This is a genomic window from Streptomyces morookaense (genome assembly GCF_013030945.1).
GTDB lineage: Bacteria > Actinomycetota > Actinomycetes > Streptomycetales > Streptomycetaceae > Streptomyces > Streptomyces morookaensis.
The window spans coordinates 56,380-113,313 of sequence record NZ_JABBXF010000021.1; the positions used below are offsets into that span (position 1 = coordinate 56,380).

Consider the following 56,934-nt stretch of genomic DNA (forward strand, 5'->3'; position numbering starts at 1 on the left):
ATGCGGTACTTCACGCCCGGACCGGTCCATCACCGGCTCGGCCTGGTCTGCCTCGGTGTCGGGCTGCAGCACGGGGCGCTGCCCGCCGTCGGGCCCCGCACGCTGGGGCATCATGTGGCCGTCGTCATCGGGGCCGGGGCCGGGTGGTGCCGTACGTCCGACGGGCGCACGCACCCCGTCACCGCTCCCGCCCTCCTGTGGCTCGTCCCCGGCGTGCCGCACCACTACGGTGCGGGGCCCGGCAGGGGATGGGACGAGGCCTTCGTCGGCTTCACCGGGCCCGCCGTCGCCGCCTACACCGAGCTCGGCTGCATCGAGCCGGACCGTCCCGTCGTACCGCTCACCGACGCCACCGGGCCGCGCGCCGCCGTCGCCCGCATCGCCCGGGCCGCCCGCCGCGGCAATCCGCTGCTGGAGATCGAGACCTCCGCAGGCGTCCACGAGCTCCTGGTCGCCCTGCGCCGCGCCCGCGCCGACGCGGACGACGATCCCGTGCTGCAGGCCCTGGCCCGCGACGCCTTCCTGCCGCTGTCCGTCGCCCAGCACGCCGCCCGGCACGGCATGACCCCGGCCGAACTGCGGTCCGCCGTGCGGCGCGGGGCCGGGTGCGGCCCCAAGGACTACCTCCTGGGCATCCGCCTGGGCCGCGCCAAGGAACTGCTCGCCGCCACCGAACTGCCCGTCGCCGCCGTCGCCCGGCGCGTCGGCTACGACGACCCCGCCTACTTCAGCCGCCTCTTCACCCGCCGTGTCGGCACCGCTCCTGTCCGCTTCCGCGCCCGGCAGAGTGCGGCCGGACCATCGCGTTCCGCCTAGGCTGGGGTCGTATGAACGACAGTGCTGCCAACGCCCCCGCCCTGGACGCGTCCGTCCGCGCCGAGCTGAACCGTCTGCGCGACAGCATCGACAACATCGACGCCGCAGTGATCCACATGCTTGCCGAGCGCTTCAAGTGCACTCAGCAGGTCGGTCACCTCAAGGCCGCCCACAGAATGCCGCCCGCCGACCCGGCCCGCGAGGCCCGGCAGATCGCGCGGCTGCGCGAGCTCGCCGAGAACGCCAAGCTGGATCCCGCGTTCGCGGAGAAGTTTCTCAACTTCATCGTCGCCGAGGTGATCCGGCACCACGAGACGATCGCGCGGGCCTAGCCGCTCCCGCCGGGGACGGGTTCTTCGGCTGCGGGCCGTCTGTGGCTGATCGCGTAGTTCCCCGCGCCCCTTACGGGACGCGGGGAACCAACCGTGCGGCAAGCTGGGCCACATGCCCGTACTGACGCGCGACGAAGCGCAGACCCGAGCCGCCCTCCTCGACGTCCACCACTACCGCATCGCTCTGGATCTCACCGGAGGCGAGACCTTCGGCTCCACCACCGCCATCCGCTTCACCGCCCGCACCGCCGGCACCACTTTCGTCGAACTCAAGCCCGCCGCCCTGCACCACGTGACCCTCGACGGGCAGGTCCTCGACCCCGCCGCCCTCGACGGCAACCGCCTCCCGCTCGTCCTCGGTGCGGGCGAGCACGAACTCCACGTCGAAGCCGATATGCGCTACTCCCGCACCGGCGAGGGCATGCACCGTTTCACCGACCCGGCCGACGGCGAAACCTACGTCTACACCCAGCTGTTCATGGACGACGTGCAGCGCATCTTCGCCGCCTTCGACCAGCCCGACCTCAAGGCCGTCTTCGAACTCGCCGTGACGGCCCCGCCTCACTGGACCGTCCTCGGCAACGGCATCGCCCGCCCGGCCGGCGACGGCCGTTGGGAGCTCGCCCCCACCCCGCCCATCAGCACCTACCTCGTCGCCGTCGCCGCAGGCCCCTGGCACTCCGTCCGTACCGAGCACGCCGGACTGCCCTTCGGCATCCACTGCCGCCGCTCGCTCGCCGCCCACCTGGACGCCGATGCCGAGGAGATCCTCGGCATCACCCGCCGCTGCTACGACCGTTACCACGAGAAGTTCACCGAGCCGTACCCCTTCGACTCCTACGACCAGGCCTTCGTCCCGGAGTTCAACGCCGGTGCCATGGAGAACCCCGGACTGGTCACCTTCCGCGACGAGTTCGTGTTCCGTTCCGCCGTCACCGACACCGAGCGCCAGACCCGGGCGATGGTCATCGCCCACGAGATGGCCCACATGTGGTTCGGCGACCTCGTCACCCTGAAGTGGTGGGACGACATCTGGCTCAACGAGTCCTTCGCCGAGTACATGGGTTACCAGACCCTCGTCGAGACCGGCGACTTCCCGGGCACCTGGACCGAGTTCGGGGTCTCCCGCAAGGGCTGGGGCTACGACGCCGACCAGCGTCCCTCCACCCACCCCGTCGCCCCCGCCCCCGACGCCGTCCCCGACACCGCCTCCGCGCTCACCAACTTCGACGGCATCTCCTACGCCAAGGGCGCGAGCGCCCTGCGCCAACTCACCGCCTGGCTCGGCGAGAAGGAGTTCCTCGCCGGCATCAACGACCACTTCACCCGGCACCGCTTCGGCAACGCCACCCTCGCCGACTTCCTCGACTCCCTCGCCCGCGCCACCGACCGCGACGTCCACGGCTGGGCCCGCAGCTGGCTGCGCACCACCGGCGTCGACACCCTCGCCCCCGACGTCACCGAGGAGGACGGCCACTGGCGCCTCGCCGTCCGGCACGACGGCAGCCGTCCGCACCGCATCACCGTCGGCCTCTACGACCTCGACCCCGCCGACCCGGAGCGGCTCGTCCCCCGCCCGCCCGTCGAGGCCGACCTGCCCGGCACCCCCGTCCTCGTCCTCCCCGGCCGCCGCCCCGACCTGCTCCTGCTCAACGACGGCGACCTCACCTACGCCAAGGTCCGGCTCGACCCCCGCTCCTGGGACACCGCCCTGGGCGCTCTGTCCGGGCTGCCCGGCGCCCTCAGCCGTGCCGTCGTCTGGAACGCCGCCCGCGACATGGTCCGCGACGGCGAACTCGCCCCCGCCGCCTACCTCCGCGCCGCCTGCGCCCACCTGCCGCGCGAGCACGACAACGCGATCGTCCAGGGCGTCCTCGCCTTCGCCCGCACCCAGATCGCCGACCTCCACCTCCCCGCGGACGAACGCCCCGACGCCCTCGCCGGGTTGCGCGCCCTCGGCCGCGACCTGCTGGAGCGCGCCACCGCTCCCGGCGTGCGGCTGACCGCCGTCCGCACCCTCATCGCCAGTGCACTGCGGCCCGACGCGCTGCGCGCGTGGCTCGCCGCGGACACGGTGCCGGGCGGGCCCGTCCTCGACCCCGAACTGCGCTGGCGGATCCTCACCCGTCTCGCGGTCCTCGGTGCCCTCGGCCCGGCCGAGATCGACGCCGAACTCGCGCGCGATCCCAGTGCCACCGGCCACGAGGGTGCTGCGCGTTGCCGGGCGGCGCTGCCGGACCAGGCGGCCAAGGAGGCGGCCTGGGAGGCCATGTTCGCCACGGACGACCTCTCCAACTACCTGTTCACGGCCACGGCCCAGGGCTTCTGGCAGCCCGAACAGCTCGACCTCGTGCGGCCGTTCAGGGCGCGCTACTACCCGGCAGCGGTGGCCCTGGCCGCCCGCCGCGGCGCGGCCCTCGCGGAGGCCGCGGGACGCCACGCGTTTCCGCTGACGCTGGTCGAGGAGGAGACGGTGCGGCTGGGGGAGGAGTGCCTGCGGGTGGCGGATCCTGCACCGGCGCTGCGGCGCAAGCTGGTCGACCAACTGGACGACCTGCGGAGGGCGCTGCGCATCCGTGGCTAGGCGGGTGGTGCGGGCCGCCGGCGCCCCGTAAGGGGCGCGGGGAACTGCGCGAGCAACCACAGCCGGTCCGCAGACAAACGGGAGGCCCCGCACCCCCAACCCGGGGTGCGGGGCCTCCCGCAATGAAGCCTTGCCCGATGAGTGCGCGACGTCAGTCGCGCGCCTCCGCATCGGCCGCCTTCGCCGTCCGCAGCTCCGCCATGAACCGGTCCACGATCCCGCTCTCGCGCGCGAAGTCCTCGACCGGCTCGCCGACGACCTTGCCCGCCAGCTGCGTCGCCAGCACGCCGACCTGCTCGCGCAGCTCCGCCTCCGCGACCGCGCGCTCCGCGTCGATCACCGCGTGGCCCGCAGCGATGATCTCCTCGCGCTGGCGCTGGCCTTCGGCCCGCAGCTCCGCGATGATCGCGTTGCCCTGCTCGAGCGACTCCTGGCGCAGCCGGGCGGCCTCGTGCCGCGCCTCGGCCAGCAGCGCCTGGTACTCCTCGTGCACCCGTGCCGCCTCGGCGCGGGTCTCCTCGGCCTCCTCGAAGCGGCCGTCGGTGGCCTGCTCGCGCTCGGCGAGGACCTTGTTGATCCGGGGCAGGATCACCTTCGCCATCAGGGCGAAGACGAGGAAGAAAAGCACCAGCCCGAGAACGAGCGGTGCGGGCTCGGGCTTGAGGGGTCCGATGTCGAGAGCAAAGTTCATGGCCATGGGAGCAGATTAGTCGACGTCGTGCCCACACCCCACCAAGGGGGAAGTACCACCATCGGGCGAACCACCTCCCACCAGGGGGTTACCGGCCGTGCGCGCTCGGTAGCCTCAGGCAGTTCGTGCAGGCCCGGGCCGGTGTCCGGGCCTGCCCTGCGCCGTATGCCAACCCAAAAAGGGGCAAGTCCACCCATGCCTGCGCCCGCCGCCGACCATTCCCCCGCAGCGCTCGCGGGCGGCGCCCAAGGAACTCGCGCCCTGCGCCCTCTCGTCGACACCGCCCTGCACGCCCTCGCCCGCGGGGCCACCGCGCGCGGCGGCCCGCTCCCGGCCGGCGGCCCCCCGGCGGTCGACGCCCGGATCACCGCCGCCGCGACCCCCGTCCTCCCCGAGCGCGGCACCGGGCCGCACGAAGCCCTGCGCACCCTCGTCCAGGCGCTCGCCGAGGGCGCCGCCGACCCGGCCGACCCGCACTGCGCCGCCCACCTGCACGGTCCCGTCCTCGCGGTCGCCGCCGCGGCCGATCTCGCCGCCTGCGCGCTCAACCCCTCGCTCGACTCATGGGACCAGGCCCCGTCCGCCACCGCACTGGAAGCCCTCACCACCCGCGCGCTCGCCGCCCTCGCCTACCCCCGGCGTCCCGCCCCCGACGCGCTCGTCACCACCGGCGGTACCGAGTCCAACCAGCTCGCCCTGCTCCTCGCCCGGGAGAACGCCCGCACCGGTGCCCACCGGCCGCTGCACGTCGTGTGCGGGGCCAACGCCCACCACAGCATCCCGCGCGCCGCCTGGCTCCTCGGCCTCCCCGCCCCCCACATCCTCCCCACCCCCGCCGGCACCCTCGACCCCACCGATCTCGACAAGGCCCTCGGCGAGCACCACACCGACGCCCCCCGGCTCGTCGTCGCCACCGCGGGCACCACCGACGCCGGCCGCATCGACCCGCTGCCCCGCATCGCCGACGTCTGCGCCGCCCGCGGCGTGCCCCTGCACATCGACGCCTCCTACGGCGGGCCGCTCCTCTTCAGCGACACCCTCCGCCCCGCCCTCGCCGGCCTCGACCGCGCCGACAGCATCACGTTCGACCTGCACAAGCTCGGCTGGCAGCCGATCGCCGCGGGCCTGCTCGCCGTCCCCGGCAGCGAGGTCCTGGCCCCCCTCGGCCACCGGGCCGACTATCTCAACGCCCCCGACGACATCGCCGCGGGCCACCCCGACCTCCTCCACCGCTCCCTGCGCACCACCCGCCGTCCCGATGTCCTCAAGATCGCCGTCACCCTCCGCGCCCTCGGCCGCACCGGGCTCGGCGAACTCATCGAGCGGGTCTGTGCCCTGGCCCACCGCCTCGCCGACCTCGTCGACGCCCACCCCTCCTTCGTCCTCCACTCCCGTCCCACCCTCAGCACCGTCCTCTTCCGCCCCGTGAACTCCGACGACCGTTCCACCGGCAGCCTCCGCCGCCGCCTGCTCCACCACGGCCATGCCGTCCTCGGCCGCGCCACCACCCCCGAAGGCCTCTGGCTCAAGGCCACCCTGCTCAACCCCCACACCCGCACCGACGACCTCCGCAACCTCCTGGAACTCGTGGAAGGCCACACCACCGGATGACCACCCCCCAGCCCGCCCCGTCGGCCGCCGACCAGCCCCTGGACCTCGCCGGCATCGGCATCGGCCCGTTCAACCTCTCGCTCGCGGCCCTCGCCCACCCCCTGCCTGATCTCCGCGCGGCCTTCTACGACCAGAACACCGCCTTCCAGTGGCACCCCGGCCTGCTCATCGAGGGCACGACGGTGCAGGTCCCCTTTCTCGCCGACCTCGTCACGCTCGCCGACCCCACCAGCCCCTGGAGCTTCCTCAACTATCTGAGGACCCGCGAGCGCCTCTACCCCTTCTACTTCGCCGAGCGGCAGCACATCCAGCGCGCCGAGTACGACGCCTACTGCCGCTGGGTCAGCGAGAACCTCGAATCGCTCCACTTCGACCACCAGATCGACGCCGTCCGCTGGAACCCCGAGCGCGTGCTCTTCGAGATCGACTACACCCAGCTCGACCGCGAGGGCGAGGCCGAGGCCCTCGGCCGCGCCTACACCCGCAACCTCGTCCTCGGCGTCGGCACCGCCCCCTACGTCCCCGAGCCGCTGCGCCCCCTGGCCGAGGCCCCCGCCGTCCCCGTGATCCACTCCGCCGACTACCTCGCCCACCGCGAACGGCTGCTCGCCGCCGAGCACATCACCGTCATCGGCTCGGGCCAGTCCGGCGCCGAGATCTTCCTCGACCTGCTGCGGCAGCGCCCCGTCGGGCGCGAGAAGCTCCACTGGCTCGCCCGCACCCCGGCCTTCGCGCCCATGGAGTACAGCAAGCTCGGGCTCGAACACTTCACGCCCGACTACACCCATTACTTCCGCGCGCTCCCCGAGGGCGTACGGGACCAGCTCCTGCCCCAGCAGTGGCAGCTGCACAAGGGCATCGCCCCCGACACGATCACCGCCATCCACGACGAGCTCTACCGCCGCAGCCTGCACGGCGGCTGGCCCGACGCCACCCTCACCCCGGGCGTCTTCGTCCGCACCGCCGGACGCGTCGGCACCACCCGGGTCGAGCTCCACCTCGAGCACACCCAGCAGAACGCCCGCTCACGCCTCACCACCGACGCCGTCGTCCTCGCCACCGGCTACCGCGAGCGCCGCGTCGAGACCCTGCTCGCCGCGCTGGACCCGTACATCCGCCGCGACTCCAGCGGCCGCCCCCGCATCGACGAGCACCACCGCCTCGTCCTCGACCCCCTCGTCAAGGGCGCCGTCCATGTGCAGAACGCCGAGCTCCACACCCATGGCGTCGGCGCCCCCGACCTCGGCCTCGCCGCCTGGCGCAGCGCCACCATCCTCAACACCGTCACCGGGAAGACCGTCTACCCGCTCCCGGACCGTACGGCCTTCACCACCTTCGGCCTGGAGCCGCGGCCCGTGCCGCGGCCCCAGCACCCGGCATCAGAAAACCGGAACCCCATCCCGCGTCAGCTTCCAGTCCACTGAGGCGAACCGGCTCACGTCGACCGCCCCCTGTGCCTTAAGCCAGTTGATGATCGTGTTACGGATCTCCTCCGAATTCGCCCACAGCTGCTTGGCCTTGGCGACGTGCGGGAAGTTCCCGCCGCCGCTGGCCCGGTAGTTGTTCACCGCGAACACGAACTGCGCCGCATCGTCCAGCGGCTTCCCGTCGAACGACAGCTTGCCGATCCGCTCGCCCGGGGCCTTCGCAATGTCGATCTCGTACGAGAGGCCGCCGACGACGTCGTAATTGAAGTCCGGAATCGACTCGGCGTTCGTCAGCTTCGCCGGGTCGACGGGCGCACCGGCCGCGGTCCGTGCGTAGTAGTGCGCCGAGAACTCCAGGTACGCGCGCAGCTGGGCACCCGTCATCAGGCGGGCCTCCAGCGTGTTCTCGAACGGGTACAGCCCGGCCGCCGACCGGATCGTCACCTTCCCCGCCGGCATCGAGGCCGTCCGGGAGAAGCAGGACGCCTGCGACAGCACCGGCAGCGAGGCGTACTGCGTCCCGGCCAGCGCCGCCTTCACCGTCTCGGCCTGCACATGGTTGATGAGCTTGATGATGGGCGTGTCCTTGTACGGGGCCTCCGCCGCGCTCATGGCCGCCGATGACGTGCTGATCACCTGGTTCACGTAGGCCACCACCTTGCGGTGCTGCCCGGTGAGGAGACCGGTGATCTTCTTGTCCTCGGGAACCGTGTTGGAGTTCAGCACCTTCGCCGACGCCGACTCCACGTGCCACCCGCCCCGCTCCCACACGAGGGCGAAGTCGAACACGGTCAGCCGCTGGCCCCACTTCAGCGGCTCGGACAGCACCACCTGCTTGCCCGTCGCCTTGTTCGTCACCCGGAGCTCGGGGATCTCCACGTGCGCGTGGCCCACCAGCACCGCATCGATCCCCGGCACCTTCTCGGCCACCAGCGCCGCCGAGTTCTCGATGTACGGCAGCTGGTCGCCGTACGACGAGGTGCCGCTCGCCCCCGCGTGCGCGGCCACGATCACCACGTCCGCACCCATCGACCGCAGCTTCGGCACCCACTTCGCCGCCTGCTCCTCCAAGCCCGGGAACAGCATTTTGCCCTGGACATTCGCCTTGTCCCAGATGGCGATTCCCGGGTTCGTCAGCCCCAGAATCGCGACGCGCACATCACGGCCGTGCGGTGTGCGCACCCGCTTGATCACATACGGCCGGAAGGCGGGCTTCATCGTCTTCGCGTCCAGCGCATTCGCCGCCAGCAGCGGGAAACGGCACTGCTCCTCGAACTTCCGCAGCACCGGAATACCGTAATTGAACTCGTGATTGCCGACGGCCGCCGCGTCGTAGCCGATCGCATTCATCGCGGCCGCCATCGGGTGCACCGGGCCGTGCGCCTTGGTGATCGGCTCCACCCGGGCGTAGTAGTACGACAGCTGGGTGCCCTGAATCGTGTCACCCGCGTCGATGAGCAGGGTGTTGTGACGCCCCTTCTCCTTGCGGACCTGGTCCACCAGCGTCGAAATCTTCGCCAGGCCCACGTCGTTGTGCGCCTTGTCCTCGAACCGGGCGTCGGTGAAGTAGTCCCAGTCGAAGACATTGCCGTGCAGGTCCGTGGTGCCCATCACGGTCAGCGCGAAGCGCTTCTTCCGGCCCCCGGACCGGTCCGGGCCCGCCTCCGCGGCCACGGCGGGAGCGCCCAGCCCTCCCGCGAGCGCCACCCCCGCCCCGGTTGCGGCGGTACGTCCCAGAAAGTCCCTGCGGTCGATCGGCATACGTTCTCCCCATCCGTATCAGCTCACCATGCCTACAACGCGCGTAGATTGTGACCGAGCAATCCGTCCTGCAACACCCTTGCCAGGTTGCAATCGGATGACTACCGGCACACGCTGGCCCGCATGACCGAACACGCGATCCCCGCAGGCCAGGCCCATCTCCCGTACGGCACCCCGGACGTCCCCCGGATCGCCGTCCGCGGCGAGGCCCGTCTGGAGGTCGACCCCGAGACGGCCCGCATCGGCATCTGCATCAACGCCCGCGGCACCGACCGCCGCGCCGCCCTCGACGATCTGACCCGCCGCAACCAGTACGTCGTCGACCTGATCCGCGGCTACGGCAGCGAGGTCGAGAAGCTGGAGACCGGCTCCTTCACCCTCACCCCCCAGCTCACCGAGCGCGGCCGGCACGAGCGCGTCCGCGCCTACCTCGGCACCGTCCATCTCACGGCGACGCTCAACGACTTCACCGCTCTGGGTGAACTCGTCACGCGCCTCGCCGACCTCGACCTCACCCGTGTCGACGGGCCCTGGTGGGGCCTCCGCCCCCACTCGCCCGCATATCGCGAGGCCCGGCAGCAGGCGGTCCGCGAAGCCGTCCAGCGCGCCCGCGAATACGCCGCGGCCCTCGGGGCGGAACTCACCGCCGTCGTCGAAATCGCCGACGCGGGCGCCGAGAACACCGTCCAGTCCGCGATGCCTCCCGCCCCCGGCGGAGTGATGCGCGCCGGTTACGGCGGGGCCGCTCCCGCGCCCGCCCCCGCACTCGACCTCGAACCGCAGCGCCAGACCGTTTACGCCCACGTCAACGCGCGCTTTACGATGACCCGCCCGGTTCTCTGAGGGCACGCGCCGAACTGCTCATCGGAGCGGGCCCCTGCACGTTTCACAAGTTGTCAACAAGCTTTTACGCAACCGACGTTGGGGTGTTGCGGCGCACCAATTCTCTACCCACTGGTAGGCCCTAAGGTCGTGCCATGCGCCGAGCGAAAATCGTCTGCACCCTGGGGCCCGCCACCGACTCGTACGAGCAGATCAAGGCACTCGTCGAAGCCGGCATGGATGTCGCCCGCTTCAACCTCAGCCACGGCACCTACGCCGAGCACGAGGCGCGGTACCAGCGAGTGCGCAAGGCGGCCGAGGAAACCGGCCGCAACGTCGGCATCCTCGCCGACCTTCAAGGCCCGAAGATCCGCCTCGGCCGCTTCCGCGAAGGCCCGGTACTCCTTGAACGCGGTGATGAATTCACCATCACCGTCGAGGAGATCGAGGGCGACCGGCATCAATGCGGCACCACCTACGAGGGGCTGGCGGGGGACGTCGCCAAGGGCGAGCGCATCCTCGTCGACGACGGCCGCGTCACCCTGGAGGTCACCGAGGTCGACGGCCCCCGTGTGAAGACCATGGTCCTCGAGGGCGGCATGGTCTCCGATCACAAGGGCCTCAACCTCCCCGGCGTCGCCGTCTCCGTCCCCGCCCTCTCGGAGAAGGACGTCGAGGACCTCCGCTGGGCCCTGCGCAACGGCATCGACATCATCGCCCTGTCCTTCGTGCGCACCGCCCACGACATCGACCATGTGCACCGCGTCATGGACGAGGAGGGCCGCCGTGCCTTCGTCATCGCCAAGATCGAGAAGCCGCAGGCGGTCCACAATCTGGAGAGCATCGTCGCCGCCTTCGACGGCCTGATGGTCGCGCGTGGTGACCTGGGTGTCGAAATGCCGCTGGAATCGGTCCCGATCGTGCAGAAGCGGGCCATCAAGCTGGCGAAGCGGAACGCCAAGCCGGTGATCGTCGCGACGCAGATGCTCGACTCGATGATCGACTCCTCGCGTCCCACCCGGGCGGAGGCCTCGGACGTCGCCAACGCGGTGATCGACGGCACGGACGCCGTCATGCTCTCGGGTGAAACGAGCGTGGGGAAGCACCCCGTCGAAACGGTGAAGACGATGTGCCGCATCGTGCGCGCGGCAGAGGAGGACGTCCTGGCGAAGGGGCTTCCCCCGCTGACCGAGCGCAGCAAACCCCGTACCCAGGGCGGCGCGGTGGCCCGTGCGGCCGCCGAGATGGGCGACTTCCTGGGCGCCAAGTTCCTGGTCGCCTTCACTCAATCCGGTGATACGGTCCGCCGGCTCTCGCGGTACCGCTCCCCGATCCCGCTGCTGGCGTTCACGCCGGAGCCGGCGACGCGGTCGCAGCTGAATCTGACGTGGGGCGTCGAGACGTTCCTGGGCCCGATGGTCCAGACGACGGACGAGATGGTCGAGCAGGTGGACGAGTACCTGCTGCGGATCGGCCGTTGCCGCAAGGGCGACATGGTCATCATCACGGCGGGCTCCCCGCCGGGCATGGCCGGGACCACGAACCTGGTGCGGGTCCACCACATCGGGGAGGACGATGCGCCTGCGACGCCGGAGACCGGTGTGGTCTGACGGCATCGCGTCAAGTTTTGTTCGCCGGCCCCTTCAGGTTTCGGCCAGGTCCTGCCGGTCCCATGAGTCCCACGCGCACCGGATGTCCGGAGCGGCGGGGCGCGTCGGCGCTGTGCAAGGGCGCACGACGGTGCATGCACCGGCGCTCGCTCCCCGCACCGTGTGCCCGGCGAACGCCCCGCACGATGGCCGGAGTTCACGCTTTTTCTCCCTCCGGACAGGTGCACACTGGATATACGCGTTCGAGGCACCGCCTCCGACGGCATCCCCTGGCCCGGCTCGTGGGATCCGCGCGTGCTGATCGGTTCAGGAGGGGTCTCTTGGTCACGGTCCTGTTGTGCGCGCACAATCTGCTGATCCGCACGGGCCTGCGGAAGGTCCTGGAGGACGACGCGTACATCCACGTGGCAGCAGAGGCGGGGAGCGCCGACGAGGCCGTCGAGCTCGCACAGCGGCACCAACCGGACGTCGTGTTCGTCGAGTTGGACATGCCCCACGGCGAAGGCCTGAGGATCGGCCGCATGCTGACCGGCACCGGCGACCGCCCGGCCGGGGTGGTGTTCATCGCGCAGTCCTTCGACTCGGCCACCGCGCTCCGCGGACTGCTCGCCGGGGCCCGCGCGTTCCTGGCGAAGAGCGACACGCCCCGCCAGCTGGTGGCCGCGGTCCACGCGGTGGCCGGCGGGTACACCGTGCTGCCGTCCGCCGTCACCGCTGCGCTGGAGCCCTGGGCGATGCTCTCGACGGCCTTCACGGCGCCCGCGTCGTCGGACGTCTTCGGCCTGCTGACCGACCGGGAGCTGGAAGTGCTCCGGCTGCTGGCCACCGGGATGTCCAACGGCGAGATCGCCGGATTCCTGTCGCTCGGCGAGGCCACCGTGAAGTCCCATGTGTCGCGGCTGCTCTCCAAACTGGGCCTGCGCAACCGGTCCCAGGCGGTGGCCCGGGCCTACGGCACGGGCCTGATGGGCGTCCCCGCCCGCGCCGCCCAGTAGCGGTCCCGCCGGTCAGGCGGTCGTCACCACGTCCAGGACGGCGAGGCTGCCCGGCGCGATCTCCCGCAGGGACATGCGGAACAGCGCGATGCGGTCGGCGGTGTCGACGAAGAGCAGCATCAGCGGCCGGTCCTGCGCGAGCCCGAGCCCCCGCCGGCGCCGCACGGTCCGCGACTCGCCGAAGCCCGCGACGCAGGGCAGCACGGTCGCACCGCGCAGACCGTGCTGCCGTGCGTGCCGGACGATCTCGACGTACAGCGGGGAGTGCCCGGCGGTGTCGGTGGTCCTGACGAACACCGTCAGACGATGCATGGTGGCCCCCCGCGGAGTGCCCTCGGACCGCCCGGCCGTACGTTTCCGCCGTCCCGGCCGGAGCACTGCCTCAGTAGCGGTAGTGGTCGGGTTTGAACGGACCGTCGGGTGACACGCCGATGTAGTCGGCCTGTTGCTTTGTCAGCCGGGTCAAGTGCACGTTGAGTGCCTCCAGATGCAGCCGGGCGACCTTCTCGTCGAGATGCTTGGGCAGCCGGTGCACCCCCACGGGGTACTCCTCGGAGCGGGCGAAGAGTTCGAGCTGGGCGATGACCTGGTTGGCGAAGCTCGTCGACATGACGAAGCTCGGATGCCCGGTGGCGTTGCCGAGATTGAGCAGCCGCCCCTCGCTCAGCACGATCACGGCGTGGCCGTCGGGGAACTCCCACAGGTCCACCTGGGGTTTGACGGTCACCCGCCGGATCCCCGGGAAGGCCTCCAGGCCCGCCATGTCGATCTCGTTGTCGAAGTGCCCGATGTTGCCCACGACGGTCTGGTGCTTCATACGGGCCATGTGTTCGGCCTTGACGATGTCCCGGTTGCCCGTGGCGGTCACGACGATGTCCGCCGTGGGCAACATCTCCTCCAGGGTGGCGACCGCGTAGCCGTCCATGGCCGCCTGGAGCGCACAGATCGGATCGACCTCGGTCACCGTCACCTTCGCCCCCTGGCCGCGCAGTGCTTCCGCACACCCCTTGCCCACGTCGCCGTAGCCGCACACCACGACGGTCTTCCCGCCGATCAGCACATCCGTGCCCCGCTTGATGCCGTCGATGAGCGAGTGCCGGCAGCCGTAGCGGTTGTCGAACTTCGACTTGGTCACGGAGTCGTTGACGTTGATCGCGGGGAAGAGCAGATGGCCCGAGCGGTGCATGTCGTACAGCCGCAGCACGCCCGTCGTGGTCTCCTCGGAGACGCCCCGGATGCCCTGGGCGACGGTGGTCCAGCGCCGGGGGTCCTCCGCCAGGCTGCGCCGCAGGAGTTCGAGGATCACGGCCTCGTCGCGCGAGGCGGCGGAGGACGCCGACGGGACCGTGCCCGCCTTCTCGTACTCCACGCCCTTGTGGACCAGCAGCGTGGCGTCGCCGCCGTCGTCGACGATCAGGTCGGGGCCGCCTTCCGCCCAGGTCAGGGCCCGCTCGGTGCACCACCAGTAGTCCTCCAGGGACTCGCCCTTCCAGGCGAACACCGGTACCCCGCGCGGCTCCTGAGGGGTTCCGTGCGGTCCGACGACCACCGCGGCGGCCGCGTGGTCCTGCGTGGAGAAGATGTTGCAGCTCGCCCACCGCACCTGTGCGCCGAGCGCCACCAGCGTCTCGATCAGCACCGCGGTCTGCACGGTCATGTGCAGGGACCCGGTGATCCGGGCGCCCCGCAGCGGCCGGGCGGCGGCGTACTCCTCCCGCAGGGCCATCAGGCCCGGCATCTCGTGCTCCGCCATGCCGATCTCGCGGCGGCCGAAGTCCGCCGCCGACAGGTCGGCCACCTTGAACTCGGACACCACCGGCATCGGTTCCGGGGAAACAGCGCCCACCGGGGACTCCCATCATCGGGCTGGGTCGAGGGATTCGGAGGAAGTGTCGCCGCATTCGGCGGCAGGATCATCCCCCTGACTGCCGAATTCCCGGCTCCCCCGGGAGGTGGAGTTCCCCGCCCTTTCCGTCTTCCGAATGAGCCCGCAAGGTTGAGGGGCGGAGAGCGGTGGTTGAACTCCGTTGGCTGCATGGACGGTTGCCCGTCGGCAGGGGTATCAAGGAATTCGGTGTCCGGCGGGCCGTCGCGGGGGTGGGTGTACGAATGTCGCTGAATGTCGGCCAAGTTGCACAGGTGCTGATTGCGCTGATCCTGCTGGTGATCGTCGCGCACAGCACCGCGTACGCATTCAAGGCGCTGAAACAGCCGCCGGTCATCGGCGAGATTGTCGGCGGGCTGCTGCTGGGACCCACGGTGCTCGGGTACTTCTCTCCGGGGCTCCAGGAACACCTCGTCCCGTCCAAGGGCCCGGCTGCCTCGGCCCTGGGGGTGGTCTACGAACTGGGGCTGCTGCTCCTCGTCTATCTGACCGGTACGGAGCTGCACGGCCGGGCCACCCGAGAGGAGCGCCGGACGATCACGTTCGTGGCCCTTTCCGGCCTGCTGGTGCCGTTCACCGTCGGGCTCGCGGTCGCCCAGGGCTTCGGCGTCGGGAAACTGTCCGGACCGCATGGGTCCCGCACCACGCTGGTGCTGGTGTTCGGGCTCGCCATCGCCCTCACCAGCATCCCGGTGATCTCCCGGATCATGCTGGATCTGGGCATGCTGCGAACGCGGTTCGCGCGCATCATCCTGACCGTGGCCGTGATGGAGGACGTCGTCCTGTACGTCGTGCTCGCCCTCGTGATGGGAATAGCAGGTGCTTCGTCCGGTGACACCTACGGAATCGGCACCCTGCTGAAAGGAGAATCGCTCGGCTGGCAGGCGTGCTACTTCAGCGTGGCGCCGGTCGTGTTTCTCGTGGTCCTCGTCCGCTACGGCCGGCGGCTCTTCGCGGCCCTCGCCGGACTGCGCTGGAACCTGCTGGCGCAGCGCAGTCCCACGGCTTTCCTGATGATTTTCGTGTTCGCGCTCTGCCTGGCCTGCAGCGGTCTCGGGATCGATCCGATATTCGGTGCCCTCACGGCCGGGATGTGCGAGGCGGGTGCGGCCCGCGGCGACCAGGCGCGGGAGACACTCCGCACCATCTCGCTCGCCTTCTTCGTCCCCGTGTATTTCGCGATCGTCGGGCTGAAGCTGGACCTGGTCCACCATTTCGACGTCATGTTTTTCGTGTGGTTCCTCGCCCTCGCCTGCGTGGTCAAGTTCACCAGCGTCTGGATCGGCGCCCGGCTGGCCGGACAGGACCGCACCGCGTCGACCGACATCGCCGCGGCGATGAACGCCCGCGGCGGGCCCGGCATCGTGCTCGCCACCACCACCTTCGGTGCCGGCATCATCAGCGAGGGCTTCTTCAGCTCGCTCGTGGTCCTGTCCATCGTCACCTCCCAGATGGCCGGGGTCTGGCTCGCCCGGGCGATGGACCGCGGAGGACCCCTGCTGGACCGGTATCCCGACGGGCCCGCGCGTCCGGCCGGGGCGGGCGCCAGAAGCGACGAATGTCAGGAGGCAGCGAGCGCATGACACGGCGCCAGGAGTGCGGAACCGCGGCAGCATTCGTGAAGACGGCGGACGTCGGCATCGCCATCGTGGACGAGAACGTCATCTTCCGTGCGGGGCTCGTGCACTTCCTGTCCGCGGAGGACGCGTTCAGCGTGGTGATGCAGGCGGCGACGGTGCAGGAGGCCGTCGCCGCCGTCGGGGCGCTGCAGCCGGAGGTGGTGCTCGTGGGCACCGACCGTGTGACGGCCGACGTCCCCGGGGACCTGGCGGCACTGCGCGCGGCGGCGCCACTGGCGCGTGTCGTCGTCCTCCTGGCCCAGGAGGACCCCCTCGCCGTCAAACGCCTGCTCGCGGCCGGCGTCCAGGCGGCCATCCCGCGGCAGGCGTCCCCGCAGGAACTTGCAGGAACGATTCGCGGCATCGTCCACGGCGCCGACCGCATCGTGCTGTCGGTGGCCCGGAGCACCCTGGCCTGCCTGCGGGGGCAGGGCGAGCCCCAACTGACGGCGCGGGAACGGGAGATCGTCGCCCTCGTCGCCCGGGGGATGCGCAATTCCCAGATCGCCCGCCACCTGGTCATCACCGAGGGCACGGTCAAGCGCCATCTCTCCAACGCCTACGCGAAGCTGGACGCCTCCTGCCGCACCGAGGCCGTTCGCAAGGCGGTCGAACGCGGCATGATCCCGCCGGTGATGTCCGTCATGGCCCCGCCCGAGGGCTACGAGGCCGCCGGATAGGTCATGACGAGCACGGCGTCCACGCCGGGGCGCAGGGCCTCGTAGAAGTGCTCGACATCGGCCGAGAACGTCACGAAGTCCCCCTCGGCCAGCTCCACCGGGGCCTCCACCGGCCCGACCCGGAGCGCTCCGCGCAGCACGACGATGCGCTCGACAGTCCCCTTGGCGTGGGCCGGGCTGTCGATGCGCCGGCCGGCCTCGGCGATGCGGACCCGCCAGATCTCGCTGAGCCCGCCCGCGCCGATCCGCTCCAGCAGTTCCTGCTTGCTCTTCTCGGGGGCGGCGGTGCCCCGTTGGAGCACCGGCGTCTGCGGCACCACGTCGACCAGGAGGTCGCCGAGGGGCAGGCGCAGGGCGACGGCGATGGCCGAGATCGTCTCGATCGTCGGGTTGCCCCGCCCGGATTCGATGCCGGACAGGGTTGCCCGGCTGACGCCGGACAGGCGCGACAGTTCCGCGAGTGACAGGTCGCGAAAGGCCCGCAGTCGGCGCACTTGTGCGCCGACTGTTGCTCCTACGCCTCGTGCCGTGTCCGTCGTCGTCGTGTGCTGACCGCCCATGCCGCAGAGCGTACGGGTTGCAGCGCCCCGTCAGGGGCGCGGGGAACTGCGCGAGCAACCACGACGCGCCTGCGGTCGAGGTTCCCCCAGCTACCGCTGGGGGTGCCCCCAGGGCTGCGCCCCGGACCCGTGGGGTGGCGCGTCCACCTGCGGGCCGGTGGGGGCTGGTCGCGCAGTTCCCCGCGCCCCTGACGGGGCGCGAACCGGGGCGCGCCCCGTCACCGGCGGCGTACCGCCCGGCGGGACAGCCGCTCCACCAGGTCCCGGCACTCCTCGTACCCGGCGGCCCAGAAGACGAGGCCGTGCCGGCGGACGTACATCACCTGGCTCGTGGCGGCCCCCTCCGTGACGGCCTCGGCCAGTGCGACGCTTCCGTATTCCTGCGGGGGCAGGACCAGGATGTTCCCTTCCTCCTCCAGTTCCCGGTCGATGATGCAGTGGTTGTGCACGATGTACGCGGCGCCGGTCTTCTCGCGCAGCAGATGGTGCATATAGGCCTCGGCGGACGGCGGGCCGTCCCCCCTGCACCGGAGCGTCCAGCCGTCCCGGCCGGTGATCTCCGTGAAGTCCTCCGGCGCGAGGTCCTTGATGTAGACGCCGCTGGCCGTGACGAAGTGCCGGTTCTCCGCGTCCGCGCAGCTGATGTTGCCCGCCGAGTCGATCTGGTGCGGGAAGCCGCCGGCCAGGACGCCGAGGGCACGGGCCTGTTCGAAGAGGGTGCGGGGCGGGCGGGCCGCGGTCGGGGCGAGCTGCACACCGATCCAGCGCGGCCGGCCGGCGGGTGCCGCCGCGGGGGCGGGGGACAGCGTGACGGACTCCCGGCCGGGGGCGGCGGCGTCCGTGCCGGTGTAGAGGATCTCCCGGTACCGCCCCACGAGTTCGACGACCTTCGGGCGGATGCGCTCCGGCTCCTCCGTGCCCAGGATCAGGGGCGCCAGCAGATCGGCGACCTCGGTGAGGGCGGCCCGGTCCAGCCCCCTCCGGGTCACCTCCTGCACGCCGAACCGCAGGGTGTCCCGGTGGTTGAAGGCGACGACCCGGTTGGCCGAGATGTTCGCCCGCACCAGCCGGTCGAGCACCGCCGGTCCGCTGCCCACCGAGCGCGTGTCGACGAAGAACATGTGGTTGGCCGTGAAGCCGCGCTCCGCCGCCAGGACCGGCACGCCGCGCGCGTACAACTCCTCGGCCAGGAAACGGGCGTTGGCGACGACCCGTGCCGCGTAGGCGCGCCCGTCGTACCACATCTCGTGCAGGGCGACGAAGAGCGCGATGGTGGGGGCGGTGTGCTGGCTGCTCACCATGCCGGACGAGAGCGTGTAGCCGACGTTCTCCATCAGGGTGCGGTCGGTGCCGAGGATGATGCCCTTCTGCGGGCCGAACAGTGTCTTGTGGGTGTTGGCCTGGAGGATGTCGGCGCCCTCGCCCAGCGGGTCCTGGAACTGGCCGCCCGCGATCAGCCCGAGGGTGTGGGACGCGTCGAACACCAGGGGGGCGTCGCCCGCGATCTCCTTGAGGTCCGCCAGGGGGAAGGGGAAGAGGTAGTTCATCGCGTCGACGTAGAGCAGGGAGGGGCGCTCCCGCTCGACGGCCTCGCGCGTCCGGTCGAGGTCGATCGACATGTTCTCGTCGTAGACGTAGGTGCAGCTGCGCCGGCCGAACGACCGGCAGATCAGTTCCGTCAGGAAATGGCCGCCGTCCTTGGTGGCCACACGCATGACCGTGTCCCCCGGCTCCGAGAGCGCGGCGAAGGTCGTCTGCATGGCGTGCAGCCCGGAGAGGCAGCGGAATTCGGCGTACGCGCTGCCGAAGAGCCGGCGGCACACCTCGGTGGCCGACTGCTCGATCGTGCTGATCCGGTCGAGACCGCGCAGCAGGAGGTTGTTCAGGCGCGCCGGGGACGACTCCCGCATGTCCAGGTGCTCCAGGAGGTACCGCTCGGAGAGCGGGCTCGACAGCACCTGCTGGGCCAGCGGCGACAACACGGTCTCGTTCGCGGTCAGATGGAGGACGTCCGACTGCTCCTTCTCCTCGGCCGCCACGAGTTCGCGGATGGCCTGCATCGACAACGGCGTGCCGGTGACGCCTTCGGGTGGCACGGCTGGCTCCCTTCCGTCAACGGGCCCTTCGTGAAGGGCGGAAAGCGGCGCCGGGCCGGCCGCCGACCGGGTGCGGATCGGCGGCCGGCCCGGCGCACCGGCCGGTCAGCGCGTTTCCACGCGGACCTTCAGGCCGGCCTTCAGGTTGTAGGGGTAGGCGAGGCTGGCGGCGTTGCGGGCCAGGGAGAGGTACCCGCGGCTGTTGAGGTAGAAGGCGATGTTGCCGATGGCACCGGCGTCGGCGAAGGTCGGGGTGAGGGGGGCCTCGAACGGCAGGACGTCGTCGAGGATGATCCTCAGGTGCTTCCCGTGGCCGATGCCGGCCTTCTCCAGGTCCACGCGGTGGATGTTGGTCCAGATGTTGCCGAAGGGGTGGTCGATCGCGGTGACGACACCGCTGAGCGTGTCGCCGGAGATCTCGACCGCGGGCCGGTGGAAGCGGACGATCTCGCTGTCGTCGAGCCGGCGGCCGACCTCCGCCAGCGGGAAGCCGGCGGCGAGGTGGGCGGAGGGGATGGCCACCATCTCGCGGCTGTAGAAGGTCGGTTCGGGGTTCGCGGGGATGACCTTGGTGGACGTGACCTCGTACGCCTCGATGTATCCGTGCTCCTCGAGCACGGTGGTCAGCAGGCCGTTGTTGGGCGCGATGTAGATGTACGAGCCGTCGGCCCGCTCGAAGCCGTCGCCGGAGCCGGCCCACTGACCGCGGGCGCCGCCCTTGGCGGCCTGCCGGATCCGCACGGCCACGGAGCGGGTCGTGGTGCCGGTCGCGGGATAGGTGGTGGTGGCGAACACCGTCCCCTCGGGGAAGAAGCGCGGGAGGTCGACGATGTAGCGCGCACCCTCCTCGACGTCCCACGGGGTCATGGAGTGGCAGACGTCCACCACCGTGACGCCGGGGCAGATGCTGTGCATGAGGCCCTTGCACTGGGCCACCGAGTCGTCCGTGGTGCCGAGGTCGCTCATGAAGGCGATGATGGGGCGCTGAGAGCCGTTTGCAGCCACGCGAACTCCTTCTGCCTGTGATCACCCGGATTGCTGTGTCAACGAAGCTAGGCAGGATGCGCAGCGATCTGAAGGGAACGGAGGTTCCGTATCTCCCTGCATCCAAAGCTGTAGCGGAACCCGCCCCCCTTTGCGTCATGCAACTGCCCTGCGGACGCTGCTAGGTTGCGGGCTCACACCATGCCAGCTGGAGGGTTCTGTCATGCGAGAATCGGGCGGCGCGGCTTTCCACTCGGCCGACCTCGGCATCATCGGGGGCAGCGGGCTCTACGCCTTCGACGGCCTGCAGGACGTGACGGAAGCCGAACTCAGGACTCCCTACGGCGACCCCAGCGGGCCGCTGGTCCTGGGCACGGCCGGGAACCGCCGCATCGCATTCCTGCCGCGCCACGGGCGCGGCCACCGCATCGCCCCGTCGCAGGTTCCGGCGCGGGCCAACATCTACGCGCTGAAGTCCCTCGGCGTCCGCGAAGTGATCAGCGTCAGCGCCGTGGGCAGCCTGCGCGGCGACTTCGCCCCGGGCGACATGGTCGTCCTCGACCAGCTCTTCGACCGGACCTCGGGACTGCGGCCCGCCTCGTTCTTCGGGGACGGGATGGTCGCCCATGTGTCCATGGCGGACCCGTACTGCGGCCGGCTGCGCCCGCTCCTGGAACGGGTGGCCGCCGGCGAACACGCCACGGTCCACGGGTCCGGGACGTACTGCTGCATCGAAGGGCCCCAGTTCTCCACCCGCGCCGAGTCCGAGGTGTTCCGCTCGTGGGGGATGGACGTCATCGGCATGACGGCGCTCCCGGAGGCGAAGCTCGCCCGTGAGGCTGAACTCTGTTATGCGGGGCTCGCACTCGTGACGGATTACGACTGCTGGCACCCGGGCCACGCGTCGGTGGACGCGCAGGGGGTCGCGGAGATCATGGAGGCCAACGTGGCCGCCGCCCAGAGGGTCGTGATGCGGTTCGCCGAGACGTCCCGGCCCGCCTCCTGCGGGTGTCACCGGGCGCTGGACAAAGCCATTATGACGGACAGTCAGATCATTCGAGGGGGCCCGGAGAGCACGGTGCCCACGCTCCTGCGCGGCCGGATCGCGCCGGTGGGGTGAGCCCGCCCGTGTCCCGCCGGAGCCGCGGGCACGAGCGGTATGGTGCTCCGCAGGCCGGTCGTCACCGACGGGCCGTACCCGGCGGGAGCGTCAACTCGGCGCCCGCCCCGCCCTGTTCCCTGCGCCGCGTCCGGCGGCTGAGAGGTGTCCGGTGGAAACCACGGAGAGCACGGAAGTCACGGAGAGCATGTACGAGAAGCTGGTGGAGCTGCTCGACCGGCACGGTGCGGAGTACCGGCTGATCGACCACGAGCCGGAGGGCCGTACCGAGATCGTCAGCCCCATGCGGGGGAACGACGTCGCCGACGCCGCCAAGTGCATCGTCGTCATGGTCAAGCTGGGCAAGAAGGTCACCAAATACGTGCTGGCCGTCGTGCCCGGCGACGCGCGCGTCGACCTCAACGGCCTCAAGCAGCTGCTCGGCGGTACGTATGTGTCGTTCGCGAACACCGAGGCCGCGGAGCGCCTGGCGGGCAGTGTGGCGGGGACGATCCTGCCCTTCGCCTTCCACCCCGACCTGGAGCTGATCGTCGACCCGTCGCTGCTGGAGAAGGAGGAGATCTTCTTCAATGCCGCGCGCCTCGACCGGTCCATGGCCCTCCGCGTCAAGGACTACGTGGCCATCACGTCCCCGCGGACGGAGCGCATCGCGGCTCCGGCGGGCTGAGGCACCCGTCCGGCAGTGGCTGCCGGACGCCCTACCGCTGCCCATGGTGTTCGGTATAATCGATACTCCTGTCACTCTGCTGGACACCGTGGGGAGCGTGCTCGCCCGCCTGTCCGGGCCGGGAGAGCCGTATGCCCTTACCCGCTCCCTCCCGCGGAGCCGCGCACGAGCATCGCCGTTCACTCCTGCTGTCCGACGCCTCCGTGCTGCTGGTGGCCGTGATCTGGGGATCCAGCTACGTCGTCATGCAGGACGTGGGCGAGTCGGTCCCCGCGGCGGCCTTCCTGTCGCTGCGGTTCCTGACGGCGCTGCCCGCCATCGCCCTGATCGCCGCTCCGACGCTGCGCAGGATCACCCGGTCCGAACTGCTGTCGGGCGCCTTCTTCGGCTCGCTGCTCTTCGGGATCCTCATCCTGGAGACGGTCGGCGTGAAACACACCTCCGCGGCCAACTCCGGCTTCCTGATCACCGTTTCGGTCGTCCTCATCCCCGTGCTCGAACGGGTCATCAGCCGTCGCAGGCAGCCCGCCATGGTCTACGCGGCCACGGTCACGGCGCTGATCGGCTGCGGTCTGCTGGTGCTGCAAGGAGGGCTGCACCCGCAGGCGGGCGACCTCATCATCCTCGGGGCGGCGCTGATCCGCGCCACCCAGATCACGCTGTTCGGCCGGCGCAGCGGCGCGAGTGCCGCACAGTCGCTCTCCAACCTGACGCTCGTCGAGTTCGTCGTCGTCACCCTCCTCGCGGGTGCCGCCTCCTGCTTCACCCCGGCACCGGTCTGGCAGGCCGCCGGCGCGGTCGGCGGCCGGGACTGGCTGCTCATCGCCTACCTCGGCGTCCTCGGCACGTCGTACGCCTTCTTCATCCAGCTGCGCGCGGCCCGTACGTCGAGCTCGACGAGGGTCGGGCTGATCCTGGCCACCGAGCCGCTCTTCGCCGCGGTGTTCGCCGTCGTGACGGCCGGCGAGGGCATCGGCCTGGTGCAGGGCATCGGCGGCGGGCTCATCGTCCTCGCCGCAACGGTCGGACGGCACTTCGAGGGGCGGGTCGCGGCGGATCCGCCCGCGCAGGACGAGGAGCCGCCGCATGCGGACCACGCGGCGGCCCAGGGGCGCAGCGGGACGGCCGCGTGATCAGCCTGATCAGCCGTCCCCGGCGCCGCCGATGCGAAAGGCGTCCACCTCGTCCAGGACGACCAGGCAGCCGGACAGCAGGTGTTCGGCACCGGCCAGGAAGGAGCGGAGCCGGTCCTCGACGTCGATCATCGTGATCACGAGCGGCAGACCGTCGCTGAAGGACAGCAGCCGGTCGGTGTGCAGGGCGGACGGTCTGCCGAAGCCCTCGGTGCCCCGCGAGAGCGTCGCCCCGGCGAGCCCGCGCTGCTGCGCCCTGCGGATGATCTCGTCGTGCAGTGGCCGCCCCTGCCAGGTGTCGCCCTCCGAGAGGAAGACAGTTGCCCGGATCGCCGGACCGTTCAGACCCATCGCGCGGCTCCGGCTGCTCGACGTCTTGTCACGGCCGTGTGTGCCGGGTGCGGGATTCGAACCCGCAAGCCCTCTCGGGCAGATGTGTTTGAGACATCCGTGTATGCCATTCCACCAACCCGGCCGGGTGCAGCGCCGACAGCTTACCTTGTGGGGGTCCGCGGCGTCGCGCAGGTAGGCTCATACGGCATCACCTGTACTGACGAGGAGACCCGTGAGCGCCGCCGAGCCCCAGCCGCCCGTCGACGACGAGCCGCAGCACACCCCTCCCCACACGACCCGGGTCGTCATCGCCGAGGACGAGGCCCTCATCCGGCTCGACCTCAAGGAGATGCTCGAGGAGGAGGGCTACTCCGTCGTCGGTGAGGCGGGCGACGGCGAGGCCGCCGTGGCGCTCGCCCGCGAGCACCGGCCCGACCTGGTGATCATGGACGTGAAGATGCCCGTGCTCGACGGCATCTCCGCCGCGGAGCGGATCGCGGCGGAGTCCATCGCGCCGGTCCTCATGCTGACCGCCTTCTCGCAGCGCGACCTGGTCGAGCGGGCCCGCGACGCGGGCGCCATGGCGTACCTGGTCAAGCCGTTCAGCAAGAGCGACGTCGTCCCGGCCATCGAGATGGCCGTCTCCCGCTTCACCGAGCTCAAGGCGCTGGAGCAGGAGGTCGCCGACCTCGCCCAGCGGCTGGAGACGCGCAAGCTCGTGGACCGTGCGAAGAGCGTGCTGCAGACGCAGTACGGGCTGACGGAGCCGGCCGCGTTCCGGTGGATCCAGAAGACGTCGATGGACCGCCGCCTGTCGATGCAGCAGGTCGCCGAGGCCGTCATCCAGGACGCGGCGGAGAAGAAGGCGGCGAAGGAGCAGTAGCGGCTGCGGGTTGTCCGTGGGGTACCGCGCTCAGTCCTCTCCCAGATACGCCTTGCGGACCTTCTCGTTGTGGAGAAGTTCCGCCCCCGTGCCGGACAGCACGATCCTGCCGGTCTCCATCACGTGGCCGTGGTCGGCCAGGGACAGTGCCGCCTGGGCGTTCTGCTCGACGAGCAGGATGGTGGTGCCGCCGTCCCTGAGCCGGGCGATGGTCTCCATGATCTTCTGCATCATGATCGGGGAGAGCCCCATCGAGGGCTCGTCGAGCATGAGCAGCCTGGGCCGGGACATCAGGGCCCTGCCCATGGCGAGCATCTGCTGCTCGCCGCCGGAGAGGGTGCCGGCGGCCTGCCCGGCGCGTTCCCCGAGGATGGGGAAGAGCTCGTAGACGTGCTTGATGTCCTGGGCGATGCCGTCCTTGTCCCTCCTGAGGAACGCTCCCAGCTGGAGGTTCTCGGCGATGGTGAGGCGGGGGAAGACATGGCGGCCCTCGGGTGAGTGGGCGAGGCCGAGGGCGACGACGTCGTGGGCCGGGACGCCCGCCAGCGGCCGGCCGGCGAAGCGGATGCTGCCGCCGCGGGGGGCGAGCAGGCCGGAAAGGGTGCGCAGGGTCGTCGTCTTGCCTGCGCCGTTGGTGCCGATGAGGGTGACGATCCGGCCTTCTTCGACGGTGAAGCCGATGCCCTTGACGGCTTCGATCTTTCCGTAGGCGACGCGGAGGCCGGTCACCTCCAGGAGAGGTGCGGTCATCGTCCCTGTCCCTCCGACTCGGCCGCGGCTTCCTCCGCCGCCTCCACTTCGGCGACCTCCTCCTGCCCGGGTGCCCCTTCGAAGGGCGTGCCCAGATAGGCCGCGACGACGCGTTCGTCCCGCTGCACCGTCTCCGTCGTCCCCTCGACGAGCTTCTCGCCCTGCACGAGGACCGTGACGCGGTCGCAGAGGTTGAAGATGAAGCGCATGTCGTGCTCGATGACGAGCACGGCCGTGCCCCGGTCGCGGATGGCGAGGACGAGTTCCTCGGTGGCGCGGGTCTCCTGGGGGTTCATGCCGGCGGTGGGCTCGTCGAGCAGCAGCAGGCCCGGTTCGCCGGCGAGGGCGCGCGCGATCTCCAGTCGGCGCTGTTCGCCGTAGGGGAGGTTGCGGGCGAGGTGACCGGACTTGGCGGCGAGGCCGGTGAACGCGAGCAGTTCCGTGGCGCGTTGGGCGGAGGCGGCTTCCGCGCGGTGGAAGGCGGGGCCGCGGACGAGGGCGGAGAGGAGGCCCTCCCGGGTGCGGGTGTGGCGGCCGACGAGGACGTTTTCGAGGACGGTCATATTGGCGAAGAGGCGGATGTTCTGGAAGGTGCGGGAGATGCCGGCCTGGGCGACGAGGTGGGGCTTGGGCGGCAGGGTCCGTCCCCGGTAGGTGACGGTGCCTTCGGTGGGGGTGTAGAGGCCGGTGAGGCAGTTGAAGAGGGTGGTCTTTCCGGCACCGTTGGGGCCGATGAGACCGACGATCTGGCCGGGCCGGACGGTGAGGTCGACGGAGCGTACGGCGGTGAGCCCGCCGAAGCGCATGGTGACGCCGGTGGCGGCGAGCAGCGGGGTGCCGGTCATGGTGGTCATGCCTCCGCCTTGGCTGCGGTGTCCTCGTGGAATTCGAGCTGCTGCCGCCGGTTGGGAATGATCCCTTCGGGGCGGAAGCGCATGAGGAGGATGAGGGCGGCTCCGAAGGCCAGGAGCTGGTAGTCCTGGAGGAACTGGAGCTTGGCCGGGATGAGGTAGAGCAGGGCCGCGCCGAGGAGGGGGCCGGTGATGGTGCCCATGCCGCCGAGGATCACGGCGGCGAGGAGGAAGGCGGAGTTGGGCGGCACGGGCCCGGCGAAGACGTACTGCTCGGGCACGACGGTGTGCGCGACGTGCGCCTGCACGGTGCCGGCGAGTCCGGCGAGGGTCGCGCCCAGGGCGAAGGCGAGGAGCTTGAGGCGGAAGGCGTTGATGCCCATGGCGGTGGCGGCCGTCTCGTCCTCGCGGATGGCGATCCAGGCGCGTCCGATACGGGAGTTGCCGGCGCGGCTGAAGACGAGGACGACGATGACGGTGAACAGCAGCATCAGGAGGTAGTAGTTGGCGAAGGGACTGAGGGCGATGCCGCCGACGGAGTGTTTGTCGCCGAAGTTGTAGCCGAAGAGCTCCAGGTCGGGGATGTTGGGGATGCCGTTGGGGCCGTTGGTGACCGAGGGGCCGGACTGGCCGTCGAGGTTGCCGACGGCGAGCCGGAAGATCTCGCCGAACCCCAGGGTGACGATGGCCAGATAGTCGCCGCGCAGCCGGAGCGTGGGGGCGCCGATGACGACGCCGAAGACGAGGGAGGCGGCGGCGCCGGTGAGCACGGCCGCCCAGAACGGGAAGCGGACGTGCAGGGTGGAGGCGGTGGAGCCGGAGACGAGGGCGGCCGTGTAGGCGCCGACGCCGAGGAAGGCGACGTAGCCGAGGTCGAGGAGTCCGGCGAGGCCGACGACGACGTTGAGGCCGAGCGCGACGGTGGCGAAGATCAGGATGTTGACGATGATGAGGGTGTATTCGTCGGTGTCCTGGGTGAGGGGGAAGAGGGCGGCGGCGACGAAGGCCGCGGCGACGGTGACGTTGCGGTGCCGTGCGGTGAGCTCGGCGAGCCGCGTGGTGAGGCCGGCCTGGTGGAGCCCGGCGGCGCAGAAGCCGGTGAGGAACAGGAACCCGGTGAAGAGCTCGCCGTAGCGGGTGCCGATGCCGTAGGTGAGGACCCCGAGGGAGATGCCGAACGCGGCGGCGATGAGCAGGATTTCGGCCCAGCCGGGAAGCGGCCGTGCGGGAGGCAGGGGACGGCCGGTGCGGCCGGGGTGCAGGGTGCGCATGATGTCGCGTACGGCGGCGAGGCGCCCCCGGGCGGTGCCGGTGGCGGTCGCGCGCCGGTCGAGAGGCAGGGCGAGGGCGCCGGTGAGGGTGAGCAGGGCCGCGGCGCCGGCCACCCAGCCGCCGGGTTCGAGGTTGGCGAGGCCGCCGAGTTGCACGGCGATGGCGATGAGGGTGTACCAGGTCGCGGCGAAGGTGCCCGCCGCGGTCCAGACGGTGCCGCCGTGGCCGCCTGCGGGGTCGAGCATGCGGAGGCCCCTGATGCCCCAGGCGGCCAGGAGGTGGACGAGGGTGAGCAGGGCACCGGTCAGGGTGAGGAGTTGGAGGCCGCCGGGATAGCCGGTGACGGTGAGGTTGCCGGGGAAGGCGTCGGTCCAGGTCCAGGACAGGAACGTGGACAGGACGGTGAGCGCGGCACCGGCGGCGGTGAGGACACGGGCGGTGCCGAGGGGGAGCGGGATGACGGGAGTGGTGTCGACGGCGGTGCCGTGCTGCTGGGACTGCTGCGAGGTCATGGGTCTCACGCCCGATCCGCGACGCGTTCGCCGAGCAGGCCCTGCGGCCTGACGAGGAGGACGACGATGAGGAGGACGAAGGCCCAGACGTCCTTCCAGCCTCCGCCGCCGAGTTGGCTCATGCCGGGGATGTTCTGGATGTAGGTGATGGCGGCGGCCTCGGCGATGCCCAGGACGACGCCGCCGAGCATGGCGCCGTAGATGTTGCCGATGCCGCCGAGGACGGCGGCGGTGAAGGCCTTGAGGCCGAGGATGAACCCCATCTCGAAGTTGATCGTTCCGGTGCGCAGCCCCTGGGCGACGGCGGCGACGCCGGCGAAGGCCCCGCCGATGGCGAAGGCCACGGCGATGATGCGGTCGGTGTCGATGCCCATGAGCCGTGCGGTGCCGGGGTCCTGGGCGGTGGCCTGCATGGCGCGTCCGGTGCGGCTCCTGGCGGTGAACCAGCCGAGGGCGAGCATGCACAGGGGCGCGGCGATGAGCACGAAGAGGTCGTCGCGCTGGATGCGCAGACTGCCGGTGAGCTGGAAGGAGTCGCCGAACTGGGGGAAGGGACGGGGTTTCTTGGCGTTGGGGTAGAAGGCCCAGACGATCTGCTGGAGGGCGATGGACAGGCCGATCGCGGTGATGAGCGGCGCCAGGCGGGGCGCGTCGCGCAGCGGCCGGTAGGCGAAGCGCTCGGCGGCGACGGCGACGGAGACGGACACGAGCGCGCCCCCGATGAGCATCAGCGGCAGGGCCGCGGCGAGCGGGAGACCGGGAAGCCAGAGGTGGACGGTGAGGGCGCCGAAGGCACCCGTCATGACGATCTCGCCATGGGCGAAGTTGATGAGCTGGACGATGCCGTAGACCATGGTGTACCCGATGGCGACGAGGCCGTAGAGAGCACCGAGGGCGAGTCCGTTGACCAGTGTTTGCGGCAGTTCGTGCACCGCCGGCCTCCGAGGGAAGTGTCGGATGTGGTGCCGCGCGAGGTGTGGGCCGGGTGATGGCCCGTCGCCCATCAGTCCTTGAACGTGGCGCTCTTGAGGGACTTCCAGACACCGTCGGTGACTTGATAGACCGTCAGCTGTTTGTTGGTGTTGTCCCCGTACCGGTCGAAGGAGACGTGCCCGGTGACGCCGTCGAAGGACACCTTGGACAGGGCGTCGACGATCTTGCCGCGGGCGTCGGCGGGAAGTTTTCCGTCGTTGTCGCCGACGGCCTGCTTGACGGCCTGGACGAGCGCCCAGGCGGCGTCGTAGGCGTATCCGCCGTAGGCGGCGTACGGGTCCTTGTAGCCCGCGTCCTTGTAGTTCTTCACGAAGGCCTTGGCGGAGTCGAGCTGGTCGACGGGGTATCCGACGGAGGTGGCCAGGTCGCCGTCCTTGTTCTCGCCGGAGGCGTGGATGAATCCCGGGTCGTAGATGGCGTCGCCGCCCATGAGGGGAATGTGCGCCCCCGCCTTCTTCACCTGGCCGGAGAGCAGGCCGCCCTCGGGGAACTGGCCGCCGAAGTAGACGGAGTCGGCACCCGAGTTCTTGATCTTCTCGGCGATGCTGGAGAAGTCGGTCTCCTTGACCGTGAGATGGTCGGTGCCGGCGATCTCGCCGCCCTGTTTCCTGAATTCGTCGGCGAAGATGGTGGCTATTCCCGCGCCGTAGGCCTGTTTGTCGTCGACGACGAAGACCTTTTTCTTGTGGGCGTCCTTGAACAGGTACTGGGCGGCGAAACGGCCCTGGATGATGTCGGTGGTGGCGGTGCGGAAGTAGGTGGTGAAGGGCCGTTTCTTCTCGCCCTTGGCCCAGTTGTCGCCCTGGCTGAGTGCGGGGTTGGTGTTCGAGGGCGAGACCTGGGCGAGGCCGGCTTTCGCGAAGACGCCCTGCATGGACTGGGACACCCCGGAGTTGAGGGGTCCGACGACGCCCAGGACGCCCTGGTCGGCGACGAGTTTGGCGGCGTTCTGCTGACCGGTGCCGGGCACGGCCTGGTCGTCGAGGACTTCGGTTCTGAACGTGACGCCTTTGACTTCCTTGTTCTTGTTGGCGGTGCGGACGGCGAGGTCGACGCTGTTCTTGATGCCCTGACCCACGGGGGAGAGCGATCCGGTCATGGGGCCGTCGACGCCGATGACGACCGTGGTCTGTTTGCCGGTGTCGCTGCTTCCGGTATCGCTTTTGCCGCCGCGTGATCCGCAGGCCGTCAGGGTGAGGGAGCCGGTGGTGAGTGCGGTGATGAGGATGAGCAGGGAACGGCGTTGCACGGTGATTCCTTTCCCTCGCGCGGCGGCCTCGTACCGAGGTGCCGATTCACCGGCCGGATGCGGCAAGGAAGGGATCGTGCTGGGGTGTCGACCGCCCGGCGGGGTGTGATGGGCCGTGACTTTAGGGGGTGCCCGGCGGTGGCGGGCAGTGGGCCGGGCCATGCTGTGACTGTCTTGTTATGACGCAGATCAGGTTCCGGATATCGCGCCCCGAAGGGGCGCGGGGAACTGCGCCCCCAGCCACAACGCCACCCGCACATGACAACCGGCCCTCCGGCGGAGCGCTCAGGCGTCGCGCACCACACAGGTGAGCCGCGCGGAGCAGACCCGCCTGCCCTGCTCGTCGGTGATGGCGATCTCGTAGACGGCGCTGGTGCGCCCGCGGTGGACCGGCGTGGCGACACCGGTGACCATGCCGGAGCGCACCCCGCGGTGGTGGGTGCAGTTGAGGTCGACGCCGACGGCGAACCGCGAGGGACCGCCGTGCAGCATGGCACCGACCGAGCCGAGCGTCTCGGCGAGCACCGCGGAGGCGCCGCCGTGCAGCAGGCCGTAGGGCTGGGTGTTGCCCTCGACGGGCATGGTGCCGACGACGCGCTCGGGCGAGGCCTCGGTGACGCGGACGCTCATGCGCTCGCCGAGGTGTCCTGCGGAGAACAGGGTGGGAAGGTCCAGCCCGCTGTCCGCCCACTGGTCCAGGATCTCCTGCGGAAAGCGGGTGGTGCTGTGCTCGCCCATGTGTCGCGGCTCCGATCGTCGTTGGCCGTACGGGTCGTACGGGGTGAACCGTCCTGTGCCGGACCGTCCTATCAGGCGGCGCCGGAGCCCTCGCCGGCCGGGTCGGGCCCTGCTGCGCTCTCCAGCCTGATGACGAGGGACTTGCTGGCGGGGGTGTTGCTGGTGTCGGCGGTGTGGTCGAGGGGGACCAGGACGTTGGTCTCCGGGTAGTAGGCGGCGGCACAGCCGCGTGCGGTGGGGTAGTGGACGACGCGGAAGCCGGGGGCGCGGCGCTCGCTGCCGTCCGTCCATTCGCTGACGAGATCGGCGTACGAGCCGTCGGCCAGGCCGCGTTCACGCGCGTCGTCGGGGTGGACGAGGACGACGCGGCGGCCGTTCCTGATGCCCCGGTAACGGTCGTCGAGGCCGTAGATGGTGGTGTTGTACTGGTCGTGCGAGCGCAGGGTCTGCAGCAGCAGGCGTCCTTCGGGCGCGCGAGGGAACTCGACCGGGGCGGCGGTGAAGTTGGCCTTGCCGGTGGCGGTGGGGAAGGTGCGGCTGTCGCGCGGGGCATGCGGGAGGGTGAAGCCCCCGGGCCGTGCGACGCGGGCGTTGAAGTCCTCGAAGCCGGGGATCACGCGGGCGATGCGGTCGCGGACGGTGCCGTAGTCCTTCTCGAACTCCTCCCACGGCGTGCTGCTCTTGTCGCCGAGGACACGGCGGGCCAGGCGGCACACGATGGCGGGCTCGGAGAGCAACTGGTCGCTCGCCGGGGCCAGGCGGCCGCGGGAGGCGTGGACCATGCCCATGGAGTCCTCGACGGTGACGAACTGCTCGCCGCCCGCCTGCCGGTCGCGCTCGGTGCGGCCGAGGGTGGGCAGGATCAGGGCGCGGGCGCCGGTGACCACGTGCGAGCGGTTGAGCTTGGTGGAGACGTGGACGGTGAGCCGGGCGCGGCGGACCGCGGCCTCGGTGACGTCGGTGTCGGGAGTGGCGGAGACGAAGTTGCCGCCCATGGCGAGGAAGACCTTGGCCTGTCCGTCGCGCAGGGCGCGGATGGCGCGGACGACGTCGAGGCCGTGGTGCCGGGGCGGGGCGAAGCCGAACTCCCGCTCCAGGGCGTCGAGGAAGGCGGGGGCGGGGCGCTCGAAGATGCCCATGGTGCGGTCGCCCTGGACGTTGCTGTGCCCGCGGACGGGGCAGACGCCGGCGCCGGGGCGGCCGATGTTGCCGCGCAGGAGGAGGAAGTTGACGACCTCCCTGATGGTGGGGACGGCGTGCTTGTGCTGGGTGAGGCCCATGGCCCAGCAGACGACGGTGCGGCGGGAGGCGAGGACCATGCGCAGGGCGCTCTCGATCTCCTCGCGGCGCAGGCCGGTGGCGCGCAGGGTCTCGTCCCAGTCGGCGGCGCGGGCGGCGCGGTCGAACTCCTCGAAGCCGTGCGTGTGCTCGCGGACGAACTCCTCGTCGACCGCGCCCTCGGTCTCCAGGATCAGGCGGTTGAGGAGGCGGAAGAGGGCCTGGTCGCCGCCGAGGCGGATCTGCAGGAAGAGATCGGTGAGCGAAGTGCCGCCGCCGGCCAGGCCCTTGGCGTTCTGCGGGTTCTTGAAGCGCTCCAGGCCCGCCTCGGGCAGCGGGTTGACCGTGATGATCCGCGCCCCGCCGGCCTTGGCCTTCTCCAGGGCGCTGAGCATGCGGGGATGGTTCGTACCGGGGTTCTGCCCGGCGACGATGATCAGATCCGCCTTGTGGAGGTCTTCGAGCAGGACGCTGCCCTTGCCGATGCCGATGGTCTCCGTCAGGGCCGAGCCGGAGGACTCGTGGCACATGTTGGAGCAGTCCGGCAGGTTGTTGGTGCCGAACTCGCGGGCGAAGAGCTGGTAGAGGAAGGCGGCCTCGTTGCTCGTGCGGCCCGAGGTGTAGAAGACGGCCTCGTCCGGGCTGTCCAGCGCGGCCAGTTCCTCGCCGATGATGTCGAACGCCCGCTCCCAGCTCACCGGCTCGTAGTGCTCGGCGCCGTCCGCCAGGTACATGGGATGGGTGAGCCGGCCCTGCTGGCCCAGCCAGTAGCCGCTGCGCTCCGCGAGGGAGGCGACGGAGTGCTCGGCGAAGAAGGCCGGGGTGACCCGGCGCAGCGTGGCCTCCTCCGCGACGGCCTTGGCGCCGTTCTCGCAGAACTCGGCGGCGTGGCGCTTGTCGGGCTCGGGCCAGGCGCAGCCCGGGCAGTCGAAGCCGTCCTTCTGGTTGACCTTGAGGAGGGTGAGCGCGGTGCGGCGGACGCCCATCTGCCGGTGGGCGTGGCGCAGGGAGTGGGCGACGGCGGGCAGCCCGGCGGCGGCGTGCTGCGGGGCGGTGACGTCGGGTGCGTCCTGTACGGGATCGCCGGTGGGCGGCTTGCCTGCCATCTCGCTCCCCTTGAGCGGTCGGTGGTGCGCGGTGTCGTACGGTGCCGATCCTGTCACGGGGCACCGACAGCGGGGGAGCCGAGGCCGGGTGGCCGTGATTGTCGGTGGGGCGTGGCAGGATCGGGGACGTGGCAGCAAAGGCATCGACATCCGGGACCGCAATGAATGAACCGACCGGCAGCGAGGCGGCGGAGGGAGGCCGTCCGCGCCTGCTCCTGATGGACGGGCATTCCATGGCGTATCGGGCATTCTTTGCGCTGCCCGCGGAGAACTTCACCACCTCCGACGGCCAGACGACGAACGCGGTGTACGGCTTCGCCTCGATGCTGGCCAACACCCTGCGTGACGAGACGCCCACGCACTTCGCGGTGGCCTTCGACGTCTCGCGCAAGACCTGGCGCTCGGAGGAGTTCCCGGAGTACAAGGCGACGCGCTCCAAGACGCCCGACGAGTTCAAGGGCCAGGTCGCGCTGATCGGCGAGATGCTCGACGCGATGGGCGTCCGGCGCTTCGCCGTCGACGGCTTCGAGGCCGACGACGTCATCGCCACGCTGGCCACCCAGGCCGAGGCCGAGGGCTTCGAGGTCGCGATCGTCACCGGCGACCGCGACTCCTTCCAGCTCGTCTCGGACGCCGTCACCGTGCTCTACCCCACCAAGGGCGTCTCCGAGCTCACGCGCTTCACCCCGGAGAAGGTCCAGGAGAAGTACGGCCTCTCCCCGCAGCAGTACCCGGACTTCGCCGCCCTGCGCGGCGACCCCTCGGACAACCTCCCCGGCATCCCCGGCGTCGGGGAGAAGACGGCCGCGAAGTGGATCAACCAGTTCGGTTCGTTCGCCGAGTTGGTCGAGCGCGTCGAGGAGGTCAAGGGCAAGGCCGGGCAGAATCTGCGCGACCACCTGGAGGCGGTCAAGCTCAACCGCCGTCTCACCGAGATGGTGCGCGACGTCGAGCTGCCCACGGGCCCCGAGGGCCTGGTCCGGGCCGCGTACGACCGGCAGGCGCTGGTCGCTTTCCTGGAGAAGCTGGAGATCCGCAACCAGGGCCTGCGCGACCGGCTGCTCGCCGCCGACCCCGGTGCGGAGAACGCCGAGGAGCCGGCCCCGGCCGCCGGTGCCGAGGTGGACGGCGCGGTGCTGGGCACGGGCGAGCTCGCCCCCTGGCTCGCCGAGTACGGCGCGGGCGCCCTGGGCGTGGCCATCGTCGACAGCTGGTCGCAGGGCAGCGGCCGGGTCGCCGAGATCGCCCTGGCGACGGCGGAGGGCCCGGCCGCCTGGTTCGACCCGGCCGAGCTGGACGAGGCCGACGAGCAGGCGTTCGCCGCCTGGAGCGCGGACGCCGCCCGCCCCAAGGTGATGCACGACGCCAAGGCCGTCATGCGCGTCTTCGCCGACCACGGCTGGCGCGTCGAGGGCGTCACCATGGACACCGCCCTCGCCGCCTACCTGGTCAAGCCCGGCCGCCGCTCCTTCGCGCTCGACGTCCTGTCCGTGGAGTACCTCGGCCGCGAACTGGCCACCGCCGCCGCGGGCGACGGGCAGCTGGCCTTCGGCGCCGACGAACAGGCCGAGGCCGACGCCCTGATGGGCCGCGCGCGCACCGTCCTGGACCTCGGCGAGGCGTTCGCCGCCCGCCTGAAGGACGTGGGCGCCGCCGGTCTGCTGACCGACGTCGAGCTGCCCACCAGCACCATGCTGGCCGGCCTGGAGCGGGCCGGCATCGCCGCCGACCGCGGCTGGCTGGAGCGCATGGAGCAGCAGTTCGCCGCCGCCGTGCAGCAGGCCGTGCAGGAGGCGCACGCCGCCGCGGGCCGCGAGTTCAACCTGGGCTCGCCCAAGCAGCTGCAGGAGGTCCTCTTCGGCGAACTGGGCCTGCCCAGGACGAAGAAGACCAAGACCGGTTACACCACCGACGCCGACGCCCTGGCCTGGCTCGCCTCCCAGACGGAGAACGAGCTGCCGGTCATCATGCTGCGCCACCGCGAGCAGTCCAAGCTGCGCTCCACGGTCGAGGGCCTGATCAAGGCCATCGCCCCCGACGGCCGCATCCACACCACCTTCAACCAGACGGTGGCGGCCACCGGCCGGCTGTCGTCCACCGACCCCAACCTGCAGAACATCCCGGTGCGCACGTACGAGGGCCGCGCCATCCGCCGCGGCTTCGTCGTCGGCGACGGCTACGAGTCCCTCATGACGGCCGACTACAGCCAGATCGAGCTGCGCGTGATGGCCCACCTCTCCGAGGACGAGGGCCTGATCGAGGCCTTCGCCTCCGGCGAGGACCTGCACACCACCGTCGCCTCGCAGGTCTTCGGCGTCGCCAAGTCCGAGGTCGACCCGGAGATGCGCCGCAAGATCAAGGCCATGTCCTACGGCCTGGCCTACGGGCTGTCGGCCTTCGGCCTGTCCCAGCAGCTGAACATCGCGCCGGACGAGGCGCGCAAGCTGATGGACACCTTCTTCGAGCGCTTCGGCGGCGTCCGGGACTACCTGCAGCGCGTCGTCGAGGAGGCCCGGGCCACCGGCTACACCGAGACCATCCTCGGCCGCCGCCGCTACCTGCCCGACCTCAACAGCGACAACCGCCAGCGCCGCGAGATGGCCGAGCGCATGGCGCTCAACGCGCCGATCCAGGGCACCGCCGCCGACATCGTCAAGATCGCCATGCTGCGCGTGGCCGAGGCGATCGAGGCGGAGCGCCTCTCCTCGCGGATGCTGCTCCAGGTGCACGACGAAATCGTGCTGGAGATCGCCCCCGGCGAGCGGGAGCAGGTCGAGGAGCTGGTCCGCCGCGAGATGGCCGGGGCCGCGGAGCTGCGCGCCCCGCTGGACGTCTCCGTCGGCGTCGGCGCCGACTGGGAGTCCGCGGCGCACTGACGCGAACGCCCCTGCCCGCCCTGCCTGTTGGCGCAGGGCGGGCAGGAGCGCTCTGCCTGTTCCCCTCTTCGCCGCGTGTTGCTAGCGTGCCCCTCCCGTTTTTCTGACGCTTCGTCAATTCGCTGCCGGAGCAAGGGAGGCCGAGCAATGCGCGCACTGGCCGCCGCGGTCATCGGACTGGCCGCCGCCCTCGTCCTCGTCGTCACGGTCACCGCCATCGGCCCGCCCCGCGGCCACACCTCGCCCCGGCCCCTGCTGACCTCGCCGCCCGCGCACCCGTAGGCCGGGGAACGCGCCGTGCGCCGCCGAGCGAGCCTGGTCCTGCTCGCCCTCGCCGTGTTCTGCACCGCCCTGTCACCGCTGCTGCGCTGGTACGCCTTCCCCCGGCTGGCCGAGGTCCCCGCCGGGCGCTACCAGGCGGTCGTGCTGGAGGCCAAGGACGCCACCCTCGTCGACTACGCCACCCTGCAACCGCGCCGGGTCTCCAAGGTCACCATGATCGAGACCCTCAAGGGCAACACCGAACAGGCCGCCAGGGTCAGGGCCGAGACCGGACGGGACGCCGTCGTCTGGGACACCCTCACCTACGTCGCCGGACCCGACGGCGCCATGGTCTCCCGCATCCCCGAGCGCTATGTCTTCGACGCCCACACCCAGCAGCCGCTGCACGCGGGCGGCGAAAGCGTCGACGGCACGCCCGTGCGCCGCGACGGCATCGAGTACAAGTGGCCCTTCCTGGTCCGCAAGCACGACTACCGCTACTTCGACATGCAGACCCGCACCTCCGCCCCCATCCACTACCGGGGCACCCGCACCTTCCACGGCCTGGAGGTCTACTGCTTCGAGCAGACGATCCCGTGGACCAAGGTCCCCGTCCCCAGGACGCTGCCGCTGGGCGTCACCCCCGACACCGTCCGGCAGCTGGGCCTGGAGCGCTGGTACACCACCACCCGCATGTTCTGGGTCGACCCCGTCACCGGGGCCCCGGTCAACGGCGAGGAGGACCATCGCGAGGAGCTCCGCTGGACCGGGCACCCGGAGAAGCAGCCGATCACCGCCTTCGCCGGGCACGTGGCGATGCGGCCGGACTATGTCGACTCCACCGTCGCCCTCGTGTCGTCGCAGCGGCAGCTCGTCCTGCTGCTCACGACCTACCTCCCGTGGGGCCTGCCGGTCCTCGGCGCCGCACTGCTCGCGCTCGCCCTGGTGCTGGAGATCCGCGCCCGGAACCGGCGTGCACATTCGGGCGACCTGTCACACGATGGAGGGAAAACCGCACGGCCGGCCCCCGAGGGCCGCTGAGCAGAGGAGGCTCGCCGTGAAGGAGACACCCGAGGACAAGAACGCCGCGTCCGGGCCGAGCCGGCTCTTCACCGGCAGTGAGCGTCCGTTCGACCCGGAAGACCTGGTCATGGCGTCGGGCCATGACGTGACCCCGGAACGGGTCGAACTGGCCAGGCGCCACATCGAGGAAAAGGGCGCGGCAGCACTGGAGCGGTACCTGCCGTAAGTCTTAGGCGCCCCTACGGGGCGCCCCTGACGGGGCGCCGTCACCCGCGCCGCGGGTTGACCCGCCGCGTCGCCACCGCCGCGGCCGGATCCTCCGGCCACGGATGCCGCGGATACCGCCCCCGCAACTCGGCCCGCACCGCCCGGTACCCGTCCCGCCAGAAGGACTCCAGGTCGGCCGTCACGGCGGCCGGCCGCCCGGCCGGCGAGAGCAGGTGGACGAGCACCGGCACCCGGCCCCCCGCCACCCGGGGCGTCTCCCGCAGCCCGAACAGCTCCTGCAGCTTGACGGCCAGCACGGGCTGCCCCTCCCCGTACTCCACGCGGATCCGCGAACCGCTCGGAACCCCGATCCGCTCGGGAGCCAGCTCGTCCAGCCGCGCCGCGTCGCCGGAGGCCCACGGCAGCAGCCGCTCCAGCGCCTTGCCCGCGTCCAGCCGTTCCAGGTCGGCCCGCCTTCGGGCCCGCCCGAGCTCCCAGCCGAGCCAGTCCTCCGCCCCGTCCAGCAGCGCCGCATCGGACACGTCCGGCCACGGCCCGCCCAGCTCCCGGTGCAGGAACGCCATCCGCGTCCGCAGCCCGGCGGCCTCCGCCGTCCAGCGCAGCAGCCCCAGGCCCTCGCGCCGCAGCCCGTCCAGCAGCGCGGCCCGCACCAGGTCCGGGTCCGGGGCGGCCAGGGTGCCGGAGCCCAGCTCCACCGCGCCCAGCCGCTCCACGCGCCGGGCCACCACGTCGCGCCGCTCCTCGGACCAGTGCACCTCCTCGCCCTGCACCAGCAGGGCCCCGGCGGCGGCGCGGGCCGTGTCCTCGTCGATGACGGCGCCGAGCCGCACCCGCGCCGATGCGGACGCCACGGGCCGGTCCGCCACCGCCACGGCCACCCATGGTGCGCCGCGCAGCTGCGTGCCGTCCCCGAGCTCGGCCCGCGTCCCCGAAGCCATCAGGTACGAGCCCTCGCCCCGCGCCCGCGCCACCCGCTCGGGGAACGCGAGGGCGGCGACGAACCCGGCCGCGGCATCGTCCGTGAGCCGGTGGACGCCGTTGCCGCTGTGCCCCTCGCCCTGCAGCGCGTTCTCCAGCCTGCGCGCCTCCGTACGCCACCGCGCCCCGTACGCGTCGTTGCCGCGCCGGGCCGCGCGCCACGCCGCCGCCAAGTCGTCGCCGTACTCGCGCGGCGGTTCCTCGCTCAGCAGTGCGACAATCCCGGCCGCCCGGCGCGCACCGACCTCGCGCGCGCCGTCCAGCAGGGCACGCGCCAGGCGCGGATGCACACCTATCCGTGCCATCGCCCGGCCGCGCTCCGTCGGACGCCCCGACGCGTCCACGGCACCCGTCGCCGTCAGCACCGCCCGGGCCGCCGCCAGCGCGCCCGCGGGCGGCGGGTCGAGCAGGGCCAGCCCGGACGCGTCCGGATCACCCCAGCAGGCGGCTTGCAGGGCGAACGCCGCCAGGTCCGCGACGGCGATCTCCGGCGCAGGGAACCGCGGCCGCCCGCCGTCCTCCGCCCCCGCCCAGCAGCGCAGGACGAGCCCCGGGGCCTCGCGGCCCGCCCGCCCCATCCGCTGCGTCGCGGTCGCCTCGGAGACCCGCACGGTCGTCAGCGAACCGAGCCCCCGCGCATGGTCCATGCGTGGCTCGCGGGCCAGGCCCGAGTCCACGACGATGCGCACCCCGGGCACCGTCAGGCTGGACTCCGCCACGGACGTCGCGAGGATCACCCGCCGCCGCCGACCGGGGCCGCGCAGCACCGCCTCCTGCACGGCGGCCGGCGCCCGCCCGTGGAGCTGGAGCACCTCCGCGTCCACGTCCGCGAGCAGCCCGGCCACCCGGCCGATCTCGCCCACGCCGGGCAGGAAGCACAGCACGTCCCCGTCCCGCATGCTCAGCGCGCGCCGCACCGTGGCCGCCACGTGGGCCAGCTGCGCCGGGTCCACCCGGGTGCCGTGCGGCGGGCGGATGCCCGGCGGCGGGGCGGCGAAGACGACGCCGACCGCGTGGCCCCGGCCACCGCCGTGGACCACCGGCGCGGGGCCCGTGCCGTCCAGCACGGTCAGCAGCTGCGACCAGGCCGCGGTGTCCGAGGTCGCGGAGGCCGCGATCAGCCGCAGGTCCGGCCGCAGGGTGGCGCGGACGTCCACGAGGAAGGCCATCGCGGTGTCGGCGTCCAGGTGCCGCTCGTGGCACTCGTCCATCAGCACCACGTCGACGCCGGTGAGCTCGGGGTCCCGCTGGATCCGCTGCAGGAGGACGCCCGTGGTCACGACCTCGACCCGGGTGCCCGGGCCGACCCGGCGCTCGCCCCGCACGGTGAAGCCGACCGCGCCGCCCGGCTCCTCGCCGAGCAGCCACGCCATGCGCCGGGCCGCGGCCCGCGCGGCCATGCGCCGGGGTTCGGCGACGAGCACGCGGCGCGCCGCCCCGTCGCCGCATCCCGGGACGAGCCCGGCCAGGGCGAGCGGCACCAGGGTCGTCTTGCCGGTGCCGGGCGGCGCGCTGAGCACCGCCACGCCCCGCTCGTCCAGCGCCTCCCCGAGGGCGGGGAGCGCGGCGTGGACGGGCAGCTGCTGCAGCGATTCGGTACGGATCACGGCCCCAGTCTCGCCCAGGCCCGGCGGAGCCCGTGCAGTACCGAGCCCCGAAGGGGGCGCGGGGAACTGCGCGCCCGGCCACAGACGGCCCGCAGACGACCTACCGCACTCCCCGCGGAACTACCCGCGGAGCGCTTCGCACACGAAGACCGCCGTCCCCGGGATCAGATGCCCGCGCAGCGGGGACCAGCCGCCCCACTCCTGCCGGTTCCAGTCGGGCCACTCCGGCTCGACCAGGTCGAGCAGCCGGAAGCCGCCCGCCACCACATCGCGCACCCGGTCGCCGATGGTGCGGTGGTGCTCCACATAGACGGCACGGCCCGTCTCGTCCTGTTCCACATAGGGCGTGCGGTCGAAGTAGGAGGCGGCCACCGACAGGCCCTCGGGACCCGGCTCGTCGGGGAACGCCCAGCGGACGGGGTGGGTGACCGAGAAGACCCAGCGCCCGCCGGGCCTCAGCACCCGGTGCACCTCGCGCATCACGAGCACCGGGTCGGCGACGAAGGGAATGGCCCCGTAGGCCGAGCAGGCCAGGTCGAAGGAGCCGTCGGCGAAGGGCAGGGCGCCCGCGTCGGCCTCCACCAGCGGGAAGTCCGCGCCGATGCGCAGCGCGTGCTGCAACTGCCGGTGGGAGAGGTCCAGGGCGACCGGGTGCGCCCCCTGGGCGGCCAGCCAGCGCGAGCACTGGGCCGCGCCGGCGCCGATCTCCAGCACGCGCAGCCCGGCCAGCCCGGCCGCCGGGCCGAGCAGCCCGGCCTCGGCCTCGTCGAGGCCCTCGGGGCCCCAGACGAAGCGGTCGTCGCCCAGGAAGCCGCCGTGCTCCTGCTGGTATTCGTCGGCGTTGCGGTCCCACCAGCCGCGGCTGGCCCGGCTGCTCTCGGTGACGCCGCTGTCCCGGCGGGTGGCCTCCGGTTCCGGACCGGACTCGTATTCTTGGATCATGACGTAATCTTCGCTCGCGTCCGCTCCCGGACCGCCCCGCGGATGTGTGCCTCCGGGGCAGCCGTGGCCTCGCACAACCCGAGTTGTGCCGGATAAGTGGCGATTCGTGCCGGGTGTGCGCCTTCGCGCATTGACCGTCTCCGGCTGCCCCCGTATGCTACAAGTTGCGCTGCGGGCCTGCGCGCCTCAGACGGAGCAGGCCGCGCTCGCACTTGTTGTATGTCCCCTCGGTTTAGAGGCGCTTCCGGCGGCCCCCGGCCTCCCGGAAAGTGCGCTTCCAAGGCTGTCCGGCTTCGGCGGTGCGATACGGGCTCTCGGCGTAGCAGTACCTACGACTTCAATGTCCGTACCGGAGCCCTTTCCCACATGACGAGCAGCACCGAGACCACCGCCACCACCCCGCAGGTTGCGGTCAACGACATCGGTAACGAGGAAGCCTTCCTCGCCGCGATCGACGAGACGATCAAGTACTTCAACGACGGCGACATCGTCGACGGCGTCATCGTGAAGGTCGACCGGGACGAGGTCCTGCTCGACATCGGTTACAAGACCGAGGGTGTCATCCCCTCCCGCGAGCTCTCGATCAAGCACGACGTCGACCCGAACGAGGTCGTCAAGGTCGGCGACGAGATCGAGGCCCTGGTTCTCCAGAAGGAGGACAAGGAAGGCCGCCTGATCCTCTCGAAGAAGCGCGCCCAGTACGAGCGTGCCTGGGGCACCATCGAGAAGATCAAGGAAGAGGACGGGATCGTCACCGGTACCGTCATCGAGGTCGTCAAGGGTGGTCTCATCCTCGACATCGGCCTCCGTGGCTTCCTCCCGGCCTCCCTGGTCGAGATGCGCCGCGTCCGCGACCTGCAGCCCTACGTGGGCAAGGAGCTCGAGGCCAAGATCATCGAGCTGGACAAGAACCGCAACAACGTGGTCCTGTCCCGCCGTGCCTGGCTGGAGCAGACCCAGAGCGAGGTCCGCCAGACCTTCCTCACCACCCTGCAGAAGGGCCAGGTGCGCTCCGGCGTCGTCTCCTCCATCGTCAACTTCGGTGCCTTCGTGGACCTGGGCGGCGTCGACGGTCTCGTCCACGTCTCCGAGCTGTCCTGGAAGCACATCGACCACCCGTCCGAGGTCGTCGAGGTCGGCCAGGAGGTCACGGTCGAGGTCCTGGACGTCGACATGGACCGCGAGCGCGTCTCCCTGTCGCTCAAGGCCACCCAGGAAGACCCGTGGCAGCAGTTCGCCCGGACCCACCAGATCGGTCAGGTCGTCCCGGGTAAGGTCACCAAGCTCGTTCCGTTCGGTGCGTTCGTCCGCGTCGACGAGGGCATCGAGGGCCTGGTCCACATCTCCGAGCTGGCCGAGCGCCACGTGGAGATCCCGGAGCAGGTCGTCCAGGTCAACGACGAGATCTTCGTCAAGGTCATCGACATCGACCTCGAGCGCCGCCGCATCAGCCTCTCGCTGAAGCAGGCCAACGAGTCCTTCGGTGCCGACCCGTCCGTGGTCGAGTTCGACCCGACCCTGTACGGCATGGCCGCGTCCTACGACGACCAGGGCAACTACATCTACCCCGAGGGCTTCGACCCCGAGGCCAACGACTGGCTGCCGGGCTACGAGAAGCAGCGCGAGGAGTGGGAGCGCCAGTACGCCGAGGCGCAGGCCCGCTTCGAGCAGCACCAGCAGCAGGTCATCAAGTCCCGCGAGGCGGACGCCGAGGCTGCCGCCGCTGGCGACCAGGCCGCTGCGCAGGCCCCGGTCTCCGGTGGCTCGTACTCCTCGGAGTCGGCCGACAACTCCGGCGCCCTGGCGTCGGACGAGGCTCTCGCCGCCCTGCGCGAGAAGCTCGCCGGCGGCCAGTGAGCCGTGGTCCTTCGGGACCGCAGCTGCTGACAGCTGACTGAGGAAGGGCCCGTTCCCCGCGAGGGGAACGGGCCCTTCTGCTTGTCCTCGCCCTCCGCGGGAATGGCCGCGCCCGCCAAGGACGTTCCCCTGTACGGAACATGAGGAGGAACGGTCACCGTGTTGGATCCGCAGGGTTTGTACGAATGGGAGCCCCAGGGGCTCGCCGTGGCCGACCTGGCTCTTGCCCAGGACACGGCCGGTCTGGTCATGCTCTACCACTTCGACGGCTACATCGACGCAGGCGAGACCGGCGCGCAGATCACCGAGCGGCTCCTGGACGGGCTGCCGCACCAGGTGGTCGCCCGCTTCGACCACGACCGGCTCGTCGACTACCGCGCCCGCCGGCCCCTGCTGACCTTCCGTCGCGACCACTGGAGCGGCTACGAACCCCCGGCGATCGAGCTGCGCCTGGTGCAGGACGCCACCGGCGCCCCCTTCCTGCTGCTCGCCGGTCCCGAGCCGGACGTGGAGTGGGAGCTCTTCGCCGCGGCCGTACGGCAGTTGGTGGAGCGGCTCGGGGTGCGGCTGTCGGTCAACTTCCACGGCATCCCCATGGGCGTCCCCCACACCCGCCCCGTCGGCATCACGCCGCACGGCAACCGCGTCGACCTCATGCCCGGCCACCGCAGCCACTTCGACGAGGCCCAGGTGCCCGGCAGCGCCGAGGCCCTCGTCGAGTTCCGGCTGGCCGAGGCGGGCCACGACGTCCTGGGCGTCGCCGCCCATGTCCCGCACTACCTGGCCCGCTCCGCCTACCCCGACGCCGCGCTGACCGCCCTGGAGGCGGTCACCGCCGCCACCGGGCTCGTCCTGCCGGACACCGCGCACGGCCTGCGGACCGCGGCACTGCGCGCACAGGAGGAGATCGAGCGCCAGATCGCCGAGGGCGACGGGGAACTCGTCGCGCTCGTACGGGGACTTGAGCACCAGTACGACGCGGTGGCCGGCGCCGAGACCCGCGGCAACCTGGTCGCCGAGCCCGTCGACCTGCCCTCCGCCGACGAACTGGCCGCCGAATTCGAGCGGTTCCTCGCCGACCGGGAGGGCGACGGCGGTCGCTGACCGCCCGGCGGATAGCGTGGGGCCCATGCTGACAGTGGGCCTCACAGGCGGAATCGGCGCGGGCAAGAGCGAGGTGTCGCGGCTGCTCGCCTCCTACGGAGCGGTGATCGTCGACGCGGACCGGATCGCGCGCGAAGTGGTCGGACCCGGCACTCCCGGACTGGCCGCGGTCGTCGCGGAGTTCGGGCCGGAGATCCTCGCCCCGGACGGCAGCCTGGACCGGCCGCGGCTCGGCGCGGTCGTCTTCGCCGACGAACAGCGCCTGGCCGCCCTCAACGCCATCGTGCACCCCCTGGTCCGGGCGCGCTCCGCCGAACTGGAGGCGGCCGCGGGCCCCGACGCGGTCGTCGTCAACGACGTGCCTCTGCTGGCCGAGAACGGATTGGCCCCGCTGTACGACCTGGTCGTCGTCGTGGACGCGGCCGACGAGACCCGGCTCGACCGGCTCGTCCGGCTGCGCGGCATGACCGCCGAAGACGCCCGTGCCCGGATGGCCGCCCAGGCGACCCGCGAGGAACGGCTGGCCGTGGCCGACCTGGTCATCGACAACGACGGCACCCTCGACGCCCTGGAACCGCAGGTGCGCGAGCTCTGGGCGGAACTGCGCCGCCGGGCCGCACATGGTGCGGGGGAGCGCGGGCAGGAATAGGACGTCGCCCTGCGACGTTCCGAGGCGGTGTCGTACGTACGCGCATGCGCCGTGCGTACGCATCTGCCGAGTGCGTGCTGTACCGAGGGAAGGAACGCGGACGTGTCCGAGCAGGCGCCCGAGACCCACGTGATCGACTTCCGGGCGGCGGAGCAGTTGCTGGCCGCGCAGGACCCGCGGGGTGCGATCAAGCTCCTCGACTCGGTCATCACCGCCCATCCCGAGAACACCGCGGCCCGGCTGCTGCGGGCCCGCGCGTTCTTCGCCGCGGCCCAACTCCGGCCCGCCGAGCTCGAATTCCAGCTCGTCATCGAGCGCGAGCCCGACAACGCGTTCGCCCACTTCGCCCTGGGCCGCACACTCCAGCGCGCCGCCCGCCCCGCCGAGGCCCTCCGGCATTTCCGGCTCGCCGCGGCACTCGATCCCCGTCCCGACTTCGTGGAGGCGGCGCGCTTCGGGGAGAAGTGAGGAGAAGCGAGGAGAAGTGAGGGCCGGGCGGTTCATTCTCCCGGGCGAGGGTCCTTGAGATCCTTGACGTTCTCGAGATCCACGGGGCGTTCGTCGACGGGTTCGTACGGCGGCACGTCCCGCCCCGGCTGGTAGTGCGGCCCCTGCCGGATATGCCGGATGATCATGGTGAGGTCCACCAGGGTCACCAGCATCAGCACCCCGCAGGCCACGGCCCAGCCGGGGCGCCCCGCGAGGGCGAAGGCGGCGGTGCCGGCCGCGGTGACGAGAGCTCCCCAGGCGGCGAGACCGCACCTGAGGCGCAGCGGACTGCGGGCGGTCATCGGTTCGTTGCCCGTACGCATCATGGCGCACCATCTCCTGCTGCCAGGATCCCTCGGCGGCGCGCTCCGGAACAGGGCTCAGAACAACGGTTCCGGCAGGATCCCCTCCAGCGCCAGCAGCGCCCGCTTGGTCTCCGTGCCGCCGCCGAAGCCGCCCAGCCCGCCGCCGGCCTCGACGACGCGGTGGCACGGTACGACGACCGGGATGGGATTGCTGCCCATGGCCATGCCCACGGCCCGGGCGGCGCCGGGCTCCCCGAGGCGGTCGGCGAGGTCCTGGTAGGCGACGACGCTGCCGTAGGGGACGCCGGAGTGCAGCTCGCGCAGGGCGCGGCGGTTGAAGCCCGAGGTCAGGGACCAGTCCAGGGGAAGCGAGAAGGACCGCAGCCGGCCCGCGAAGTAGGCCTCCAGCTGGGCGGAGACCTCGTCGAGCAGGGCCCCCGGGGCCGCGGGGGCGGAGCCCAGACGCCCGGCGAGGCGCTCGACGGCGCGCGCCGAGACCTGTGCGTCGGCGCCGAAGACGACGCTGACCAGGCCGTCCGGCGTCGCGGCGAGGCCCAGCGGGCCTATGGGGGTGCCGAGCGTCGTCCAGGACCAGGGCCGTTCGGGTGCATCCGTCACGGTGCCCAGCGTAGGACGTGTCCGAGGGTCACAGGGCGGCCGGCTCGGGCGGGACGCCCGCGAAGGGGTCCTCGCCGGACTCCTCGGCGAGTGCGGCCTGGATGACGTGCGGCGCGTTGCTGATGATGGCGTCCACGCCCAGGCGGCCGAGCCGGACGGCCCGCGCGGGGTCGTCGACGGTCCACGCGGCGATCTCCAGCCGGTGCCCGTGGGGACCGTTCAGCGCGTGCACGGCACGGACCCAGTCGGCGGTGACGTTCCCGTGGTCGGGGTTGATCTGGTCGGCGAAGGCGGCGTACGAGCGCAGGTCGGCGGTCTTCGGGGCGCCCAGGAAGCCCTTCTTGACGTCCGGGCGCAGCCGGTGGAGCGTGCGCAGCGACGCCGCGTCGAAGCTCTGGACGACCAGCCTGTCCTTGACGTGCCGCCGGTCCAGCCAGCTGGCCTGCCGCAGTGCGTCCACCGTCTGCTGCTCGACGCCCGGGTAGAGCTCGGGCGCCTTCAGCTCCAGCAGCAGCCGCTGGTGGTTGTGGTCGACGCGGCGCAGGTAGCTGCTCAGGGTGGGCACCCGCTCACCGGCGAAGCGGCGGTCGAACCAGCTGCCCGCGTCCAGCGTCTCGATCTCGGCGAGTGTGAAGTCGCCGACCTTCCAGGGCGCGCGCCCGGGAAAGCGCCGCCGGGCGTCCGTGGTCCGCTCCAAAGTGGTGTCGTGCAGGACGACCAGCTGCCCGTCCCGGGTGCGCTGGACGTCGTTCTCGACCCACCGGATGCCCAGGGCGGCCGCCCTGTCGATCGAGGCGAGCGTGTTCTCCGGCGCCTGGGCGGGGACTCCGCGGTGGCCGATGGTGACGGGGAGTTCCTGGCGCGCACGGGCGTGCGCGTGGGGCGTGCCGAGTGCGGGCAGGGCGAGGGCCAGGACGAGCAGTGCGCCGGTCACGGAGGGGACGGGGCGGATGCGCATCGGGAGCTCCTCGCGGGCGGTCAGGGCGTCCGGGGCGGAGCCCTGCGGTGTCCGGTCCTGTGTACGAGAGGCGTGACGGCCTGGGTACCGAGGGCCGGCGGAGGGAGGGCGCGGGGCACGCCTCCACGGACACCCCAGACGTACGCGATACGGGCCGCTCCGGCACGCCGGGACGCCCGGCCCCGGAGCCCTTCCGGCGGCCCGGGGCCCGGAATTCCGGGGCGGGAAGCGGGCGGGCGGCCCGTTGTCGGTGGTGGGCCGTACGGTGGTCTCATGCGGCCCGTTTCCCAGATCGAACGCAAGGTGGCGCCCTTCGAGGTCGTCAGCCCCTACCAGCCCAGCGGTGACCAGCCGGCGGCCATCGCGGAGCTGGAGCGGCGCATCCGCGCAGGCGAGAAGGACGTCGTCCTCCTCGGTGCGACCGGCACCGGCAAGTCGGCGACCACGGCATGGATGATCGAGAAGCTCCAGCGGCCCACCCTGGTCATGGCGCCGAACAAGACCCTCGCCGCCCAGCTCGCCAACGAGTTCCGCGAGCTCCTGCCCAACAACGCCGTCGAATACTTCGTCTCGTACTACGACTACTACCAGCCCGAGGCCTACGTCCCGCAGTCGGACACCTACATCGAGAAGGACTCCTCGATCAACGAGGAGGTCGAGCGGCTGCGCCACTCCGCCACGAACTCGCTGCTCACCCGGCGCGACGTGGTCGTGGTCGCCTCGGTGTCCTGCATCTACGGCCTGGGCACGCCGCAGGAGTACGTGGACCGCATGGTGCCGCTCAAGGTCGGCGAGGAGATCGACCGCGACCAGCTGCTGCGCCGCTTCGTCGAGATCCAGTACACGCGCAACGACCTGGCCTTCACCCGCGGCACGTTCCGGGTGCGCGGCGACACCATCGAGATCTTCCCGGTCTACGAGGAACTGGCCGTCCGCATCGAGATGTTCGGCGACGAGATCGAGGCTCTCTCCACGCTCCACCCGCTCACCGGCGAGGTCATCTCCGAGGACCAGGAGCTCTACGTCTTCCCCGCCAGCCACTACGTCGCGGGCCCGGAGCGGATGGAGAAGGCCATCACGGGCATCGAGGCCGAGCTGGAGCAGCGGCTGGCCACCCTGGAGAAGCAGGGCAAGCTGCTGGAGGCGCAGCGGCTTCGGATGCGCACCACGTACGACATCGAGATGATGCGCCAGGTCGGCTCCTGCTCGGGCATCGAGAACTACTCGCTGCACATGGACGACCGTGAGCCCGGCTCCCCGCCCAACACCCTGCTGGACTTCTTCCCCGACGACTTCCTGCTCGTCATCGACGAGTCGCACGTCACCGTCCCGCAGATCGGCGCCATGTACGAGGGCGACGCCTCCCGCAAGCGCACCCTCGTCGAGCACGGCTTCCGGCTGCCGTCGGCCATGGACAACAGGCCGCTGAAGTGGGAGGAGTTCACCGAGCGCATCGGGCAGACGGTCTACCTGTCGGCGACCCCGGGCAAGTACGAACTCTCCCGCGGCGACGGCTTCGTGGAGCAGATCATCCGGCCCACCGGCCTGGTCGACCCGGAGGTCGTGGTCAAGCCGACCGAGGGGCAGATCGACGACCTGGTCCACGAGATCCGCAAGCGCACGGAGAAGGACGAGCGCGTCCTGGTCACCACGCTGACCAAGAAGATGGCCGAGGACCTCACGGACTACTTCCTGGAACTGGGCATCCAGGTGCGCTATCTGCACAGCGACGTCGACACGCTGCGCCGCGTCGAGCTGTTGCGCGAGCTGCGCGCGGGCGAGTTCGACGTGCTGGTCGGCATCAACCTGCTGCGCGAGGGCCTCGACCTGCCCGAGGTGTCGCTCGTCGCCATCCTCGACGCCGACAAGGAAGGCTTCCTGCGCTCCGGCACGTCGCTGATCCAGACCATCGGACGTGCCGCGCGCAATGTGTCCGGCCAGGTCCATATGTACGCGGACAAGGTCACCCCGGCGATGGAGAAGGCCATCGACGAGACCAACCGCCGCCGGGCGAAGCAGATCGCCTACAACAAGGAGCGGGGGATCGACCCCCAGCCGCTGCGCAAGAAGATCGGCGACATCGTCGCCACGCTCGCCCGCGAGGAGATCGACACCGAGGAGCTGCTGGGCACGGGCTACCGCCAGGCCGCGGACAAGGGCAAGAAGGGCAAGGCCCCCACGCCCGCGAAGGCCAAGGGCAAGGGGAAGGCCAAGGCGGCGGCCGTGCCGACGGACCGTCCGGCCGCCGAACTCGCCCAGCAGATCGAGGAGATGACCGACCGCATGCGGGCCGCGGCCGCGGAGCTGCAGTTCGAGGTGGCGGCCCGGCTGCGCGACGAGGTGAGCGAACTGAAGAAGGAACTGCGGCAGATGAAGGAGGCGGGCATCGCCTGACGGCATGTTGCAGGACCGCCACAAACCGCCCTCCTCGGGCGCCCGCCTGCGGCACCGGTGCATAGGGTCGTTGCGGGGGCCGCGCGCCTGCGCGGCCACGGGCACGTACGAGGAGGGGCTGCGCGTGACGGTCAACTTGTCCAAGGGCCAGGGAATCAGCCTGCAGAAGGCCGACGGGGGAAGCCTGACCGCGGTGCGGATGGGGCTCGGCTGGCAGGCGGCCCCTCGCCGCCGCGGGCTCTTCGGTTCCCGCACCAGGGAGATCGACCTCGACGCGTCGGCTGTGCTCTTCGCCGCCGGGCAGCCGGTCGACGTGGCCTTCTTCCAGCAACTGGTCAGCAAGGACGGCTCGGTGCGGCACACCGGCGACAACCTCGTGGGCGGCGCGGGCCAGGGGGAGGACGACGAGGCCATCCTCGTCGACCTCCAGCGCGTCCCCGCGCACATCGACCAGATCGTCTTCACGGTGAACTCCTTCACCGGCCAGACCTTCGCCGAGGTGCGCAATGCGTTCTGCCGCCTGGTCGACGAGAACACCGGCCGGGAGCTGGCCCGTTACACCCTCGACGGCGGCGGTCCGTACACCGCCCAGATCATGGCCAAGGTGCACCGGAACGGCGGCGGCTGGCAGATGACCGCCATCGGCACCCCGGCCGACGGCCGCACGTTCCAGGACCTGCTGTCGCAGATCCAGGCGGTGCTGTAGAGGAAGCTCTTGGTTTTCTCTTTACCTTTCCTTGGGTTTTCTTGTACCGTTGTCGTAGCGGCGACACCTGTCGCCGCTGCCGCCGTAGCCGTACGAGAAGCCGGAGGACCGGTGGACGTTTCCCTGACCGTGTGGGCGCTGACCATCGCCGGCCTGTGCGCCCTCGTCGCCGCCGACTTCTTCATCGGCGGCCGCAAGCCGCACGAGGTCTCCGTCAAGGAGGCCGGCGTCTGGACGGCGGTCTGGGTCGCCCTGGCCGTGCTCTTCGGGCTCGGGCTGCTGCTCTTCGGTGGCGGCAAGCCGGCCGGCGAGTTCTTCGCGGGCTTCATCACGGAGAAGTCGCTGAGCGTCGACAACCTCTTCGTCTTCGTCCTGATCATGGCGAAGTTCGCGGTGCCCCGGGTGTTCCAGCAGCGGGTGCTCATGGTCGGCGTCCTCATCGCCCTGGTCCTGCGGGCCGTCTTCATCGGCGCGGGCGCGGCGATCATCGCCAACTTCTCCTGGATCTTCTACCTCTTCGGGGCGTTCCTCGTCTGGACCGCCTGGAAGCTCATCCAGGAGGCGCGCGCGGGCGAGGAGGAGGACGAGTTCGAGGAGAACCGCTTTCTCAAGGCGGTCGAGCGCCGCTTCCCGTCCACGGACCGCTACCACGGCACCCGGCTGTTCATCGTGGAGAACGGCAAGCGGCTGATGACGCCGATGCTGATCGTGATGCTGGCCATCGGCACGACCGACGTCCTCTTCGCACTCGACTCCATACCGGCGATCTTCGGCCTGACCCAGGACCCGTACATCGTCTTCACCGCCAACGCCTTCGCCCTGATGGGGCTGCGGCAGCTGTACTTCCTGATAGGCGGGCTGCTGACGAAGCTGGTCCACCTCTCCTACGGCCTGTCGGTCATCCTCGGCTTCATCGGCGTCAAGCTCGTCCTGCACGCCCTGCACGAGAGCGGTGTGAACGTCCCCGAGATCAGCATCCCGGTCTCGCTCGGCGTCATCTGCGCCGTGCTGGCCGTCACCACGGTCACCAGCCTGCGGGCGTCCCGGAGGCAGGAGCAGGCCGAGGCGGCGGCAGCCGCCCCGGCGGAGGAGCGCGAGGGCATCAGCGCCTGAACGGCGCCGCCGCCGGGGCGTGAGCGGTCTCAGGCGGGCGTCGGATCGGCGGCGGCGCGGGCCGTGGCCGTGGGCCGGGTCTCGGGCAGCAGGAAGAAGCAGGCCAGGCTGAGCAGGGCGACCCCGGTCAGGTAGACGGCGACCGCCCACGGCGGCCGGTCGCCCCGGGCCAGGGCCGTCGCCACCAGCGGGGTGACGGCACCGCCCAGCACACCGCCCAGGTTGTAGCCGACGCTGGCGCCGGTGCAGCGCACCTCGGGCTCGTAGAGCTCGGGCAGATACGCGCCGACGACGGCGGAGGCGAGCCCGAAGGCCAGCATGGCGACGACGAAGCCCAGCAGCATCAGCGCCGGGCGCCCGGTGCGCAGCAGGGCGATCATCGGAAACATCCACAGCGCCACGGCCGAGCAGCCGGCCAGGCAGAGCGAGCGGCGCCCCCGGCGGTCGCCGAGAAGGGCCATCAGCGGGGTGGCCAGACCGAGGGCCGCGACGGCCGTCATGATGCAGGCGAGCATGACGGTGCGGTCCACGCCCAGTTGCCCGGTGCCGTAGGAGAGGGACCAGGTGGTGACCGCGTAGAAGACGGAGTAGCCGACGGACACCCCGCCGGCGGTGAGCAGCACGAGGCGCCAGCGGCCGCCGCGCAGGACCTCGGCCAGCGGCAGCGAGGCCTGCTCCTCGCGGTCGGCCAGGGCGAGGAACTCCGGTGTCTCGGCGACCTGGGCGCGCAGCAGCAGCCCGGCCGCGGCCAGGACCCCGGCCGCCCAGAACGGCACCCGCCAGCCCCAGGCGAGGAATTCGTCGTCGGTGAGGGTGGCCGACAGGGTCAGGGTGATGCCGTTGGCGAGGAGGAAGCCCACCGGGGGGCCGGTCTGGGGCAGGCTCGTCCACAGGGCGCGGCGGTGGGCGGGGGCGTGCTCGGCGGTGAGCAGCACGGCGCCTCCCCATTCCCCGCCGAGCCCCAGGCCCTGCAGGAAGCGCAGCGCGAGGAGGAGCAGAGGGGCGGCGAGGCCGATGTCGGCGTAGGTGGGGGCGAGGCCGACGCCCACGGTGGCGACGCCGGTCAGCAGCAGGGAGGCGATGAGGACGGGCCGGCGCCCGTGCCGGTCGCCGATGTGCCCGAACAGCACGGAGCCCATGGGGCGGGCGACGAAGCCGATGCCGAAGGTGCCGAAGGCCGCGAGGGTGCCGACGAGAGGGGAGACGGTGGGGAAGAAGAGCGGGCCGAGGACGAGCGCCGCCGCGGTGCCGTAGCTGAAGAAGTCGTAGAACTCGATGGCGGTGCCGGCCATGGAGGCGGCCGCCAGGCGGAACATGGCCGGAGGACGGGCACGGTTCATGTAGTGCCCAACTTCCCTCGGGGGCGCGGGCAACGGGGGCCCCGGGGCGTACTGGGGTGTTGCCGGGGGCGTGGCGGAACCGCGCCGTCCGCCCGGTGTGCGGACGGCGCGCTACCCCCGGGGCCTCACCAGCCGCGCTCGCGCCACTCCGCGACGTGCGGCCGCTCGGCACCGAGGGTGGTGTCGTTGCCGTGGCCGGGGTAGACCCAGGTCTCGTCGGGCAGTTGCCCGAAGATCTTGGTCTCGACGTCGTCGATCAGGCTGGCGAAGGCCTTCGGGTCCTTGTGGGTGTTGCCCACGCCGCCGGGGAAGAGGCAGTCGCCGGTGAACACATGGGGGTGCCCGTGCGGGTCGTCGTAGACCAGGGCGATGCTGCCCGGGGTGTGGCCGACCAGGTGACGGGCGGTCAGTTCGACGCGGCCGACGCGGATGACGTCGCCGTCCTCGACCGGTACGTCCGTCGGGACGGGGATGCCCTCGGCGTCGTACCGGCCCGCGTAGGTGCGGGCGCCGGTGGCGTCCACGACCTCGCTCAGCGCGCCCCAGTGGTCGGCGTGCCGGTGGGTGGTCACCACGGAGGCGATCCCGCTGTCGCCGATCAGGGTGAGCAGCGTGTGCGGCTCGGCGGCGGCGTCGATCAGCAGCTGCTCGTCGGTCGCCCGGCACCGCAGCAGATAGGCGTTGTTGTTCATCGGGCCGACGGCGACCTTCGAGATCATCAGATCGGTCAACTCGTGTACGTCCGCAGGACCGCCGACCTCGACCACTCCGCTGTATGTCATGCCGTCAACCCTATAGCGGGGGCAGGGCGGGCAGCGGGTTGGCGTCGGTGTGGAGTCCGGCGCCGTCACGGCGGCCGGCGAGCCAGCCGAGGAGGGCCGGCGCGGGGCCGGCGACGGCGACCGGGGTGCCCTCGGTGCGGCCGGTCGTCCACCGGCCGCCTCCGGTCGCGGTCAGGGCGAAGGCGGGGACGTCGGGGTTGCCGGTGAAGCGCCGGGCGAGGAAGGCGATGTACCGGTCGGTGAACTCGGCCGGGAGGTCCTCGAGTTCGTAGCCGATGCCGAGGTCGACGTGGTGCAGCTCGACCTCGGCGAGCCGCCGGAAGGGGATGCGGGACGCGCTGTCGGTCACGCCGTTGCGCATGGTGACCGTGCGGGACCAGTCGGCGGGGGCGGCGGCCTGCTCCAGGAACCGGGCCGAGCTCTCCGCCAGGTCCGTGAGCTGGGCGTCCAGGGCGCGGGGCGCGTCGCGCTCGATGTCCGCGTCGCGGAGCTCGGCGCTGGCGTACATGGGGCGGCCGGCCAGGACGTTCACGAGGGCGTCCGCGTTGCGGGAGACATGGGCCAGGACGTGGCCGCGGCTCCAGCCGGGGAGCCGTGACGGGGCGGCCACGGCGGCGTTGTCCAGGCGGGCGACCGCGGCGAGGAGGCGCTCCGTCGCGTCACGCACAGCGGCCAGGTCGTGCACATGATCGATCATGGCCCGACCCTAGCGCCGCCACTCCTTCGGGTGAAGGATGTGGACTCACGCCCTAAATCGAATGTGCGTGCTATATCGTCGGAGGTGGCATCGCCGACGGCGTCCGTGTGTCAGACGCTCCCCGTACTCTGGATCGGTGGGGCGCGGCCCACCCCCGCAGCTCCCTCCGGAGCCGACTCTCAAGAAAGGTGCCGACCGGCGTGGCAGACCGTCTCATCGTCCGTGGCGCACGCGAGCACAACCTCAAGAACGTCTCGCTCGACCTCCCGCGTGACTCCCTCATCGTCTTCACCGGGCTCTCGGGGTCGGGCAAGTCGTCCCTCGCGTTCGACACGATCTTCGCGGAGGGGCAGCGCCGTTACGTGGAGTCGCTCTCCTCCTACGCACGGCAGTTCCTCGGCCAGATGGACAAGCCCGACGTGGACTTCATCGAGGGCCTCTCCCCGGCCGTCTCGATCGACCAGAAGTCCACCTCGCGCAACCCCCGCTCGACCGTGGGCACCATCACCGAGGTCTACGACTACCTCCGTCTCCTCTTCGCCCGCATCGGCAAGCCGCACTGCCCCGAGTGCGCCCGCCCGATCTCCCGGCAGTCGCCGCAGGCCATCGTGGACCGGGTGCTGGAGCTCCCGGAGGGCAGCCGCTTCCAGGTGCTCTCCCCGCTGGTGCGCGAGCGCAAGGGCGAGTTCGTCGACCTCTTCTCCGACCTGCAGACCAAGGGCTACAGCCGGGCCCGGGTCGACGGGGCGACGATCCAGCTCAGCGACCCGCCCAAGCTGAAGAAGCAGGAGAAGCACACCATCGAGGTGGTCGTCGACCGCCTCACCGTCAAGGACAGCGCCAAGCGCCGGCTCACCGACTCCGTCGAGACGGCCCTCGGCCTCTCCGGCGGCATGGTCATCCTCGACTTCGTCGACCTCGCCGAGGACGACCCCGAGCGCGAGCGGATGTTCTCCGAGCACCTCTACTGCCCGTACGACGACCTGTCCTTCGAGGAGCTGGAGCCGCGCTCCTTCTCCTTCAACTCGCCCTTCGGCGCCTGCCCGGACTGCACCGGCATCGGCACGCGCATGGAGGTCGACCCCGAGCTGATCGTCCCCGACCCGGACAAGTCGCTGGACGAGGGCGCGATCAGCCCCTGGTCGCACGGCCACACCAAGGACTACTTCAGCCGCCTCGTCGGCGCCCTGGCCGACGAGCTGGGGTTCCGCACGGACATCCCCTGGGCCGGTCTCCCGCAGCGTGCCAGAAAGGCCCTGCTCAACGGCCACAGGACGCAGATCGAGGTGCGCTACCGCAACCGCTACGGCCGCGAGCGCGCCTACACCACCGCCTTCGAGGGCGCGGTGCCCTTCGTCAAGCGGCGGCACTCCGAGGCGGAGAGCGACTCCAGCCGGGAGCGCTTCGAGGGCTATATGCGCGAGGTCCCCTGCCCGACCTGCGAGGGCACGCGCCTCAAGCCGATCGTCCTCGCCGTCACCGTGCAGGGCCGGTCCATCGCGGAGGTCTCCGCGATGTCGATCAGCGAGTGCGCCGACTTCCTGCGCGGCATGAAGCTCACCGGCCGTGAGAAGAAGATCGCGGAGCGGGTGCTCAAGGAGGTCAACGAGCGCCTGAAGTTCCTGGTCGACGTCGGCCTGGACTATCTCTCGCTCAACCGCGCCGCCGGCACCCTCTCCGGCGGCGAGGCCCAGCGCATCCGGCTCGCCACCCAGATCGGCTCCGGCCTGGTCGGCGTGCTCTACGTGCTCGACGAGCCCTCCATCGGCCTGCACCAGCGCGACAACCACCGACTGATCGAGACCCTCGTCCGCCTGCGCGACATGGGCAACACCCTCATCGTCGTCGAGCACGACGAGGACACGATCAAGGTCGCCGACTGGGTCGTCGACATCGGCCCCGGCGCCGGCGAGCACGGCGGCAAGGTCGTGCACAGCGGTCCCCTCGCGGAGCTGCTGAGCACCGAGAGCTCGATGACCGGCCAGTACCTCTCCGGCAAGAAGTCGATCGCCATCCCGGAGCAGCGCCGCCCCGCGGACCCGAAGCGTCGCCTGACCGTGCGCGGTGCCCGGGAGAACAACCTGCAGGACATCGACGTGTCCTTCCCGCTCGGCGTGCTCACGGCCGTCACGGGCGTCTCGGGCTCCGGCAAGTCGACCCTGGTCAACGACATCCTCTACACGCACCTGGCCCGCGAGCTGAACGGCGCCCGCGCCGTCCCCGGCCGGCACACCCGCGTCGACGGCGACGACCTGGTCGACAAGGTCGTCCACGTCGACCAGTCGCCCATCGGCCGCACGCCGCGCTCCAACCCGGCCACGTACACCGGTGTCTTCGACCACATCCGCAAGCTCTTCGCGGAGACGATGGAGGCGAAGGTCCGCGGCTACCTGCCCGGCCGCTTCTCCTTCAACGTCAAGGGCGGCCGCTGCGAGAACTGCTCCGGCGACGGCACCATCAAGATCGAGATGAACTTCCTGCCGGACGTGTACGTCCCGTGCGAGGTCTGTCACGGTGCGCGCTACAACCGCGAGACGCTGGAGGTGCACTACAAGGGCAAGTCCATCGCCGAGGTGCTGGACATGCCGATCGAGGAGGCGCTCGGGTTCTTCGAGGCCGTGCCGACGATCGCCCGTCACCTGCGCACGC

Annotated in this window: 49 protein-coding genes and 1 tRNA gene (2 of these 50 cut by a window edge); 26 read left to right on the forward strand and 24 right to left on the reverse strand. The window is 71.3% G+C overall.

The features are described 5' to 3' along the window. The 3 genes from HG542_RS11090 to pepN all read left to right on the forward strand — a co-directional run. Window positions 1-816 carry the 3' portion of an AraC family transcriptional regulator gene (locus tag HG542_RS11090; RefSeq protein ID WP_171080151.1) on the forward strand. It extends 15 nt beyond the left edge of the window, so the window shows 816 of its 831 coding nt (coding positions 16-831); its start codon lies beyond the left edge, outside the window; its stop codon occupies window positions 814-816. An 11-nt stretch (window positions 817-827) separates the two neighbouring features. Continuing rightward, window positions 828-1,148, forward strand: a complete 321-nt coding sequence (locus HG542_RS11095; protein ID WP_171080153.1) for a chorismate mutase — start codon at window positions 828-830, stop codon at window positions 1,146-1,148. A 112-nt stretch (window positions 1,149-1,260) separates the two neighbouring features. Continuing rightward, window positions 1,261-3,732: an aminopeptidase N gene (pepN, locus tag HG542_RS11100; RefSeq protein ID WP_171080155.1), complete on the forward strand. Its 2,472-nt coding sequence runs from the start codon at window positions 1,261-1,263 to the stop codon at window positions 3,730-3,732. A 151-nt stretch (window positions 3,733-3,883) separates the two neighbouring features. Here pepN and HG542_RS11105 read toward each other — a convergent pair whose 3' ends face one another. Beyond that, window positions 3,884-4,429 (reverse strand): F0F1 ATP synthase subunit B, encoded by a 546-nt coding sequence (locus HG542_RS11105; protein ID WP_171080156.1) that lies wholly within the window; start codon window positions 4,427-4,429, stop codon window positions 3,884-3,886. A 189-nt stretch (window positions 4,430-4,618) separates the two neighbouring features. Between HG542_RS11105 and HG542_RS11110 the strand changes: the two genes are divergently transcribed. Together HG542_RS11110 and HG542_RS11115 are read left to right on the forward strand one after the other, a co-directional pair. Further along, window positions 4,619-6,034, forward strand: a complete 1,416-nt coding sequence (locus HG542_RS11110; RefSeq protein ID WP_171080158.1) for a pyridoxal phosphate-dependent decarboxylase family protein — start codon at window positions 4,619-4,621, stop codon at window positions 6,032-6,034. Next, window positions 6,031-7,458: a lysine N(6)-hydroxylase/L-ornithine N(5)-oxygenase family protein gene (locus HG542_RS11115; RefSeq protein ID WP_171080159.1), complete on the forward strand. Its 1,428-nt coding sequence runs from the start codon at window positions 6,031-6,033 to the stop codon at window positions 7,456-7,458. The genes HG542_RS11110 and HG542_RS11115 overlap by 4 nt, the downstream gene beginning before the upstream one ends. Here HG542_RS11115 and HG542_RS11120 read toward each other — a convergent pair. Further along, a complete protein-coding gene (locus HG542_RS11120; RefSeq protein ID WP_171080161.1) occupies window positions 7,414-9,222 on the reverse strand; it encodes a 5'-nucleotidase C-terminal domain-containing protein in 1,809 nt (602 codons plus the stop codon). The two genes, HG542_RS11115 and HG542_RS11120, sit on opposite strands and share 45 nt — an antisense overlap. Window positions 9,223-9,345: 123 nt before the next feature. On the opposite strand from HG542_RS11120, the gene HG542_RS11125 reads away from it, so the two are divergent. The 3 genes from HG542_RS11125 (at window position 9,346) to HG542_RS11135 (ending at window position 12,649) form a co-directional block, all read left to right on the forward strand. Further along, window positions 9,346-10,065, forward strand: coding sequence for an SIMPL domain-containing protein (locus HG542_RS11125; protein WP_171080163.1), 720 nt, complete (start codon window positions 9,346-9,348; stop codon window positions 10,063-10,065). Window positions 10,066-10,199: 134 nt separating this feature from the next. After that, on the forward strand, window positions 10,200-11,654 hold the full coding sequence (gene pyk, locus HG542_RS11130; protein WP_171080165.1) for a pyruvate kinase: 1,455 nt from the start codon (window positions 10,200-10,202) through the stop codon (window positions 11,652-11,654). Window positions 11,655-11,974: 320 nt separating this feature from the next. Continuing rightward, window positions 11,975-12,649: a LuxR C-terminal-related transcriptional regulator gene (locus HG542_RS11135; RefSeq protein ID WP_171080167.1), complete on the forward strand. Its 675-nt coding sequence runs from the start codon at window positions 11,975-11,977 to the stop codon at window positions 12,647-12,649. 12 nt (window positions 12,650-12,661) lie between these two features. On the opposite strand, the gene HG542_RS11140 is transcribed toward HG542_RS11135, so the two are convergent. Together HG542_RS11140 and ahcY are read right to left on the reverse strand one after the other, a co-directional pair. Beyond that, complete coding sequence (locus HG542_RS11140) at window positions 12,662-12,961, reverse strand: DUF190 domain-containing protein (RefSeq protein WP_171080169.1); 300 nt, start codon at window positions 12,959-12,961, stop codon at window positions 12,662-12,664. A gap of 70 nt (window positions 12,962-13,031) precedes the next feature. Continuing rightward, window positions 13,032-14,471 (reverse strand): adenosylhomocysteinase, encoded by a 1,440-nt coding sequence (gene ahcY / locus HG542_RS11145; RefSeq protein WP_171080293.1) that lies wholly within the window; start codon window positions 14,469-14,471, stop codon window positions 13,032-13,034. Window positions 14,472-14,758: 287 nt separating this feature from the next. On the opposite strand from ahcY, the gene HG542_RS11150 reads away from it, so the two are divergent. Continuing rightward, on the forward strand, window positions 14,759-16,117 hold the full coding sequence (locus HG542_RS11150) for a cation:proton antiporter (RefSeq protein ID WP_171080171.1): 1,359 nt from the start codon (window positions 14,759-14,761) through the stop codon (window positions 16,115-16,117). Beyond that, window positions 16,114-16,833 carry a response regulator transcription factor gene (locus HG542_RS11155; protein ID WP_171080173.1) on the forward strand — a complete coding sequence of 240 codons (720 nt, stop codon included), beginning with the start codon at window positions 16,114-16,116 and terminating at the stop codon, window positions 16,831-16,833. The genes HG542_RS11150 and HG542_RS11155 overlap by 4 nt, the downstream gene beginning before the upstream one ends. Here the strand turns inward: HG542_RS11155 and HG542_RS11160 are convergent. From HG542_RS11160 to HG542_RS11170, 3 genes are all read right to left on the reverse strand, one after another. Continuing rightward, the gene (locus tag HG542_RS11160; protein WP_171080175.1) at window positions 16,815-17,393 is read right to left on the reverse strand and encodes a helix-turn-helix domain-containing protein; all 579 of its coding nucleotides are present in this window, start codon (window positions 17,391-17,393) and stop codon (window positions 16,815-16,817) included. The genes HG542_RS11155 and HG542_RS11160 overlap by 19 nt on opposite strands. 218 nt (window positions 17,394-17,611) lie before the next feature. After that, a complete protein-coding gene (locus HG542_RS11165; protein ID WP_229922689.1) occupies window positions 17,612-19,489 on the reverse strand; it encodes a fluorothreonine transaldolase in 1,878 nt (625 codons plus the stop codon). Window positions 19,490-19,594: 105 nt separating this feature from the next. After that, complete coding sequence (locus HG542_RS11170; protein ID WP_227726947.1) at window positions 19,595-20,494, reverse strand: adenosyl-fluoride synthase; 900 nt, start codon at window positions 20,492-20,494, stop codon at window positions 19,595-19,597. A gap of 202 nt (window positions 20,495-20,696) precedes the next feature. On the opposite strand from HG542_RS11170, the gene mtnP reads away from it, so the two are divergent. The 3 genes from mtnP to HG542_RS11185 all read left to right on the forward strand — a co-directional run bounded on the left by mtnP (window position 20,697) and on the right by HG542_RS11185 (window position 23,393). Beyond that, on the forward strand, window positions 20,697-21,593 hold the full coding sequence (gene mtnP / locus HG542_RS11175) for an S-methyl-5'-thioadenosine phosphorylase (protein ID WP_171080176.1): 897 nt from the start codon (window positions 20,697-20,699) through the stop codon (window positions 21,591-21,593). A gap of 187 nt (window positions 21,594-21,780) precedes the next feature. Next, the gene (locus tag HG542_RS11180) at window positions 21,781-22,260 is read left to right on the forward strand and encodes a YbaK/EbsC family protein (RefSeq protein WP_171080299.1); all 480 of its coding nucleotides are present in this window, start codon (window positions 21,781-21,783) and stop codon (window positions 22,258-22,260) included. A gap of 131 nt (window positions 22,261-22,391) precedes the next feature. Continuing rightward, window positions 22,392-23,393, forward strand: a complete 1,002-nt coding sequence (locus HG542_RS11185) for a DMT family transporter (protein ID WP_171080178.1) — start codon at window positions 22,392-22,394, stop codon at window positions 23,391-23,393. A 9-nt stretch (window positions 23,394-23,402) separates the two neighbouring features. Here the strand turns inward: HG542_RS11185 and HG542_RS11190 are convergent, their stop codons facing one another. Both HG542_RS11190 and HG542_RS11195 read right to left on the reverse strand, forming a co-directional pair. Then, window positions 23,403-23,744, reverse strand: coding sequence for a DUF190 domain-containing protein (locus HG542_RS11190; RefSeq protein ID WP_171080179.1), 342 nt, complete (start codon window positions 23,742-23,744; stop codon window positions 23,403-23,405). Between the two features lie 41 nt (window positions 23,745-23,785). Next, window positions 23,786-23,868, reverse strand: a tRNA-Leu gene (locus HG542_RS11195). A gap of 90 nt (window positions 23,869-23,958) precedes the next feature. On the opposite strand from HG542_RS11195, the gene HG542_RS11200 reads away from it, so the two are divergent. Further along, window positions 23,959-24,609 (forward strand): ANTAR domain-containing response regulator, encoded by a 651-nt coding sequence (locus HG542_RS11200; RefSeq protein ID WP_171080180.1) that lies wholly within the window; start codon window positions 23,959-23,961, stop codon window positions 24,607-24,609. 30 nt (window positions 24,610-24,639) lie between these two features. On the opposite strand, the gene HG542_RS11205 is transcribed toward HG542_RS11200, so the two are convergent. From HG542_RS11205 to HG542_RS11235, 7 genes are all read right to left on the reverse strand, one after another. Then, window positions 24,640-25,359, reverse strand: a complete 720-nt coding sequence (locus HG542_RS11205) for an ABC transporter ATP-binding protein (RefSeq protein ID WP_171080182.1) — start codon at window positions 25,357-25,359, stop codon at window positions 24,640-24,642. After that, a complete protein-coding gene (locus HG542_RS11210; protein ID WP_171080184.1) occupies window positions 25,356-26,213 on the reverse strand; it encodes an ABC transporter ATP-binding protein in 858 nt (285 codons plus the stop codon). The genes HG542_RS11205 and HG542_RS11210 overlap by 4 nt, the downstream gene beginning before the upstream one ends. Further along, complete coding sequence (locus tag HG542_RS11215; RefSeq protein ID WP_171080300.1) at window positions 26,210-27,994, reverse strand: branched-chain amino acid ABC transporter permease; 1,785 nt, start codon at window positions 27,992-27,994, stop codon at window positions 26,210-26,212. The genes HG542_RS11210 and HG542_RS11215 overlap by 4 nt, the downstream gene beginning before the upstream one ends. Before the next feature lie 5 nt (window positions 27,995-27,999). Continuing rightward, window positions 28,000-28,926 (reverse strand): branched-chain amino acid ABC transporter permease, encoded by a 927-nt coding sequence (locus HG542_RS11220; RefSeq protein ID WP_171080186.1) that lies wholly within the window; start codon window positions 28,924-28,926, stop codon window positions 28,000-28,002. Between the two features lie 71 nt (window positions 28,927-28,997). After that, window positions 28,998-30,236 (reverse strand): branched-chain amino acid ABC transporter substrate-binding protein, encoded by a 1,239-nt coding sequence (locus tag HG542_RS11225; RefSeq protein WP_171080188.1) that lies wholly within the window; start codon window positions 30,234-30,236, stop codon window positions 28,998-29,000. A gap of 285 nt (window positions 30,237-30,521) precedes the next feature. Further along, on the reverse strand, window positions 30,522-30,974 hold the full coding sequence (locus HG542_RS11230; protein ID WP_171080190.1) for a PaaI family thioesterase: 453 nt from the start codon (window positions 30,972-30,974) through the stop codon (window positions 30,522-30,524). A 71-nt stretch (window positions 30,975-31,045) separates the two neighbouring features. Next, on the reverse strand, window positions 31,046-33,358 hold the full coding sequence (locus HG542_RS11235; protein WP_171080191.1) for an FdhF/YdeP family oxidoreductase: 2,313 nt from the start codon (window positions 33,356-33,358) through the stop codon (window positions 31,046-31,048). Between the two features lie 161 nt (window positions 33,359-33,519). Between HG542_RS11235 and polA the strand changes: the two genes are divergently transcribed. The 4 genes from polA to HG542_RS11255 all read left to right on the forward strand — a co-directional run bounded on the left by polA (window position 33,520) and on the right by HG542_RS11255 (window position 37,744). Continuing rightward, on the forward strand, window positions 33,520-36,234 hold the full coding sequence (polA, locus tag HG542_RS11240; protein ID WP_171080193.1) for a DNA polymerase I: 2,715 nt from the start codon (window positions 33,520-33,522) through the stop codon (window positions 36,232-36,234). A 147-nt stretch (window positions 36,235-36,381) separates the two neighbouring features. Further along, window positions 36,382-36,516: an SPW_0924 family protein gene (locus HG542_RS11245; protein WP_171080195.1), complete on the forward strand. Its 135-nt coding sequence runs from the start codon at window positions 36,382-36,384 to the stop codon at window positions 36,514-36,516. A 15-nt stretch (window positions 36,517-36,531) separates the two neighbouring features. Continuing rightward, a complete protein-coding gene (pgfA, locus tag HG542_RS11250) occupies window positions 36,532-37,536 on the forward strand; it encodes a cell envelope lipid trafficking protein PgfA (RefSeq protein ID WP_171080196.1) in 1,005 nt (334 codons plus the stop codon). 16 nt (window positions 37,537-37,552) lie between these two features. Continuing rightward, entirely contained in the window at window positions 37,553-37,744 is a 192-nt protein-coding gene (locus HG542_RS11255; protein WP_171080198.1) for a hypothetical protein, read from the forward strand. 40 nt (window positions 37,745-37,784) lie between these two features. Here the strand turns inward: HG542_RS11255 and hrpB are convergent, their stop codons facing one another. Both hrpB and HG542_RS11265 read right to left on the reverse strand, forming a co-directional pair. Then, complete coding sequence (gene hrpB, locus HG542_RS11260; protein WP_171080200.1) at window positions 37,785-40,331, reverse strand: ATP-dependent helicase HrpB; 2,547 nt, start codon at window positions 40,329-40,331, stop codon at window positions 37,785-37,787. A gap of 120 nt (window positions 40,332-40,451) precedes the next feature. Continuing rightward, the gene (locus HG542_RS11265) at window positions 40,452-41,273 is read right to left on the reverse strand and encodes a class I SAM-dependent methyltransferase (RefSeq protein ID WP_171080202.1); all 822 of its coding nucleotides are present in this window, start codon (window positions 41,271-41,273) and stop codon (window positions 40,452-40,454) included. A gap of 366 nt (window positions 41,274-41,639) precedes the next feature. On the opposite strand from HG542_RS11265, the gene rpsA reads away from it, so the two are divergent. From rpsA to HG542_RS11285, 4 genes are all read left to right on the forward strand, one after another. Continuing rightward, a complete protein-coding gene (gene rpsA / locus HG542_RS11270; protein WP_171080203.1) occupies window positions 41,640-43,130 on the forward strand; it encodes a 30S ribosomal protein S1 in 1,491 nt (496 codons plus the stop codon). A gap of 159 nt (window positions 43,131-43,289) precedes the next feature. Beyond that, entirely contained in the window at window positions 43,290-44,234 is a 945-nt protein-coding gene (locus HG542_RS11275) for a PAC2 family protein (RefSeq protein WP_171080204.1), read from the forward strand. A gap of 25 nt (window positions 44,235-44,259) precedes the next feature. Further along, window positions 44,260-44,883, forward strand: coding sequence for a dephospho-CoA kinase (coaE, locus tag HG542_RS11280; protein ID WP_171080206.1), 624 nt, complete (start codon window positions 44,260-44,262; stop codon window positions 44,881-44,883). A gap of 102 nt (window positions 44,884-44,985) precedes the next feature. Then, a complete protein-coding gene (locus HG542_RS11285; RefSeq protein ID WP_171080207.1) occupies window positions 44,986-45,351 on the forward strand; it encodes a tetratricopeptide repeat protein in 366 nt (121 codons plus the stop codon). A gap of 32 nt (window positions 45,352-45,383) precedes the next feature. Here HG542_RS11285 and HG542_RS11290 read toward each other — a convergent pair whose 3' ends face one another. From HG542_RS11290 to HG542_RS11300, 3 genes are read right to left on the reverse strand one after another with little or no spacing between them, the layout of a single operon-like run. Next, window positions 45,384-45,695, reverse strand: coding sequence for a DUF6343 family protein (locus HG542_RS11290; protein ID WP_171080301.1), 312 nt, complete (start codon window positions 45,693-45,695; stop codon window positions 45,384-45,386). A 57-nt stretch (window positions 45,696-45,752) separates the two neighbouring features. Beyond that, complete coding sequence (locus HG542_RS11295) at window positions 45,753-46,295, reverse strand: methylated-DNA--[protein]-cysteine S-methyltransferase (protein WP_171080209.1); 543 nt, start codon at window positions 46,293-46,295, stop codon at window positions 45,753-45,755. Window positions 46,296-46,323: 28 nt separating this feature from the next. Then, complete coding sequence (locus HG542_RS11300) at window positions 46,324-47,253, reverse strand: glycerophosphodiester phosphodiesterase (RefSeq protein ID WP_171080210.1); 930 nt, start codon at window positions 47,251-47,253, stop codon at window positions 46,324-46,326. Between the two features lie 273 nt (window positions 47,254-47,526). Here HG542_RS11300 and uvrB point away from each other — a divergent pair, with 273 nt between their 5' ends. The 3 genes from uvrB to HG542_RS11315 all read left to right on the forward strand — a co-directional run bounded on the left by uvrB (window position 47,527) and on the right by HG542_RS11315 (window position 51,466). Next, the gene (uvrB, locus tag HG542_RS11305; RefSeq protein ID WP_171080212.1) at window positions 47,527-49,647 is read left to right on the forward strand and encodes an excinuclease ABC subunit UvrB; all 2,121 of its coding nucleotides are present in this window, start codon (window positions 47,527-47,529) and stop codon (window positions 49,645-49,647) included. A 124-nt stretch (window positions 49,648-49,771) separates the two neighbouring features. Then, window positions 49,772-50,353, forward strand: a complete 582-nt coding sequence (locus HG542_RS11310; RefSeq protein WP_171080302.1) for a TerD family protein — start codon at window positions 49,772-49,774, stop codon at window positions 50,351-50,353. Between the two features lie 111 nt (window positions 50,354-50,464). Then, the gene (locus HG542_RS11315; RefSeq protein ID WP_171080214.1) at window positions 50,465-51,466 is read left to right on the forward strand and encodes a TerC family protein; all 1,002 of its coding nucleotides are present in this window, start codon (window positions 50,465-50,467) and stop codon (window positions 51,464-51,466) included. Window positions 51,467-51,495: 29 nt separating this feature from the next. Here HG542_RS11315 and HG542_RS11320 read toward each other — a convergent pair whose 3' ends face one another. The 3 genes from HG542_RS11320 to HG542_RS11330 all read right to left on the reverse strand — a co-directional run bounded on the left by HG542_RS11320 (window position 51,496) and on the right by HG542_RS11330 (window position 54,285). Beyond that, entirely contained in the window at window positions 51,496-52,806 is a 1,311-nt protein-coding gene (locus HG542_RS11320; protein ID WP_229922688.1) for an MFS transporter, read from the reverse strand. Window positions 52,807-52,931: 125 nt separating this feature from the next. Beyond that, window positions 52,932-53,588: an MBL fold metallo-hydrolase gene (locus HG542_RS11325; RefSeq protein WP_171080216.1), complete on the reverse strand. Its 657-nt coding sequence runs from the start codon at window positions 53,586-53,588 to the stop codon at window positions 52,932-52,934. A gap of 10 nt (window positions 53,589-53,598) precedes the next feature. Beyond that, complete coding sequence (locus HG542_RS11330; protein WP_171080217.1) at window positions 53,599-54,285, reverse strand: maleylpyruvate isomerase family mycothiol-dependent enzyme; 687 nt, start codon at window positions 54,283-54,285, stop codon at window positions 53,599-53,601. Window positions 54,286-54,485: 200 nt separating this feature from the next. Here HG542_RS11330 and uvrA point away from each other — a divergent pair, with 200 nt between their 5' ends. Continuing rightward, window positions 54,486-56,934: the 5' portion of an excinuclease ABC subunit UvrA gene (gene uvrA, locus HG542_RS11335; RefSeq protein ID WP_171080218.1), read on the forward strand. 533 nt of this gene lie beyond the right edge of the window; only the first 2,449 of its 2,982 coding nucleotides appear in the window; the start codon lies at window positions 54,486-54,488; its stop codon lies beyond the right edge, outside the window.

What these genes read in the sequence shown, in the direction of transcription:
- HG542_RS11095 (WP_171080153.1), top strand. Translation starts at nt 828, where the DNA reads ATGAACGACAGTGCTGCCAACGCCCCCGCCCTGGACGCGTCCGTCCGC.
- pepN (WP_171080155.1), top strand. Translation starts at nt 1,261, where the DNA reads ATGCCCGTACTGACGCGCGACGAAGCGCAGACCCGAGCCGCCCTCCTC.
- HG542_RS11105 (WP_171080156.1), bottom strand. Translation starts at nt 4,429, where the DNA reads ATGGCCATGAACTTTGCTCTCGACATCGGACCCCTCAAGCCCGAGCCC.
- HG542_RS11110 (WP_171080158.1), top strand. Translation starts at nt 4,619, where the DNA reads ATGCCTGCGCCCGCCGCCGACCATTCCCCCGCAGCGCTCGCGGGCGGC.
- HG542_RS11115 (WP_171080159.1), top strand. Translation starts at nt 6,031, where the DNA reads ATGACCACCCCCCAGCCCGCCCCGTCGGCCGCCGACCAGCCCCTGGAC.
- HG542_RS11120 (WP_171080161.1), bottom strand. Translation starts at nt 9,222, where the DNA reads ATGCCGATCGACCGCAGGGACTTTCTGGGACGTACCGCCGCAACCGGG.
- HG542_RS11125 (WP_171080163.1), top strand. Translation starts at nt 9,346, where the DNA reads ATGACCGAACACGCGATCCCCGCAGGCCAGGCCCATCTCCCGTACGGC.
- pyk (WP_171080165.1), top strand. Translation starts at nt 10,200, where the DNA reads ATGCGCCGAGCGAAAATCGTCTGCACCCTGGGGCCCGCCACCGACTCG.
- HG542_RS11140 (WP_171080169.1), bottom strand. Translation starts at nt 12,961, where the DNA reads ATGCATCGTCTGACGGTGTTCGTCAGGACCACCGACACCGCCGGGCAC.
- ahcY (WP_171080293.1), bottom strand. Translation starts at nt 14,471, where the DNA reads ATGCCGGTGGTGTCCGAGTTCAAGGTGGCCGACCTGTCGGCGGCGGAC.
- HG542_RS11150 (WP_171080171.1), top strand. Translation starts at nt 14,759, where the DNA reads ATGTCGCTGAATGTCGGCCAAGTTGCACAGGTGCTGATTGCGCTGATC.
- HG542_RS11155 (WP_171080173.1), top strand. Translation starts at nt 16,114, where the DNA reads ATGACACGGCGCCAGGAGTGCGGAACCGCGGCAGCATTCGTGAAGACG.
- HG542_RS11160 (WP_171080175.1), bottom strand. Translation starts at nt 17,393, where the DNA reads ATGGGCGGTCAGCACACGACGACGACGGACACGGCACGAGGCGTAGGA.
- mtnP (WP_171080176.1), top strand. Translation starts at nt 20,697, where the DNA reads ATGCGAGAATCGGGCGGCGCGGCTTTCCACTCGGCCGACCTCGGCATC.
- HG542_RS11180 (WP_171080299.1), top strand. Translation starts at nt 21,781, where the DNA reads ATGTACGAGAAGCTGGTGGAGCTGCTCGACCGGCACGGTGCGGAGTAC.
- HG542_RS11185 (WP_171080178.1), top strand. Translation starts at nt 22,392, where the DNA reads ATGCCCTTACCCGCTCCCTCCCGCGGAGCCGCGCACGAGCATCGCCGT.
- HG542_RS11190 (WP_171080179.1), bottom strand. Translation starts at nt 23,744, where the DNA reads ATGGGTCTGAACGGTCCGGCGATCCGGGCAACTGTCTTCCTCTCGGAG.
- HG542_RS11205 (WP_171080182.1), bottom strand. Translation starts at nt 25,359, where the DNA reads ATGACCGCACCTCTCCTGGAGGTGACCGGCCTCCGCGTCGCCTACGGA.
- HG542_RS11210 (WP_171080184.1), bottom strand. Translation starts at nt 26,213, where the DNA reads ATGACCACCATGACCGGCACCCCGCTGCTCGCCGCCACCGGCGTCACC.
- HG542_RS11215 (WP_171080300.1), bottom strand. Translation starts at nt 27,994, where the DNA reads ATGACCTCGCAGCAGTCCCAGCAGCACGGCACCGCCGTCGACACCACT.
- HG542_RS11230 (WP_171080190.1), bottom strand. Translation starts at nt 30,974, where the DNA reads ATGGGCGAGCACAGCACCACCCGCTTTCCGCAGGAGATCCTGGACCAG.
- HG542_RS11235 (WP_171080191.1), bottom strand. Translation starts at nt 33,358, where the DNA reads ATGGCAGGCAAGCCGCCCACCGGCGATCCCGTACAGGACGCACCCGAC.
- polA (WP_171080193.1), top strand. Translation starts at nt 33,520, where the DNA reads ATGAATGAACCGACCGGCAGCGAGGCGGCGGAGGGAGGCCGTCCGCGC.
- HG542_RS11245 (WP_171080195.1), top strand. Translation starts at nt 36,382, where the DNA reads ATGCGCGCACTGGCCGCCGCGGTCATCGGACTGGCCGCCGCCCTCGTC.
- HG542_RS11265 (WP_171080202.1), bottom strand. Translation starts at nt 41,273, where the DNA reads ATGATCCAAGAATACGAGTCCGGTCCGGAACCGGAGGCCACCCGCCGG.
- rpsA (WP_171080203.1), top strand. Translation starts at nt 41,640, where the DNA reads ATGACGAGCAGCACCGAGACCACCGCCACCACCCCGCAGGTTGCGGTC.
- coaE (WP_171080206.1), top strand. Translation starts at nt 44,260, where the DNA reads ATGCTGACAGTGGGCCTCACAGGCGGAATCGGCGCGGGCAAGAGCGAG.
- HG542_RS11290 (WP_171080301.1), bottom strand. Translation starts at nt 45,695, where the DNA reads ATGCGTACGGGCAACGAACCGATGACCGCCCGCAGTCCGCTGCGCCTC.
- HG542_RS11300 (WP_171080210.1), bottom strand. Translation starts at nt 47,253, where the DNA reads ATGCGCATCCGCCCCGTCCCCTCCGTGACCGGCGCACTGCTCGTCCTG.
- uvrB (WP_171080212.1), top strand. Translation starts at nt 47,527, where the DNA reads ATGCGGCCCGTTTCCCAGATCGAACGCAAGGTGGCGCCCTTCGAGGTC.
- HG542_RS11320 (WP_229922688.1), bottom strand. Translation starts at nt 52,806, where the DNA reads ATGAACCGTGCCCGTCCTCCGGCCATGTTCCGCCTGGCGGCCGCCTCC.
- HG542_RS11325 (WP_171080216.1), bottom strand. Translation starts at nt 53,588, where the DNA reads ATGACATACAGCGGAGTGGTCGAGGTCGGCGGTCCTGCGGACGTACAC.
- HG542_RS11330 (WP_171080217.1), bottom strand. Translation starts at nt 54,285, where the DNA reads ATGATCGATCATGTGCACGACCTGGCCGCTGTGCGTGACGCGACGGAG.